At 46.2% G+C, this 57,671-nt stretch carries 53 protein-coding genes and 1 riboswitch (2 of these 54 running past the window's edge); of the genes, 11 read left to right on the top strand and 42 right to left on the bottom strand.

What is annotated here, in order from left to right; all coding sequences use genetic code 11:
- The 4 genes from ACFQZR_RS08295 to ACFQZR_RS08280 all read right to left on the bottom strand — a co-directional run.
- A protein-coding gene (locus ACFQZR_RS08295) for a GH39 family glycosyl hydrolase (protein WP_379344715.1) crosses the window boundary here: on the bottom strand, positions 1 to 356 show its start. 2,146 nt of this gene lie to the left of the window's left edge; 356 of the gene's 2,502 nt are visible here — the first part of the coding sequence; its start codon is at positions 354 to 356; the stop codon falls past the left edge of the window.
- 99 nt (positions 357 to 455) lie between these two features.
- A complete protein-coding gene (locus tag ACFQZR_RS08290) occupies positions 456 to 1,793 on the bottom strand; it encodes a histidine phosphatase family protein (protein WP_379344713.1) in 1,338 nt (445 codons plus the stop codon).
- 624 nt (positions 1,794 to 2,417) lie between these two features.
- On the bottom strand, positions 2,418 to 3,365 hold the full coding sequence (locus ACFQZR_RS08285) for an acetylxylan esterase (RefSeq protein ID WP_379344946.1): 948 nt from the start codon (positions 3,363 to 3,365) through the stop codon (positions 2,418 to 2,420).
- A 21-nt stretch (positions 3,366 to 3,386) separates the two neighbouring features.
- Positions 3,387 to 4,286 carry a DMT family transporter gene (locus ACFQZR_RS08280; RefSeq protein ID WP_379344711.1) on the bottom strand — a complete coding sequence of 300 codons (900 nt, stop codon included), beginning with the start codon at positions 4,284 to 4,286 and terminating at the stop codon, positions 3,387 to 3,389.
- A gap of 164 nt (positions 4,287 to 4,450) precedes the next feature.
- Here ACFQZR_RS08280 and ACFQZR_RS08275 point away from each other — a divergent pair, with 164 nt between their 5' ends.
- Positions 4,451 to 5,026: a TetR/AcrR family transcriptional regulator gene (locus ACFQZR_RS08275; protein WP_379344709.1), complete on the top strand. Its 576-nt coding sequence runs from the start codon at positions 4,451 to 4,453 to the stop codon at positions 5,024 to 5,026.
- Between the two features lie 35 nt (positions 5,027 to 5,061).
- Positions 5,062 to 6,192, top strand: coding sequence for a cytochrome P450 (locus ACFQZR_RS08270; RefSeq protein ID WP_379344707.1), 1,131 nt, complete (start codon positions 5,062 to 5,064; stop codon positions 6,190 to 6,192).
- 68 nt (positions 6,193 to 6,260) lie between these two features.
- On the opposite strand, the gene ACFQZR_RS08265 is transcribed toward ACFQZR_RS08270, so the two are convergent.
- The 6 genes from ACFQZR_RS08265 to ACFQZR_RS08240 form a co-directional block, all read right to left on the bottom strand.
- Entirely contained in the window at positions 6,261 to 9,068 is a 2,808-nt protein-coding gene (locus tag ACFQZR_RS08265) for a bifunctional diguanylate cyclase/phosphodiesterase (RefSeq protein ID WP_379344704.1), read from the bottom strand.
- Between the two features lie 222 nt (positions 9,069 to 9,290).
- On the bottom strand, positions 9,291 to 10,595 hold the full coding sequence (locus ACFQZR_RS08260; RefSeq protein WP_379344702.1) for an L-cysteine desulfidase family protein: 1,305 nt from the start codon (positions 10,593 to 10,595) through the stop codon (positions 9,291 to 9,293).
- A 160-nt stretch (positions 10,596 to 10,755) separates the two neighbouring features.
- Positions 10,756 to 12,861: an alpha-galactosidase gene (locus ACFQZR_RS08255; protein WP_379344700.1), complete on the bottom strand. Its 2,106-nt coding sequence runs from the start codon at positions 12,859 to 12,861 to the stop codon at positions 10,756 to 10,758.
- A gap of 280 nt (positions 12,862 to 13,141) precedes the next feature.
- Complete coding sequence (locus ACFQZR_RS08250) at positions 13,142 to 13,966, bottom strand: carbohydrate ABC transporter permease (RefSeq protein WP_379344698.1); 825 nt, start codon at positions 13,964 to 13,966, stop codon at positions 13,142 to 13,144.
- Positions 13,963 to 14,838: a carbohydrate ABC transporter permease gene (locus ACFQZR_RS08245; protein WP_379344696.1), complete on the bottom strand. Its 876-nt coding sequence runs from the start codon at positions 14,836 to 14,838 to the stop codon at positions 13,963 to 13,965. The genes ACFQZR_RS08250 and ACFQZR_RS08245 overlap by 4 nt, the downstream gene beginning before the upstream one ends.
- A 194-nt stretch (positions 14,839 to 15,032) precedes the next feature.
- Entirely contained in the window at positions 15,033 to 16,370 is a 1,338-nt protein-coding gene (locus ACFQZR_RS08240) for an ABC transporter substrate-binding protein (protein WP_379344694.1), read from the bottom strand.
- A 148-nt stretch (positions 16,371 to 16,518) separates the two neighbouring features.
- On the opposite strand from ACFQZR_RS08240, the gene ACFQZR_RS08235 reads away from it, so the two are divergent.
- A complete protein-coding gene (locus ACFQZR_RS08235; protein WP_379344691.1) occupies positions 16,519 to 18,378 on the top strand; it encodes a sensor histidine kinase in 1,860 nt (619 codons plus the stop codon).
- Entirely contained in the window at positions 18,341 to 19,897 is a 1,557-nt protein-coding gene (locus tag ACFQZR_RS08230; RefSeq protein WP_379344689.1) for a response regulator transcription factor, read from the top strand. The genes ACFQZR_RS08235 and ACFQZR_RS08230 overlap by 38 nt, the downstream gene beginning before the upstream one ends.
- A 459-nt stretch (positions 19,898 to 20,356) precedes the next feature.
- Here the strand turns inward: ACFQZR_RS08230 and ACFQZR_RS08225 are convergent, their stop codons facing one another.
- From ACFQZR_RS08225 to ACFQZR_RS08125, 21 genes are all read right to left on the bottom strand, one after another.
- Entirely contained in the window at positions 20,357 to 20,551 is a 195-nt protein-coding gene (locus tag ACFQZR_RS08225; RefSeq protein ID WP_379344687.1) for an NPCBM/NEW2 domain-containing protein, read from the bottom strand.
- A 77-nt stretch (positions 20,552 to 20,628) separates the two neighbouring features.
- Positions 20,629 to 21,708, bottom strand: coding sequence for a Gfo/Idh/MocA family protein (locus ACFQZR_RS08220; RefSeq protein WP_379344685.1), 1,080 nt, complete (start codon positions 21,706 to 21,708; stop codon positions 20,629 to 20,631).
- Between the two features lie 302 nt (positions 21,709 to 22,010).
- Entirely contained in the window at positions 22,011 to 22,967 is a 957-nt protein-coding gene (locus ACFQZR_RS08215; protein WP_379344683.1) for a sugar phosphate isomerase/epimerase family protein, read from the bottom strand.
- Between the two features lie 2 nt (positions 22,968 to 22,969).
- Positions 22,970 to 23,728, bottom strand: coding sequence for an HAD family hydrolase (locus tag ACFQZR_RS08210; protein WP_379344681.1), 759 nt, complete (start codon positions 23,726 to 23,728; stop codon positions 22,970 to 22,972).
- Positions 23,725 to 24,516 carry a DeoR/GlpR family DNA-binding transcription regulator gene (locus ACFQZR_RS08205; protein ID WP_379344679.1) on the bottom strand — a complete coding sequence of 264 codons (792 nt, stop codon included), beginning with the start codon at positions 24,514 to 24,516 and terminating at the stop codon, positions 23,725 to 23,727. Before ACFQZR_RS08205 ends, ACFQZR_RS08210 begins: the two co-directional genes overlap by 4 nt.
- Before the next feature lie 12 nt (positions 24,517 to 24,528).
- The gene (locus tag ACFQZR_RS08200) at positions 24,529 to 25,551 is read right to left on the bottom strand and encodes an ABC transporter ATP-binding protein (protein WP_379344677.1); all 1,023 of its coding nucleotides are present in this window, start codon (positions 25,549 to 25,551) and stop codon (positions 24,529 to 24,531) included.
- Positions 25,548 to 26,357 carry an ABC transporter permease gene (locus ACFQZR_RS08195; RefSeq protein ID WP_379344675.1) on the bottom strand — a complete coding sequence of 270 codons (810 nt, stop codon included), beginning with the start codon at positions 26,355 to 26,357 and terminating at the stop codon, positions 25,548 to 25,550. The genes ACFQZR_RS08200 and ACFQZR_RS08195 overlap by 4 nt, the downstream gene beginning before the upstream one ends.
- A complete protein-coding gene (locus tag ACFQZR_RS08190) occupies positions 26,354 to 27,202 on the bottom strand; it encodes an ABC transporter permease (RefSeq protein ID WP_379344673.1) in 849 nt (282 codons plus the stop codon). Before ACFQZR_RS08190 ends, ACFQZR_RS08195 begins: the two co-directional genes overlap by 4 nt.
- 21 nt (positions 27,203 to 27,223) lie before the next feature.
- Positions 27,224 to 28,327, bottom strand: coding sequence for an ABC transporter substrate-binding protein (locus tag ACFQZR_RS08185; RefSeq protein ID WP_379344671.1), 1,104 nt, complete (start codon positions 28,325 to 28,327; stop codon positions 27,224 to 27,226).
- A gap of 267 nt (positions 28,328 to 28,594) precedes the next feature.
- Complete coding sequence (locus tag ACFQZR_RS08180; RefSeq protein ID WP_379344669.1) at positions 28,595 to 31,498, bottom strand: Cna B-type domain-containing protein; 2,904 nt, start codon at positions 31,496 to 31,498, stop codon at positions 28,595 to 28,597.
- Positions 31,499 to 31,512: 14 nt separating this feature from the next.
- Entirely contained in the window at positions 31,513 to 32,175 is a 663-nt protein-coding gene (locus ACFQZR_RS08175) for a class D sortase (RefSeq protein ID WP_379344667.1), read from the bottom strand.
- A 65-nt stretch (positions 32,176 to 32,240) separates the two neighbouring features.
- Positions 32,241 to 32,327, bottom strand: a riboswitch (cyclic di-GMP riboswitch).
- A gap of 278 nt (positions 32,328 to 32,605) precedes the next feature.
- Positions 32,606 to 33,346 (bottom strand): ABC transporter permease, encoded by a 741-nt coding sequence (locus ACFQZR_RS08170; RefSeq protein WP_379344944.1) that lies wholly within the window; start codon positions 33,344 to 33,346, stop codon positions 32,606 to 32,608.
- A 7-nt stretch (positions 33,347 to 33,353) separates the two neighbouring features.
- The gene (locus ACFQZR_RS08165) at positions 33,354 to 34,061 is read right to left on the bottom strand and encodes an ABC transporter permease (protein ID WP_379344665.1); all 708 of its coding nucleotides are present in this window, start codon (positions 34,059 to 34,061) and stop codon (positions 33,354 to 33,356) included.
- A complete protein-coding gene (locus tag ACFQZR_RS08160; RefSeq protein ID WP_379344663.1) occupies positions 34,058 to 34,978 on the bottom strand; it encodes an ABC transporter ATP-binding protein in 921 nt (306 codons plus the stop codon). Before ACFQZR_RS08160 ends, ACFQZR_RS08165 begins: the two co-directional genes overlap by 4 nt.
- A gap of 90 nt (positions 34,979 to 35,068) precedes the next feature.
- Positions 35,069 to 36,463, bottom strand: coding sequence for a HAMP domain-containing sensor histidine kinase (locus ACFQZR_RS08155; protein WP_379344661.1), 1,395 nt, complete (start codon positions 36,461 to 36,463; stop codon positions 35,069 to 35,071).
- A 7-nt stretch (positions 36,464 to 36,470) separates the two neighbouring features.
- Entirely contained in the window at positions 36,471 to 37,145 is a 675-nt protein-coding gene (locus ACFQZR_RS08150; protein WP_379344659.1) for a response regulator transcription factor, read from the bottom strand.
- Positions 37,146 to 37,444: 299 nt separating this feature from the next.
- Positions 37,445 to 38,752 carry an ABC transporter permease gene (locus ACFQZR_RS08145; protein ID WP_379344657.1) on the bottom strand — a complete coding sequence of 436 codons (1,308 nt, stop codon included), beginning with the start codon at positions 38,750 to 38,752 and terminating at the stop codon, positions 37,445 to 37,447.
- Positions 38,745 to 39,647, bottom strand: coding sequence for an ABC transporter ATP-binding protein (locus ACFQZR_RS08140; RefSeq protein WP_379344655.1), 903 nt, complete (start codon positions 39,645 to 39,647; stop codon positions 38,745 to 38,747). The genes ACFQZR_RS08145 and ACFQZR_RS08140 overlap by 8 nt, the downstream gene beginning before the upstream one ends.
- Positions 39,648 to 39,687: 40 nt before the next feature.
- The gene (locus tag ACFQZR_RS08135; RefSeq protein WP_379344653.1) at positions 39,688 to 40,584 is read right to left on the bottom strand and encodes an ATP-binding cassette domain-containing protein; all 897 of its coding nucleotides are present in this window, start codon (positions 40,582 to 40,584) and stop codon (positions 39,688 to 39,690) included.
- Positions 40,585 to 40,621: 37 nt separating this feature from the next.
- Positions 40,622 to 41,011 carry a GntR family transcriptional regulator gene (locus ACFQZR_RS08130; protein ID WP_018754807.1) on the bottom strand — a complete coding sequence of 130 codons (390 nt, stop codon included), beginning with the start codon at positions 41,009 to 41,011 and terminating at the stop codon, positions 40,622 to 40,624.
- Positions 41,012 to 41,054: 43 nt separating this feature from the next.
- Positions 41,055 to 41,777 (bottom strand): hypothetical protein, encoded by a 723-nt coding sequence (locus ACFQZR_RS08125; protein ID WP_379344651.1) that lies wholly within the window; start codon positions 41,775 to 41,777, stop codon positions 41,055 to 41,057.
- A 386-nt stretch (positions 41,778 to 42,163) separates the two neighbouring features.
- On the opposite strand from ACFQZR_RS08125, the gene ACFQZR_RS08120 reads away from it, so the two are divergent.
- Positions 42,164 to 43,549: a peptide MFS transporter gene (locus ACFQZR_RS08120; protein ID WP_379344649.1), complete on the top strand. Its 1,386-nt coding sequence runs from the start codon at positions 42,164 to 42,166 to the stop codon at positions 43,547 to 43,549.
- A 101-nt stretch (positions 43,550 to 43,650) separates the two neighbouring features.
- Here ACFQZR_RS08120 and ACFQZR_RS08115 read toward each other — a convergent pair whose 3' ends face one another.
- The 9 genes from ACFQZR_RS08115 to ACFQZR_RS08075 all read right to left on the bottom strand — a co-directional run bounded on the left by ACFQZR_RS08115 (position 43,651) and on the right by ACFQZR_RS08075 (position 51,529).
- Entirely contained in the window at positions 43,651 to 44,115 is a 465-nt protein-coding gene (locus ACFQZR_RS08115; RefSeq protein WP_018754804.1) for a DUF420 domain-containing protein, read from the bottom strand.
- A 29-nt stretch (positions 44,116 to 44,144) separates the two neighbouring features.
- Entirely contained in the window at positions 44,145 to 45,053 is a 909-nt protein-coding gene (ctaG, locus tag ACFQZR_RS08110; protein WP_379344646.1) for a cytochrome c oxidase assembly factor CtaG, read from the bottom strand.
- 104 nt (positions 45,054 to 45,157) lie between these two features.
- Complete coding sequence (locus ACFQZR_RS08105; protein WP_379344644.1) at positions 45,158 to 45,475, bottom strand: cytochrome C oxidase subunit IV family protein; 318 nt, start codon at positions 45,473 to 45,475, stop codon at positions 45,158 to 45,160.
- 3 nt (positions 45,476 to 45,478) lie between these two features.
- The gene (locus ACFQZR_RS08100) at positions 45,479 to 46,099 is read right to left on the bottom strand and encodes a cytochrome (ubi)quinol oxidase subunit III (protein ID WP_018754801.1); all 621 of its coding nucleotides are present in this window, start codon (positions 46,097 to 46,099) and stop codon (positions 45,479 to 45,481) included.
- The gene (gene ctaD / locus ACFQZR_RS08095; RefSeq protein ID WP_379344942.1) at positions 46,096 to 47,946 is read right to left on the bottom strand and encodes a cytochrome c oxidase subunit I; all 1,851 of its coding nucleotides are present in this window, start codon (positions 47,944 to 47,946) and stop codon (positions 46,096 to 46,098) included. Before ctaD ends, ACFQZR_RS08100 begins: the two co-directional genes overlap by 4 nt.
- Before the next feature lie 47 nt (positions 47,947 to 47,993).
- Positions 47,994 to 49,028 carry a cytochrome c oxidase subunit II gene (gene coxB, locus ACFQZR_RS08090; protein ID WP_379344641.1) on the bottom strand — a complete coding sequence of 345 codons (1,035 nt, stop codon included), beginning with the start codon at positions 49,026 to 49,028 and terminating at the stop codon, positions 47,994 to 47,996.
- Positions 49,029 to 49,448: 420 nt separating this feature from the next.
- Positions 49,449 to 49,628, bottom strand: coding sequence for a hypothetical protein (locus ACFQZR_RS08085; protein WP_018754798.1), 180 nt, complete (start codon positions 49,626 to 49,628; stop codon positions 49,449 to 49,451).
- A 234-nt stretch (positions 49,629 to 49,862) separates the two neighbouring features.
- Positions 49,863 to 50,609 carry an ABC transporter permease gene (locus ACFQZR_RS08080; RefSeq protein ID WP_379344639.1) on the bottom strand — a complete coding sequence of 249 codons (747 nt, stop codon included), beginning with the start codon at positions 50,607 to 50,609 and terminating at the stop codon, positions 49,863 to 49,865.
- The gene (locus ACFQZR_RS08075; protein WP_379344636.1) at positions 50,609 to 51,529 is read right to left on the bottom strand and encodes an ABC transporter ATP-binding protein; all 921 of its coding nucleotides are present in this window, start codon (positions 51,527 to 51,529) and stop codon (positions 50,609 to 50,611) included. The genes ACFQZR_RS08080 and ACFQZR_RS08075 overlap by 1 nt, the downstream gene beginning before the upstream one ends.
- 249 nt (positions 51,530 to 51,778) lie before the next feature.
- Here ACFQZR_RS08075 and ACFQZR_RS08070 point away from each other — a divergent pair, with 249 nt between their 5' ends.
- From ACFQZR_RS08070 to ACFQZR_RS08055, 4 genes are all read left to right on the top strand, one after another.
- Positions 51,779 to 52,966 carry an MFS transporter gene (locus ACFQZR_RS08070; protein WP_379344634.1) on the top strand — a complete coding sequence of 396 codons (1,188 nt, stop codon included), beginning with the start codon at positions 51,779 to 51,781 and terminating at the stop codon, positions 52,964 to 52,966.
- Between the two features lie 3 nt (positions 52,967 to 52,969).
- Positions 52,970 to 53,311, top strand: a complete 342-nt coding sequence (locus ACFQZR_RS08065) for a hypothetical protein (RefSeq protein ID WP_379344632.1) — start codon at positions 52,970 to 52,972, stop codon at positions 53,309 to 53,311.
- Positions 53,312 to 53,403: 92 nt separating this feature from the next.
- A complete protein-coding gene (locus ACFQZR_RS08060) occupies positions 53,404 to 53,682 on the top strand; it encodes a transposase (RefSeq protein ID WP_379344630.1) in 279 nt (92 codons plus the stop codon).
- Positions 53,683 to 53,791: 109 nt separating this feature from the next.
- Complete coding sequence (locus ACFQZR_RS08055; protein ID WP_379344628.1) at positions 53,792 to 54,721, top strand: diacylglycerol/lipid kinase family protein; 930 nt, start codon at positions 53,792 to 53,794, stop codon at positions 54,719 to 54,721.
- 297 nt (positions 54,722 to 55,018) lie between these two features.
- Here ACFQZR_RS08055 and ACFQZR_RS08050 read toward each other — a convergent pair whose 3' ends face one another.
- On the bottom strand, positions 55,019 to 56,332 hold the full coding sequence (locus ACFQZR_RS08050) for a nucleobase:cation symporter-2 family protein (protein ID WP_379344626.1): 1,314 nt from the start codon (positions 56,330 to 56,332) through the stop codon (positions 55,019 to 55,021).
- Positions 56,322 to 56,906 carry a xanthine phosphoribosyltransferase gene (locus ACFQZR_RS08045; RefSeq protein ID WP_018754790.1) on the bottom strand — a complete coding sequence of 195 codons (585 nt, stop codon included), beginning with the start codon at positions 56,904 to 56,906 and terminating at the stop codon, positions 56,322 to 56,324. Before ACFQZR_RS08045 ends, ACFQZR_RS08050 begins: the two co-directional genes overlap by 11 nt.
- 185 nt (positions 56,907 to 57,091) lie before the next feature.
- Here ACFQZR_RS08045 and mscL point away from each other — a divergent pair, with 185 nt between their 5' ends.
- Both mscL and ACFQZR_RS08035 read left to right on the top strand, forming a co-directional pair.
- Positions 57,092 to 57,583, top strand: a complete 492-nt coding sequence (mscL, locus tag ACFQZR_RS08040) for a large conductance mechanosensitive channel protein MscL (RefSeq protein WP_379344623.1) — start codon at positions 57,092 to 57,094, stop codon at positions 57,581 to 57,583.
- A 16-nt stretch (positions 57,584 to 57,599) separates the two neighbouring features.
- Positions 57,600 to 57,671 carry the start of an NUDIX hydrolase gene (locus ACFQZR_RS08035; RefSeq protein WP_379344621.1) on the top strand. 627 nt of this gene lie beyond the right edge of the window, so only the first 72 of its 699 coding nucleotides appear in the window; the start codon lies at positions 57,600 to 57,602; the stop codon falls past the right edge of the window.

Here is a 57,671-nt window from a genome sequence, read left to right as displayed (position 1 = left end):
ACCTCATTGAATCGCTCTTGCTCATCCGGCGCATACATGAACGATTTCAGATGGAACGATAACGATTCCGCCTGTCCGAAATGATCGCTTAAGAAAGAAAGCGGAATCTGCAGCACAAGCAGCAGATTATCTTCATCGGCAATGATCGAATGAATCTCATTGCTGTTAATGAGGATCATATCTTCTTCCTGAAGCGTATATTTCTTGCGCTGAATGTACATGTCGACATTACCCTTCAACACGAAGAACAGCTCGAGGCTGTCGTGCCAATGATCATGGACATATTTCGCGCGATGCAGAAAAATATTGATCTTTAATTTCGCATCCAACGGGATGCTCTCATAAATATAATCCATACGGATCACCTCATAGCTCGCGTCATACTACGAATAACTAGTATTCCTAGTATGACTTAGCAAAGAGGACAGGTCAAATGACCTGTCCTCTTCATCCTGCTATTCGTGTCCTAGTGCTTTCTTCCCGTTCTCGACATAACTTTGATCGCCAACTTTTCCTACTTTGAACTCACCATTCTCATACTCAATGATAGTCACGCTGGAGTTCGGCAATGGCTCCATGCCCCAAGCTTGTGGATCAAGCGCATTAACCAAGTTCATGGTCGACATTCCGTGAGATACGACCATAATATTGCCGTTCGCATCTTTGTACTTCGCGGCAACACTCTTCAGGAAATCCTTGAACCGATCCACAACCTCTTGCGTGCTCTCGCCGCCCGCTTTCTTGAAGATGTTCGGGTTCGTGAACATATCCGGGTTAGCCTTGAAGATGTCCTGCCCCTTCATGCCTTCCCATTCGCCATAATTAAATTCTTTGAGACGTTTATCGAGCTGCAGCGGAAGATCACGTCCGCCAAGGGCCAACATGCCTGTATCGACGGCGCGTTCGCTCGTACTGCTATAAGCGGCTAAGAACGGAACGTTCTCCAGACCTTTGCCCAAATATTTCGCAACTTCAATGCCTTCCTTCGTAAGCGGAGAATCGGACCACCCTTGCATCAAGCCTTGCACATTAAAGAGGGTCTCGCCATGTCGTACGAAATAGAAACGAAGCTTCTTCTCGCCCTTCTCGGCATAGCTCATGTCACCGACTTTCAGCACGTTGAATTTGCCGTCTTTCCATTGAATCGTTGTTACACTGGAATTCGGTAGCGGCTTCATGCCCCATGCATTCTCATCTAACGCGAGAAGGAGATTAACCGTCGCCATGCCATGCGCTACGACCATCACGTTGCCGCCTGTCGACTTATGCTTCTCCGCAATGTCTGTGAGCGCTGCCGTCATCCGATCAATCACTTCCTGCGTGCTCTCACCGCCCGCTTGCTTGAATACATTCGGGTTCGTATACATATCCGGATGCTTCTTCAGGATGTCTTCACCCTTCGCGCCTTCCCACTCGCCGTAGTTAAACTCCTTTAAACGCTTATCCGTCGTGAGCGGAATACCTCTGCCCTTGAGCGCAATGTTCGCCGTATCCATCGCGCGTTCGCTTGTGCTGCTATAGGCTGCCACGAACGGAATATCCTTCAAACCTCTGCTTAAGTTCTCTGCGACATGGATCCCTTCCTCAGTTAACGGCGAATCCGACCATCCTTGCATCTTGCCTTGGACATTGAACAGCGTCTCCCCGTGACGTACGAGGTAGAAGGTCACTCCCTCATCCTTCTGTTCCGCTGGCTTAGTCGCCGCTGCTGTCGCTCCCGATCCCGCTGTAAATGTCGTGAATAGAAATGCCGCCATCATGACAGACAACAATCGCATCATGTTCCTCTTCATTGTTGATCCCCTCTCAACAGATATTTAGAAAGCGTTTACAATTGTTATTATAGAAAAGAACCTTCTACACACAATATCCATATTTTATGGTGTATTAGGGCAATTTTTATCTATTTCTCTATCCGATCTGAAGGGGGCATTAAAGAGGATAAATAACGACTGCGGGGGCTGATGACGATAACGCGGAATGCTTCGGAGTGATTCTTAACGTCCGAACTGGGGCTAACGAACCGTACAAGTCTTATTAGGTATAAATCGCGTAATCTATCATTCTAACGAATCTCAGAAGCGTTATTCCTTGCAAAAAGGGATCATTTCGCCTTAGGACGACTTATTAGCGTTTATTGAGTTCGTTAGATTTGATTTGGCTTCATTTTCGCTGATATAAGAACATTATGGTTCGTTAGATAGCTCTGCTGTCGGCCACACTTACATGCTCCAATGCCCCTATGATCATCGTTTCTTGTTGTATTCGGTAATCTAGAGCACATGATTCGATACCATTGAAACCCCTTTATATCATTTGAGGATCTCAAAGGATGCATCGCCGCCATAAAAAAAGCCTGCTGGGATTCCCCTTCGAAGGAATCAGCAAGCTTTAGCATAAAGAAGTGCAAGAGATGATTAACCGCGTATGAAACGAATAATTTTGCCGAAATGATCGCCGCTCGTATGATGACCGTTAAATGGATAAACATGCATTTCCTTCGGCGATGTTATTCGGTTATAGACCGCGAAGACGGTCTCGGGCTGGCAGATCGGGTCTTTCAATCCAACCGACATGAAGATCGGCTTCGTGAGACGATCCGTCAAATTGAGAATGTCGAAATAACTGAGCGTCCGCATAACTTCCTGCAAATGTTCAGGGTATGTCATGACAAAGGATGCCGCCTCTGACAGCGAACCGACAGAATTGAAAATGCCAAAATCCATATGGCACATGTTCGGAATATCTGCGATAACTTTGCATGGAATATCACTTAGTGCCGACGTGATCAGCGCGAGTCCTCCGCCCTGACTTGCCCCCGCGACAACAATGCGAGAAGCATCGACTTCCGGCTGCTGCTTGGCCCATGTGAGCGCCTGAAGCGCATCGACGGTAATCGCTTGGTAATAGCTCTGTTCGGGAGCGAGAAGTCCCTGCGTAATCCATCCTTTGGTCATGCCATACGACTGCGGCAGCAGGTTCCCTGTCTCGCCGCCCTGCCCACGCACATCCATCGCAAAGACGGCAAAGCCCATCATCAGCCAGTTCGCATAGTTCTCGGGTACGGATTTACTTCCATGATAACCGTGATAATGTACGACACAAGGAAGGTTCCGTGCCTCTACGCCAACGAAGTTCGGCAGGATGTACCACCCGTGAATCGGTGTCTGATCATAGCCTTCGTAAGTGACCTTGTACGCTGTCATATATGGGGAGAGGCAAGTTACCTGCTCCCGGCGATCATTCAGCGGCTTCTGTACGGCTAAGTGTAAGGTACGTTCCCAGAATGAATCCAGATCCTCCGGTGCCGTCTGATCCGGCATGTATTGATGCAATTCAGCAAGCTTTTTCTCGATAAAATTCATCGTGACCATGACCTCCAATCGTTACTCTAGTAACGCAATCTCCTTCTTCTTACTCGAATAATTCACACAATAAATGCTGATGACAATCAGGACCAAACCTAGCAGTAAGGAGTAGGTAAAAGGTTCGTGCAAGAACACAGTTCCCGTAAGAACCGCAATAAGTGGAACCAGGAACGTAAAAGATGCGACCTTGCTCGCCTCTCCTGTATTCATCAGATGAAAATAGATTACAAAAGCGATCGGAATCCCAAGGGTCGCGCCGAACCCCAATCCTATGAGATAGGTTCCGTTCCATGTGATACTAGTCCAGCTTTCAACCCCCGTACCGAGCGCCGTTAATAGGCCCCCACCGATCATAAATTGAAAAGCGACCATCCACATGGAATCGACCTTCCCGCTCTCCTTCTTGACGTAGATGACGCCGAGTGCCCAACTGATTGCAGCTAATAAGGCCAAGGCTACGCCCACGAAGGAGACTTGTCCTGTGAAGCTGCCTGAGCTCACGGCCAAGATCCCGATAAATCCGATCAGAAGCCCTGCGACTTTGACGAATGTCATCCGCTCACCCAGCCACATCCATGCGAAGAGACCTATCAATACCGGCTGAAAATAGACGAGCACGGAAAATAAACCACCCGGCAAGTAGATGAGCCCCACCGTCTGTAGCCCATAGAAAAATGCAGCATTTAGTAGACCTGAAATGACGTACCGGAACCAGTTCTCACGCCACTTCAATTTTTTCCAGGTCGGCAGTAAGAAAAGAGTCAGTAACAATCCCCCTAGGAATGAACGCATCCCTGCGAATAAAATCGGCGGCGTATAGTGCAGCGTTACTTTATAGATGGACCACGATAACCCCCAGATCAAGACTAGAAATGCAATCGATAGAATTGTTTTTGTTGATGCTTTCGTGTGAGCCACGTGATGCGCCTTCTTTCTCTCTGTTGTACCTCCATAACTATACTCCTTTTTTAAAATTTTTCTAGCGTCTGGCAGGATGGATTGACTATAATTTTCCAATAGGATATTATTGAACTGACTAGTCAGTTCAACTTAATCAAGACAAGTAGAGAGGCTACCAACCCATGAGTAGAATTAAAATTATTCAAGCAGCAGAAGCTGTATTCTCTGAACACGGGTTCCACCGCGCAAGTATGGATGAAATCGCGCTACGGGCGAATGTCGCGAAGGGAACCCTGTACTATCATTTCAAGAGTAAATCCGAATTGTTCAAGACGATCGTCGCCGATGGATTGACGGAACTAATGGATCGTGTCCATGCGGATCTCTATGCGGACCTCCCCTTCGAGGAACAAATCATGCGGATCATTAAGCATAATCTCGATATCTTCTTAGAGTCGAGCGGCTTCGCCCACATCGTATTCAACGAATTATCCAATGGACTCGATCCGGAAGTGCTGGAGGAAGTGCGGAAGATGCGGCTGGATTACATTTATTTCGTCGCCGATAGCCTAGAACAATCTCAACGCTCCGGTGTCATGCGTGATGGGAACTGCAGGCTCGCTGCAACCGCGCTGATTGGCATGATCGACAGCGGATGCAGGTATTACATGAATCATCAGGATGAATTAACCCGGGAACAGCTGGAGCAGTTTATGTACACGACGATGACGACAGGCTTATTCCTGACCACAACGTAAACCCCTATTCTGATCAGAAGGCGCTGGTGAATACTATGGAATGGTTAAAGGCAAACAATGAATTAATCCCGTTATCTTGGTTCGAGCAAATGCGGTCGAATACGCCCGTATCCTTCAACGAGGAGTACAATAACTGGGATGCATTTCGGTATGAGGATATCAAAGCCATGTTCACGAATCATGAAGTCTTCTCCTCTCAGTTGAACGACACCGTAAGAGAGCCGATCGATGCTAGCATTCTCTTCCTTGATCCACCGAAGCATAGGCAGCTTCGCATGCTCGTCTCACGGGCTTTTACCCCGCAGGTCATCGAAGCTCTAGGTCCTAAAATCACTGCCATCTCCCATGAGTTATGCGATCAGATCGAGCAGCGCGGCAGCATGGATGTCGTCCATGACTTCGCAAGTCCGCTGCCGATGATTGTCATCGCCGAAATGCTCGGGATACCCGCTGCGGATCGGTTACAGTTCAGGGAATGGTCCATCGCACTTGTCGGAAACGACTACGAGGCCTTCGTAGCATGCCAGCAAGAGATGAGTGAATATTTCACCGCCATTGCCAACGATCGGCGTACAGCACCACAGCAAGACCTCATTAGCAGCCTCGTTCATACCCATGTCGATGGCGAACAGCTGACCGACCTTGAGATCATTGGATTCTGCGTGCTGCTGCTCGTGGCAGGAAATGAGACGACGACCAACTTGATCTCTTCGTCGATGCTCTGCTTCGATAGTGAACGAGACGCGCGGGATCAGCTGATGGCGGACCCTTCCCTCTTCCCGCAAGCGATCGAAGAGGTGCTCCGCTACTGCTCACCGGTTCAGGTCACGAGCCGTAAAGTGAAGCAAGCAACAGAGCTGCGCGGGCATTTACTGCTCCCGGGTCAACAGATCAACATCTGGGTCGGATCGGCGAACCATGATCCAGACGTCTTCGAATCACCGAATACATTTAACATTCATCGTAGCTCTAATCCACACCTCGCCTTCGGGCACGGCATCCACTTCTGCCTAGGTGCGCAGCTAGCCAGACTGGAATCTCGGATCGCGCTGCGAATCCTCTTCGAACGCTTCCCGAATTTCCGACGTGATCAGCGTATGACGTTAGAACGAGCGGATAGCACGATGATCTTCGGGCTAAAATCTTTGCCATTCTTCATCGCATAAATCGAAAAGGGAGACCGCTCCGCATTCGGAGGGTCTCCCTATTGTCATGATGAGCAAGGATCATGGCCTCATCTGACCTCAACCATACTTCTAATGAAATACTGTTCCATTTCCTCAACTGACAAAGGCTTGCTGAATAGGTAACCTTGGACTTCATCACAAATTTCATCGCGCAAGAAATGCAGCTGCTCCTCCGTCTCAACGCCTTCCGCAATGACCTGTAAATTCAAATGGCGAGCCATCGAAATAATCGTCGAGACGATCGCTTTATTATTCAGGTTCGTCGGCATATCGCGAATAAAGGACTGATCAATTTTTAGCTTATCCAATGGGAAATTCGTCAAATAAGATAATGAACTATACCCAGTTCCAAAATCATCAATGGCGATATGGACACCCAATTTCTTGAGCTTCTCCAGCGCATCGGTTGAACGCTGAACATCCAGCATCGTACCTTCCGTGATCTCAAGCTCCAAATAATCCGGCGCAAGTCCAGTTTCTTCAAGAACATTCTCCACGAATTGCACCAGATTCTTCTTCAAGAACTGACGGGCAGATAGATTCACAGCGACACGCATCGGCGGAAAACCTTGATCCTGCCATTCTTTATTCTGTCTGCAAGCGGTCCGCAGCACCCATTCCCCAATGGGAACGATTAACCCCGTCTCTTCGGCATGTGCAATAAATTGATCCGGCGGGATGATACCTTTCGTCGGATGATTCCAACGGATAAGCGCCTCCATCCCTGCAATCGTACCGTCTTTCATACTAATCTGCGGTTGATAGTAGAGGATTAGCTCCTTATTCTCTAACGCACGATTCAATTCGTTCTGAAGGAATATTTTCTGATCGGTCACCAGCTGCATCGCCGGCGCATAGATCCGATAATTGTTCTTTCCTTGCTCTTTGGCCGAATACATCGCTGTGTCTGCACGCTTCATGAGTGTTCGCGAATCGGCTCCGTCATCGGGATAACGCGAGATTCCGATACTCGTCGTGACATAGAGCTCATGACCGTCGATAAGAATCGGCATTTCGATCAAATGAATGATCTGATCGGCGATGTGAAGGGCTTCCTGCTCTGTAATATCTTCAAGAATAATCGTAAACTCATCGCCCCCAAGCCTGGATACGACGCCATTCCCTTCCACACACTGAAGGATTCGGCCCGCGACCTCCTTCAGCAGCAGATCACCAAAATCATGTCCGAGCGAATCATTGACCAGCTTGAACCCGTCTAAATCCAGGAACATCACGTAAGCTTCACGCTTCTCTTCCATTGCCGTAGCAACCGCCTTCTGCAGCTTCTCTTCGAAATATCTACGGTTCGGCAATCCTGTCAGTGAATCGTGGTAGACCATATGGTTGATTTTCTGTTCCGCTAATTTACGCTCTGTAATGTCTCGGATAATGTTCGTAAAGAATATTTGATCCCCCGTCTTCCACGAGGCAAGGGAGAGCTCGAGCGGGAACTCCGTACCATCCTTCCGTAATCCAACTAATTCAACCGTTGCTCCAATGACCTTTGGAATCTCCGTACGGGTGAATCGTTCAACACCGTCCTCATGTTCGGAGCGGAATCGCTCTGGAATGACTGTGGATAGCGGCTTACCTAACACTTCATGCTCCTGATACCCGAACATGGTCTCGGCGCCTTTATTCCATGAAATGATCATGGAGCGATCATCAGATATGATAATGGCATCAGTGGCCGATTGAATGACGGAGCGCAATTTCTCTTCCGATTCCTGCAGCTCGCGTTCGGTCTGCTTCCGCTTCGTGATGTCCCGAACGATCATGAACACGCCTGCAATCTCTTCATTGAGAAATACAGGAACGGGCGTTATGCTCAGGTCTAACGTGTCCCCATGGCGATTCGTCATCACCGCTTGACACTTCTGTGCTTCACCTTGAAGGGTCCGCTCATAACAACGTTCCAAACCCGCTAAATCTTCCGGGCGGCACAACGATAAGAACGCAGCGAACGAGATCTTCTGCTCACCTGTTATGACATTGGCCCTTGGATTCATATTCACGAACCCACCATCCTTCGTAAAGGACATGACCCCGTCTAAATTATGTTCAAATAAAGAACGATACCGCTCATCGCTCTCCATCACTTTTCTCGTCTTCGCCGTTAATACTTGATCGAGGTACGCCGTAACTAACGTCGCACTCAGAATGATTAACGTCACAATACCGATCACGTAGCCCATAAGCGTAAAATTCATCGACATCGATGAATGATCAATATGGTCATGATGCGAGACAAAGGTCGTCGCATACATGCCCGTATAGTGCATACCTGCAACGGCCGCCCCCATGACACATCCGCTTAGCAGCTTAATGAGCGTGCCCATGAGATTACTGCGCGCTGTGCGCAGCTTGAATGTAATTAGCAAGGCAACAGTCGATACCAGAATCGCCATCAGAATCGAGATGACGAACCAGAACTTGTTATAGTGGATCGTGGCAGGCATGTCCATCGCGGCCATTCCCGTATAATGCATCGACGCAATCCCTGCCCCCATGAACAAGGAACCTATCGTCAGACGGCCTATCGTAAGCCGCTTCCCTGTCACGACATATAAGGCAATACCGGAGGCAACGATCGCATATATAATTGAGATAAAAACTTTCATCACGTCATAATGAACCTCGATTGGCAGATGCATCGCCAACATGGCAATGAAATGCATTGACCAGATGCCGAGCCCCATGGAGCAAGCGCCACCGATCAACCAGAACAAACGGCTTTTCCCGCGCGCATCATTCACATGCCGCCCTAAATCGAGTGCCGTGTAAGATGCTATGACCGCAATCAAATAAGATACAATAACAAGCGCCACACTATATGTCTGCGTTAATTTCTCCATAAGATTTCCCCTATTGAACGATTGGTGATTTCGGCAAAATCCGACATCAACCCACTGACTTTACCACAATTCCCCTGGCAAACCAATCCCTTTTTTGCCCGAATATTTGCACAATCCGTATACCTAAAAATCCTGAAAGAATCAACCATGTTGACCCTTCAGGATTCCTATTCGAACTTCTATTTCAGATCAACATCGAACAAGATCAAGGCGATCTTTCGCTTATTCATTATCTTCTTTGCGCTTATTGAGCATCATGTCTAGTATGAGTTCATCCATCTTTAAGGAGCCTTCATTCCCAAGTCGACAGAAGTTATCGATACTCTCGTCCAACCCCTCACCAATGATCCCGTTCGTTCCAGGAACCCTCATGCCAGACGTTGCGAGCAATGCGGATTGTACCGCTGCTCCCGTACAAGTCGATACCTTCATGGCACAGCCTGCCTTCGCGCCATCGCACAGCATCCCGGTGACATTGCCAATTGCGTTCTGCATCGCAAATGACATTTGATTCACATCACCGCCCAGTAAATACGTTATGGCTGCAGCCGCACTCGCTCCTGCCACCGTCACACCGCACAGTGCAGATAGACGCCCAAATTTGGATTTGATCCAGATCGCGAGCAGGTGGCTGAAAGCTACCGCGCGAATCATTTTTTCTTCACTGGCTTTTATTTTCTCAGCGACAGCGACGACTGGCATCGTGACGGCAATCCCTTGATTCCCGCTCCCCGAGTTGGACATCACCGGCATCATGACGCCAGCCATTCGTGCATCCGATCCTGCTGAGGTGAGCGCCATCGCATGCGTAATCACATCATCCGATAGCAGCCCTTTGGTTACGTTCTCTTTGAGAATCTTCCCGACTTGGAGACCGTAGCTCTCCTTCAGTCCCTCCATGCAAATCGCTCGGTTTAACGTAATACTTTCTTTTACCAGCTCCAGATCGTCAAGAGATATGTCCTGAATATATTGATAAATCCGCTCAAGGCTCAACTGGCTGTATAGATCGGATTCTTGATCTTCTTGTTCATGATAATATTCACAAGCTTTAGCGAAAATCAAATCATCCCCGACTTCTATACGCGTAATATTCGTATGCACATCTTCGATGATGACTTTGGCTTGTTCAGTCGCACTATGCACACATAGCTCGATATACAATTTTTTCGGCGAATCCGTTAGCTTTATTTGTACTTTATTGGCTGCGATGAAGGCTTCAGCCTTACTCTCTGCCTCAGCAGGAACACCCGTCAGCACTTCGAGCTTGCGATTCGGATCCCCTGCGATGGCTCCCAACGCCGCGACGAAATCAATTCCCGTCTGCTTCATACCAGGAATCCCAACGGCCATCGCATTCTTCATCACATTCGAGCTGATCGTCACATCCATATGCGTCATTTCACCGTGCACATGACTTCTCGCGACGGACGCCGCCCATGCAATCGCAACCGGCTCGGTACATCCTAGCGCAATGACAAGCTCTTGCTGCAGCAGCTGCGTAATTTGCTCATTCAGATTCGTCATGGTACCCACCCTGTTCTTAAATTTTCTGCCCTCTATATGGATCATAAATTATTATTCATCGCTAATCGACATCTTTTTTCTAAAATAACGAAAAACCCTGATGGTTCAGAGCATCGAATCCATCAGGGCGTATCTGAAATTGTGTTATTATCCGGGCTTTCTAGTCCTGTACTTGGACCAGTCTGATCATCGCACTGTCATAGTCTCCTGTTAAGCTTAGAAGAATACCTCGCGACATCCATCCTTGCCCGCTTCGGACTTCGCCCGTTTCTTCATTTCGATACGGTATGAACGGCTCCAGTCCGCGCAGTCTCACGGGAAGAGCGGGATGTCCGAATTGCTGTGCATGCCGGAACACGAACACGACCGCTTCCTGCCCATCCCTCCCTACGTACTGCATGGAAGTAAGATCCGACTGCTCTGGCGGGGAAAGCCGATAGCAGAATCCTTCCTGAACGATGGGCCGTATTGCTTTATACTGCGCGATATAACCTGCGGCCTCTTCCATGTCCTGTTCGTTCAAATGGTTCAAGTTCATGCCGATGCCCAGTGTTCCCATCATGGCACAATGAAAACGGAACTTAAGAGGAATTCGGCGTCCATTCATGTAGTTCACCGGTTCGGTCACCCAGCATACCATCGACTTCGCCGTATACGCGTGCGAGTATCCCCATTGAATCCGCAGCCGATCGAGTGCATCGGTGTTGTCGCTGGTCCAGAACTGATCCGCGAACCGCATAATCCCCATGTCTACGCGTCCGCCGCCTCCAGCGCATGACTCAAACTGCACATGAGGATGCTTGTCCTGCAGCCGCCGCCAAATGTCATAAAGCGCGTTCACATGCCGCACCCAGATCTCACGATCGCGGCCATCTGGCGCGCCCGGCCAACCCGGCTCGCTAAAGTAGCGATTCATATCCCATTTGATGAACGAAATGGCATGTGTAGACAGCAATTCATCGACCGCGTTATAGACAAATGCCTGAACATCTTCGCAGGCCAAATTGAGTACAAGCTGATTTCTTCCCTCCGTACGCGGACGATCCGTGAAGTGATAGACCCAATCCGGATGCTGTCTGTACAGGTCGCTGTCCGGATTCACCATTTCAGGCTCGACCCAGATGCCGAAGTCCATGCCAAGCGACGTGACATTGTCAATCAGAGGCTGCAGTCCGTTCGGAAACTTGGTCTTGTTCACATACCAGTCCCCTAAACCAGCCTTGTCATCATTGCGCTTACCGAACCAGCCGTCATCGACAACGAAGCGTTCAACGCCAAGCCGCGCAGCCTTTTCCGCGAGCTGCTTCTGGTTCTCTTCGTTCACATCAAAACTAGTCGCTTCCCAGGAGTTATATAGAACTTTGCGAAGCTGCCCGCTGTTGCGTAGAACGTGCTTTTGCTGATAGCCATGCAGCTTGCGGCTCGCATCACCGAACCCTTTGGTGGTGAACCCGCCCACGCTCACGGGTGATACGAAGGTTTCGCCCGCTTCCAGCAGCCAGCGAAAATCAAAGTCATGAATACCCGCCGCGATCTGCAGCGTTTGATACGGTGTTCGCTCAGTGACAATCTTCCAATGGCCGCTAAAGGCAAGCCCTCCGAAGTATACAAGACCGTATTCTTCCGTCGTGTCCCCAAAATCAACGGCAAAAAACGGATTATTGTTATGTCCCGTAATGCCTCTGCGGGCTTCAATTACTTTCTTCCCCTCTTGAAGCATTTCTCGGCGAAGCTGCGTCTCCGCCCCCCAATGACCTGTCAGATAAGTGAGCCGATACGATGGATATACAGGAAGATGCCAAATCGCGCTCATCACCTGCTCGATATTCACCGGAACCTCGCCGATATTCGTCACTTCCACCGACCGCTCAATCACATCAAACTCGTCATAGATGTGGTAACTGACCGTGACTTGCAATGACTTTAGAACATCTTTTAAAACAATTCGCAGTGTATCCCCTTCGATGCCGGCCCCGTCAAACGTGAGGACGAGATCCCGCGCTCGATCTGCAAATTCGACCTTTAAGCCTGGTTCTGCAAAGCTTCGTTTGCCCCACGGCATACATTCTTCCCTGCTGTTGCCTTCCTCCGGCTCCCAGATCCAGGCATGCTGGCCAGCTGTGCTCGGATACTCGTCCAGCAAGTTCAATGGCTCGCCCCAGTATAGATGCTGAAGCGCTCCGCTTTCGTCGACACCGATTGCGTAATCGGCATGCTTTGTCCGTAAGACCCAAGCACTTCGCTCAGGTATGGTAAATATCGACATCCTCAGTCCCCCTTTTCCAATTAGAGGTTGTTCAAAAAGTTCGCTTTTGATCACGAAGTAATTCAAGAAGTAACTCAGCATCGAATCTTGAATTCAGCCGGGCCAAGCAAATGCTTACGAAGTATGTTTCCTTCGGAAACATTTCAGGTCCTCACGTACTAAAAACGTACGCTCCGCTCCTCAGTCCCTAGCTTCATCCAACTAAAGCGTTTTAAAAAAACGCACATCGGAAGCAGTCTCGGTGCTTAAAACCGACCTTTTTGAACCACGTATCCATACTTTAGCCTTTCACAGCTCCCGCTGTCATCCCCGAAATGATATACTTCTGGCCCAGCACATAAACCGTCAGAATTGGAACCAAGTTGATCAGCATCGCTGCGGATACCAGATTCCATGAACTGATATACTGGCTGAAGTAATTATACATGGTCATGATCATTCCCCATTTGCTTGAAGAATTCAAAAAATAAAGGGGAAGCACAAAGTCATTCCAGCAGTTCAAAAAGTTAATAATCAGCGCTGTCACCGAAACAGGTTTCATAAGCGGGAAAATGACCCGGAAAAACAGACCGCTCCCTCCGCAGCCGTCAATCACCGCCGATTCATCCAGTTCTTTGGGGATTCCTCCGACAAAGCCGTAAAACAGGAATACGGTAAAGGGAATGAACGTCGCCGAATACAGCAGGATGATGCCTGTAAACGTATTAATCATATGAAGCATCTGCAGTACTTTCATGGTGGTAATATAGTTCATCGGCACAATTAAGCCTATGAGAAAAAGGATATATACATATCGATACAGTCTCGTTCGATTTCGGGTCATGACGAAGGCTGCCATCGAAGAAGTAATGATTGTAATCACCGATGTAACGGAAGAAATCAGCAAGCTGTTACCAAACGAGCTGAATATTTTCCCATCCTTGAACACAGTCATAAAGTTATCAAAGTGAAATGAGGTAGGCAGCTTTAAGCTCATCGCAGCCGATTCCGGCACATTTTTTACGGAGTTCAAAAGCAGCATAGCGATAGGAACAAGGATCACTAGACTTAAAATCCACATGCTAATCTCTTTCAAGCCGTTGATCGTCGCAGTTCTTCTAGTCATCTCTCACTCACCTCAGGTCGTGTAAATATTTTTACCAGGCCAATAGAAATGACCGCCAAGAACAAAAATAAAATGACGCCAAGCGCAGTCCCATATCCGTAGGTTCCTAACCCAAATTGGTTGAATATCGTTAAATTAATGACTTCAGAGGCCCTTCCCGGACCGCCGTTGGTTAAAGCAAAAATAACATCGAACACCTTTAAACCCGAGATCACATTCAGCATCATATTGATGGTGATGGAAGGGATTAAGAAAGGTATAGTGACTTTAATCAGTTTATTCCAATAATTAGCGCCATCTATATCAGCTGCTTCGTACATATCTTTAGGCACCATCTGTAAACCTGCCAGAAAAATGACCATATTGAAGCCCGACGCTTTCCAGATCTCAACGCCCATACTGGACCAGATCGCAAGCTTGGGATCGCCGATCCAGGACTGACTGAACGCGCCAAGGCCAATCGCTTCTAGAAGTCCATTTAGAATGCCGGTGTCCGGGTTATATATTTGTTGGAAAATAAGCCCTACAATTAAATTAGAAACCACGACGGGCATGAAGAAAATCGTTCTTAAATAATTTTTGGATTTCACGCCTTCATTCAGCATCAATGCCAGTCCTAATCCGATAACCGCTTTTAAAATCGATGTGACAATAGCAAACATAAGCGTGTTATAAATGAACCTAAAGTTCGACTTATCCGTAAAAACCTCTATGAAATTGTCCAGACCTATAAATTTCACTTGATCGCTCATGGCATTCCAGTTCGTCAGCGAATAATAGAATCCCATGAGATTGGGAACTAGAAATAATACAAAAAATAACAAAAATGCAGGAACGATAAATTTCCACGAATACAGTTTTGATGCATACATATGGGTTCCCCTCTCCGAAACTTATACCCACCATCCAAGCATAAACCCTACGGCGTCCTTTCAAGGACACAAAGCGTTTAAGCGAGAAATATAAGAGTAAATAAGTCATTAACAAAACTTATAATTCTTATATTTTGTACAAGCGAAGGATGCCCAGTTTCATAAGCCGGACATCTTCGCCTTTATCTATTTCATTACTTGGCTGTCGCACTAAACAATTTTGCTCGGTCTTTATCAATAGATTCCAATACTTGCTTAGGCGTTAATCCTCCCAGCATCATATCCTGAATGTATTTGCCGACTGTCGTATTGTCCCAATACAGCACGCCGTATTCCATATCCATTCCATCCCCGCCAGGTGCATTTTCAAGGAGCGATTTTCCGCTCGCTGTTGGCTTGGCCGGCACATCCGTGAAAGAAGGAGCAGGCTGAATATCCGGACGAGCTTCGTAATACTTCTTCAAATTATCAGGTCTAGCCAAGAAGTCAAAAAATGCTTTTACACTTTCCAGGTTCTTTGAATCTTTGTACGCTACACGCATGTTACCGCCGGCAGAATGTGAGAACACGTTATTTCCCGCCATAGGGATCGGGAACATTCTCCAATCATTTGCGCCCGAGTCCGCAAATTTACCAGCTACCTCATTCTGATAAGAAGTATAGCCCAGGAATGTAGCCGCCTGCTCTTTACCCATCGCTTCATAGCCGGAATCCCACGTGTTCGATATCGGATTTTTACCAAAATAACCTTTGTCATACATCTCTTTAAATTGAGTCAGGAAAGTTTCAAATTCCTTAACATCTGCATACTTGATCTGATTCGAATTTAATTTCTCATACAGACCAGGATTGTTTTTCTCGGCGATCGGTCCCATTTGCGATAACCAAATGCCCCAATGCCAAGCTTCTTTACCTACTTCATAGACAGGCGTAATGTTATTTGCCTTCAATGTATCCAACGTTTTCGTAAATTCATCGAATGTTTTAGGCACTGTCAAATTATTTTTTTCAAATATTTTCGTGTTGTAGAGCATTCCCCATCCGTCTACGGACCAGGTCATGAAGCCCATGACCTTGCCGTCGATGGTGCTGCCCGCTTTGGCATATGGCACATAGCGAGATACCCACTTCTCATTCGACAAATCCGCGAAATATTTGTCCGGAAGGAACTTTTGGGCACCAACTCCAGCGCTAACCATGAAAATATCCGGTGCTTCACCCGATGCAAGCTTCGTTTTGAGAACATTCGCATACTGATCATCTGGAATGACTTGCATGTCCACTTTTATTCCCGTTTCCTGTGTAAATGCTTCATTAAGTTCTGAATCGATTTTGGAGCCCTTGTTCAACCAGTTTTGTGAACCTACGAACGTAATCGTAATATCTTTCTTAGGAGCATCTTGAGTAGTCTGTTCTTTCTTGTCTTCCCCGGTTGGCTGATCCTTTTGCGCGGAACACCCTATTAATCCGGAAATACTGAGGAGTGCCACGAGGGTTACAGTGAATAATTTAAGCGGTTTCAAACGGTGCATTTACAAACCTCCCTTTATTTATTATTGTGTTGTTGTACGGTACATTCTTATTATTAATCATGGATAGCGTGAAAGGGAATGAAGAATAGTGACTGCATGATGTGGATAAAATTGACCACTGCGTTTGCATGATGGGAGGATTAGACGAATGAATCGAATCAAAACGGTGCAAGCCAAGCTGTTTTTGGTATATGCTGGCCTTATTACATTCATCATCGTCATTTTTTCGGCTTCTTTTTATTTGTATGTTTCCCGAACGTTAGAGCAAAAAGCTTCGGAATCCATTCATCAGCTGTCCCTGAACATCTCCGATAAATTTGATGCTGAGCTTCGCAGCATGGATGCGATTGCCGGGCGAATCATTACATCCGACAATCTACGAACCTATTTTTTTGAAAACGCAGATAATCCCTCTAAAGAGCTCTATAACAGAAGGAATCTCAATAATACCTTATTTTCAATTACCGGTTATCCGTTCCAGTTCTATCAAATTCATATCTTTAGCATAAATGGAAGATTCATAGAATTTGGCAAAAACTTCGATGTATTGCAGTTATCTCCCGAAACATTTATAACCAGAGCCTGGATTCATGACACACTGGTTGAGGATGGACGCAGGGCCATCATTCCTCCGCGCAAGAACGATTGGGATCATACGAACACGACGGTCTTGTCCCTCAGCAGGGCCTTTACCGAGGTTTTGGGCGAACCGCTTGACAGCATTGTAGAGGTTCAGCAGGACTACCGCATTTTCGAAAATATTGTCAACCGGTCGATTGCGATTCCTGGGGAAGAAACTCCTCCTTCGACCAAGGTATATGTGTATGACAAGCATGGCGCTTTGATGTATCCATTTGAAGATTCGCTGCTTCCAACCGAGACCCATTGGAAAGAGGTCAGCAAACTTGCAAATTCAAGCGGGATCTTGAAGCCTTCATCTCTATCAATGATTCACGACGCATCATCCACTCCATCTTCCGAAATTGTCGCTTACTCACGATCCGAATTCAGCGGCTTGACGGTGCTGCTCGTCGAATCTGAAACCGCTTTATTACAGCCGATACAAGCATTTCGCAATCAAATCATTCTGATTGGCATTGTCGCACTACTGCTTACGATGATGTTGACCTATTATGTGTCGAGAGGACTGACGACTCCCCTCAAAGCCATTCGAAAATCGATTGCTAGCTTGAATCTGCAGACGCTCCCGCCCCAAAGAATCCCGGACACTCCCTCTCATCTGAATGAGCTTGAGGAGCTAAAATCGGCTTTTGTACAGATGTGCGATAGACTCGAAACGTCATTGCAGGAAGCCGTAGAGGCGAGATCCCAGGAGATTAAGGCGCGAATGCTGGCCCTGCAGGCTCAGATGAATCCGCATTTTCTATATAATACGCTGACCGTCATCAGCATCAAAGCAGACAACAATCACCAACAGGAAATTGTAAAGATGTGCAGCGATCTTTCCGGCATGCTAAGATACATTGCGGTTGAGGGATCGGCTCCTGTCACGATTGCGCAGGAAATGGACTATACCAGGAAGTACCTGGACTTAATGAAGACCCGCCATTCCAATCATTTTACCTGCAGCATCGATGTCCCCATGGAGATGAATCGGATCCGCGTTCCAAGGCTCATCATCCAACCCCTTGTTGAAAACTGTTTTAAACATGCTTTTAACAAGAGACCCCCTTGGCACATTCAAATTGAAGGGAAAATGAGTGATGTCGGGTGGGAGATCGTAATTACGGATAACGGGATCGGCTTTGATGAACAGATGTTAACGGATATTGCTGCAAAAATTGAACATTTTGAACAACCCAAGGAAGACCATGACCCTCATATCGGACTATTGAACATAAATCATCGATTAAAGTTATTTTATAATGACCAAGCCGTCTTTCAATTATCGACTACTTCCGAAGGTGCAATGGTACGGATTGGAGGACCCTGTTCAGAGGAGGATGTCAATGCCGAGAGATCACACATTCAAAGTCTTGATTGCTGAAGACGAACCGATTATTCTGGAGCACATTGCGGAAAAAATAGAACAGATCGACCCCAGCTTCCAAGTCATTGCCACCGCAATGAACGGGGAAGACGCGCTGGAGCTTGTGAAAACCTATCAACCGGATGTCCTATTTACCGATGTGAAAATGCCGCTGATGGATGGGATCGAATTAACGCGTCAGGTGAAAAAGCTTTTTCCAGAAGTCCATATCGTTATACTGAGCGGCTTCGACAATTTCAGCTTTGCGCAGCAGGCACTAAAGCTTGGTGTATTTGATTATCTTCTGAAACCGATGACCGGAGAAAGCCTGCAGGACACACTCGATGAGATCAAGATCAAACTCGAACAGCGCAACATGATCCAAGAAAGGAATATCATTACGCAAGATTTAAACGGACTTGGGCCGAGTCTATCTGTTCCCTCTACCTTAGAAAACAGCAAATTAATGCTGTATCTCATCTGTCTTGGCAATCTGAACAGGCACGCCATGAATGAAATAGACGTGCATCACATCAACAGGATCTGGGACATGGTGGAGTGGACAAAGTTCATCAATGAGCATCTGGCATCTGCAGCAAAATGGTGGGTCATCGATGATAAAAGCTGTAATGTCAAGTTTCTCATCATGACATGGAACCCTCATGAAGCGACGACGAATAGGACCATTGAGATTCAAAATGGGATTACCGCCTTTATTCAGTATGGGATTCCTGTCACCCTCTGCACACACAATGAGCCTGTCCGTTTTAGCGATTTATGGGAAACTGCCCAGGAACTTCGAAAATCGCTCAATAAAGGTCTAATTCCCTGTCAATCATCGATCATTTTAACTCACGACACAGAGCCACTGCAGAGACGGATCAGCCATTTAGATCCGGTTACCACAAGCACAATGGAAAGGTTTGTTGAACAAAGAAAATTTGATCCGCTTATCCAGGAGCTTTCACGTCTTTTTGAGGTATGGAAGCCACAAAAATTTACGCAGGATCTACTTGAGAGATCACTGATTCAGCTGGCCAGACTCCTATTCGAACCTCAGGATGATCAGCCTAAACAAACTATGGTTGCGATTGAATCAGGCATTTATCATATCGTCGCCGCTGCCAAGGATATCGATGAATTATATCAGGACGTTCTACGGCTGCTAATCCATCACTTGCCCACGCAAAGGAAGCTTGATTCGGCTGAGGAACTGTATACCATGCTGGAGGATTACATTCGTTTGAATTTTACCAAAGCCATTAATGTGGATCATTTGGCACATAAATTCCAATTTAACGCCTCCTATATCATTCGGGTATTCAAGAAATATAAAGGGATTCCTCCACTGCAGTATCTCATTTCACTGCGGATTCAAGAGGCCAAGCGATTGATCGAACACAACCCGGATATGGACTTCAAAGATATATCCGAAATTATCGGTTATACTGACCAGCATTATTTCAGCCGTGTATTCCGGAACTGGACCGGATTAAACCCTTCTGAATATTGGGATTCCATTCACAAGAAGGGGTAAATTCAACTAAGAAAAAAAACCTGAAGCTGCGCTCCAGGTCCTCTAAAATCATTGTATAAACCCATACGTTGGTGCATGTGGGAGGGATGGGTATGGGGTTCCAATCGTTGTTGTGCTCAAGTTCCTTGATTATATGAATCAAATGGATGGAACTTGAGCACAAAGGCGAACGCTTCCGCTTTTCCACCCCATACCCATGCCCTCTTTGGTTCTACTGTGAGTCTCCTTCTACTTCTTTTTAATATTGAACATCGGAGATCCTATACTTGCCCCCATCCACTCCTTTGTAAAAATTCGGATACATCCATTACCACTTGCAATGATATTCTTCCTTCACCCTACAATTTAAGCATATATACTTCACTATTTTATGAACTCTATACTGTCGGAAAGGTGCTTCTCTCTTTGCGATCAAAGAGGGAGCACCTTTTCCTTGTTCAGATCGAGTTGCTATGTGTGTTATTTCAACAGCCTTGCATTGGCCCAATCCGCATGGTCGCTGTTGATCCCGTCTGCCGCATCGCTTACAGTAAGCATCAATTGGTTAACGCCTGCTACACTTACGTCGATGGATTGGGTCACACTTGTCGGATTCATCGTCTGGCTGTCAAATATTTTGCTGCCGTCTGCCCATACCTGAAATACGACCACCACCTAGTTGATCACCATGCGTGACACACCAAAAAAGCCAGTTAGATCAAGGTGCTGATCTAACTGGCTTCAGTTGAATACTATTTTGTAGACGTATACGTATCGAAGTCTTTAATCACTTCACGGGTACGACCCGCTTCAAAGATATTCTCAATCAAATTCAGCACACGGAGTACTTCGTGGTTCTTCACGATCGGTTCCACTGTACCTTGCACCACAGCTGCAAAGTTATCATAGAAGCTACTCGCATGCTCAAAGGCTGCTGGCAAGGTTGTTGTGATCGTTGCTTCCTCGGAAGGCGGAGCCATGGTTTTGGTCAGCCCCACACCGGCTTGGATCGGCTTCGGTTCCACTTTACCTACTTCATTGTTGCGAACAACAGCACGTCCTTTGAGCGACCAATCTTCGATGACGGCTGTTCCCTCCGTACCTTTCACATACCAGCGCGGAAGTGTAATGAAATTGGTCGTGCCCACTTCAACAATGGCCGTTACACCATTCTCGAATTCAAGGATGGCATCAAATCCGTCATCGACTTCATCGCCCAGAATAAAGCTGAGGCGACTCGATACGCTAGTAATTTTGCTATCAATCATGAATAAAAACTGATCTAGTAGATGAACGCCCCAATCAAGCAGCATCCCGCCACCATGCGCTTCCAGGTGGCGCCAGTCCCCAGGAATACCATTCGCACCATGTACTCTGGATTCAATCTGGAACAAATCACCGATCGTTCTCTTATCGTACATGGCTTTAATGATGCGGAAGTCCTCGTCCCAACGGCGATTCTGATGTACCATGAGTACGCGTCCCGTCTCTTCTGAAACCGCCATCATTTCTTCAAATTCTTTGGCATATATCGTGACAGGCTTCTCACAGATGACATGTTTGCCGTGCTTCATAGCCGCGATAGCCAGTTCTTTATGAACATCATTCGGCGTAGCGATCAGAATAACATCCACGGCCGCATCATTTAATACTTCTTCATAGCTTGCATACGCTGGATATCCATCCTGCTCTGAAGCCGCTTGACGCTCCGGCAGGACATCATATGTTCCTGTGACCTTCAGTCGCGGATTTCCAGCAATCAAATGTTTCGCATGGTAGCTTCCCATGCCGCCATACCCTACGATGACAATAGAAATGGTGTTTGAGCTCAAGATTTCCCCTTCTTCCTTTCGCTCTTAGCAGCGATATAATTTGAAAACTTCATACCTCTATCGTAAAGGATTAGAATCGCGGATAAAATGAATTATCTCTATAAAACATGAACTATCCTGTTATTTTATCGTTGAACTTCCTACCAGTCGAATCATAGCAAAAAGCCTGCTAGATCCTTGATCGATCTAACAGGCAGCGAAAACGCGTTCAAAATATAAAAAATTTATAAGTTTCACGGATAAACTGTTCTTATATTTCTCGCTTAAACGCTTCACGTCCTTTGGAAAGACGCCGAAGGCGTTTATGCTTGTCGACAATACTTATCTCTTAACGACAACGTATACTTAACGGATTGCTCCGTACCCTTCTCTTGATCTTCAATCATTTGCTCCAATAGTTCTTCAGGCGGATAGTAATATTCCAACGGTTTAATCAGGCTTAATGGATATGGGGGCTGCTCAACCTTAAACGCGCCTTCACCGACCTGCGATACTCCGCCTGTTCCGGACTCTCTTTTGAAAGAAACAGCATAAGGAAAACACATCTCCACATTAATGCGGGTTAAGGTCGATTGGTCAACAAGTATTTTGAAGCATGCTTCCGTATCAATATTGCCCGTTCCCACCGGAACACCACATACGCGGTAATCCTCGCCATCATGAATAATGATGTGGTCTTTAAAATGGGTCGTAAATGCATATGGCGCCAATGCCCTGACAGCCTCAACCGGATCTTCCCATGCCATCATCCCGTTGCCAATATCGCAGTGAGCGCCGACCCAAGGGCTGTTCACCTTCTTGATAATTTGAATGACTTCATCCGCAAGTTCTTCCTCGTGGTTCTCCACAGCCAGTCGAATTCTGTATTTCTTCAGCAGCGGGACAAGCTGTGCAATGTCTTGTGGAGCTCTTCTCAATTGATCCGGATCAAATCCGTCCGTGCACACGTAAGTCCGTATGACGTCGGCTCCTAATTGATGAGCAGCTTCAATCACTTGCATTAAATATCCCGGATCCGTCCCTCGCGTATCGATTTCAGCAAAAAATCCGTATTTCCTGATTTCGTTACTGACTTTCGCCAAATATTCGGGATCAAATGATTCCAGAACTCCCCATCCCGGCAGCCCCGGCCAAGGATTAATATTCAGCATGACCCCGTCTAATCCTAGATCGGCTGTCTTGCGGATAAATTGAAAAACATCCATGCGGCCAGAAATGAACTGCAGATGATAGCTTTCCGTTTCCAACCCAATTTTCATGATCACGCCTCCTTATCCTGCCAAATTAATCCACCATTCTCCGTAACGATATCCCCGACTGAATCTATGATGAGATCCGCTAGTCCGCTCAGCTGGCTAGTTCCGCTGACACCGGAGAGAACACCGATCGCGAGTCCCGCCGAACCGTTTCTTGCAAATTGAAGATCGACAACCGTATCGCCGGCAACAGCCACTTCTTCAGCGCTGATATTCGCAATCTCGCAAAATGCTTGAATCATGCTTGGATTCGGCTTTTTCTCGAAATAATCCGATGTGCCGATAAAATCGAAATAACTTTGAATGCCGATCTTATCCAAAAAGAACTTCGTAGAATCTCTATCATCCGCTGTTGCGATGCCTATTTTCATACCATGCCGGCGGAGCTGCACAAGTAAACCCGGCAAATCGGCTGTCGGCTTTAGATTGTCCCGGTTGGCTTTGATTAAGCTGAAAAGCTCATCTGTCATCCAATCTAACAGCCCATTCAGCTTCTCCTGACTCACATCCACGTTTATAAGCACCTTAACAAACGCGCCGTACATATCCTGTGTCGTGCCGCTGGCCAGAAATCCACGGGGATCGACTTCATTTTCATGAAGACCGATCGAAAAGAGCAAATCATTTTTCAGCTCAGGGCAATGGGTGATTTCTAGCTTTTCAATCAAACGATCCACTAGCTGCGTGGCCACCAAGACCCAACTGGAGTAAAAATCCATTAATGTTCCGTCTTTATCAAATAAAATCCCTTTAATCTGTTTCACTTGATTGTCTCCTCATCCGTCGTAATCCATTCAACATTCTCCAAGGAAGGGTTCCACGATTGCGGCGCTTGTTGGTCGCACACGATAACGTTTATCTGGTCAAGCTGCGCGAATTTGCACAATGCTTCTGCACCGATCTTGAAATGATCCGCAAGGATAATTTTCTCCTTTGCGACCTGAATCATCTTGGCCGATATCGACGATTCTTCTAGCGAATATTCCATAACACCTGCAAGCGAGAGGCCTCCCGGCGAAATAAAAGCTTTATTGACACAAAACAGATCCAGCATTTTTTCACAAACAGATCCTCTGGTCGAATACTGTTCCTCATTCAATTCCCCACCTAATAAAATCACTTTTCCGTGAAATAAACCTTGATTTAATGAGTCCATGAGCGTATGTGATGTAGGTACGGAATTGGTTAGAATCGTTACTCGATTGACGCCGCGGAGCGCATGAGCCATCTCCAGGATCGTTGTCCCTCCCCCCATAACGATGGTGTCTCCGTCTCTGACCAGTTGAACGGCTTTCTGGGCTATCTTCTTCTTGTCTTCCTGACTGACACTTTTCCGCTGATAGAACGGGGGTTCTCCCAACTGATAATTGATTTTGACGGCGCCGCCATGTACACGCCTAAGCAATCCTTCCTTCTCCAGCATATCAAGGTCACGTCTGATCGTTTCCATGGATACGTCAATGAGCTTAGCTAATTCCGCTGCGTTCACTTTCCCGTAAGCCTGCAATCGATCAAGAATTAAGTTTTTACGTTCTATCGACAGAACCGACATATCAATCACCTTCTATTCTAGTAAGTTACATTCATCTTCCGAGAGCCATACCTTAATGAACAATCCCTCATCCAAAGCGCTTTTTTGAGGTACATTCAGTTCGTCCACCCATAAGGTTATATCCTGTGCCTGGATCGTGTAACGCCGTACATTGCCGCGGATGGTCATATTGCGGATGATCCCTGAGATCCACATGCCGGACTTCTGCTGCTCGGATAACGAGTCATGCGGATGCAGTTCCATAACCTCCGGTCGAATGGCATAGTTGCCCGATTTGAAAGAATGTCCCGTCATACAGTTAAGTTCCTGACTCGTAAATACGTTATAGCTGCCTATAAACCTAGCGACGAACTCATTCTTCGGCGATGCGTAAATGTCTTCCGGCTTGCCCTGACGAACAATTTCCCCGCCATTCATAATAAAAATGCGGTCGGAAATCGTCATCGCTTCTTCCTGGTCATGCGTAACGAAAATCATCGTCATTTTCAATTCCCGCTGAATGTTTCGCAGTTCGATTTGCAGGCTTTTCCTGATTTTGGCATCCAGCGCGCTTAGCGGCTCATCCAAAAGCAGAATATCCGGTTCTGTAACAAGCGCTCTCGCAAGCGCTACACGTTGCTGTTGACCGCCGGACAATTGGTGCGGATAGGAAGATGCTTTATCGGACATATGGATTAACTCGATCATATGTTTTACCTTGTCGGTAATCTCTTTTCGAGGCCATTTTCGCATTTTAAGACCGAAGGCAATGTTATCGAAGACGGTCATATTAGGGAACAACGCATAAGATTGAAAAACCATGCCCACATTTCTAAATTGCGGTGGGAGGTGGGAAATATCGTTCCCGTTAACGTTGATCGTCCCGCCGTCCAGCTTTTCCAGACCGGCGATGGAACGGAGCAGCGTACTCTTCCCGCAGCCGCTTGGTCCAAGCAGGGTAACCAATTCACCTTTTTCAATCTGTAGAGATACTTGCTTCAGTACGGTAGAATCTGCATATTGCTTAAACGCCTGATCGATTTGGACGTAGCTCATGATATCTTCTCCTTGATTTCTTCTGTCTTCCCAAAACGCCTACCTAATCTCAGCATCATCCAAGAAATCGCCGCCACTGTAAGGAAGTACGTAATCACAATACTGCTAGCTAAGTGGCCGTTTTCATTCAAACGTCTCATTAAATAAACTTGAATCGTTTCATAGTATCCACCGATTAGAAAATTGGCTAGAACGAATTCACCGATCAGGATCGAGAACGATAATAGAGCGGATAATAGAATACCAGTTACCATGTTAGGCATGATGACGAATGCAAAACCCTTGATTTTGCTCGCGCCAAGCACCTCAGCGGCTTCCATTAGCCTTTTCGCGTCAATCGTCCGCAGATTGTTTCGGATACCTTGATACATATAAGGAAGAACCAGTACATAATACGCTCCGATTAAGATCCAAATCGTCCCGGACAAGACGATCGGCCCGCTAGAGTACACCTTGATCAACCCTACGGCAGCAACCACACCGGGGACGGCGAAGGGGATCATCACAAGCGCCTGCAGGACTCGTTCCATTTTAGGCAAATACATGAATACGACAAAAGTGGCGGTCGCCATCGTAACTACACTTAAAACAAGGGTTATACCAGAGATGAGAAGCGTTCGCCCGACTGCTTGTAAAAATCGTGGATCCGTGTACAAATTCTCATACGCACTGAACGTATACGATACCGGCAGAATCGTGTTATGCCATTCTTTGGCAATTGAATACAAGAACGTTGCCGCTAGCGGCAAGAAGAGATATAGAAAGACCACCGAAATGATAATGATATGCACCCATTTTTTCTTCATCGCAAGTCTCTCCTGAATCGCCGCATCATTCGTTCATTACACCACATCGCGACAACCATCATCGTTCCTAAAATTACGGCGAGCGCGCTGCCCAATTGAGGTCTTGTGACAACATCCCCCGCTACGAGCGCGCCGATGCGGATGGGCAGCAAATTATAGCTGCCCCCTACTAACGCATAAGCTGTTGCATAGGCGCCCATGGCATTGGCAAGTAGAATACTGAATGTACCGACTATGCTGGGAATCATGACAGGGAGTCCGATTCGCAACCAAAATTGAAAAGCCGATGCTCCGAGCAACGAAGCGGATTCACGCCAATGTTTATGAATACCGGAATAGGCCGGGTATAGAAGCAAAATAGCTAAAGGCACCTGAAAATAAACATATACAGCCACCAACCCGCTCCAACTGTATAAATTGAATGAATCCATGATGTTCCATCCCCACTCTTTAAAGAGGAGCGTAAACACGCCGCTGTTACCGAGCAAAATAATAAAAGCAAAGGCTAGCGGCACGCCGGAAAAATTAGACGTTAAATTCGAGAAGGTCACCAGCATGGACTGGATCTTCGCAGGCATTCGCGTCATGGAATAAGAGGCGGCGATTGCGATCGCGATACCGATGCAGCTCGCATATACAGAAATGAGCAGGCTGTTCAGCATTCCTTTTGTATAATAAGGATTGGTTAAAGCCGTAATATACTGCTTGAACGTATATGTGACCCCATCATCAGCAAGAAAGCTGTCGCGGATCATAGCAGTCAGAGGTAGCAGCTCGAACCCGACGATCAGCAGAGCAAATGGAAGCAGCGCAATGACAGCGAACAGCGTGACTTTATGATTCATTCGGACAAACCTCACTTCTCGTTACTTAATGTTAACCAAAACTTGTTCTTCCCACATTTGCGGCAATTGCTTGGCTGTTTCATCCCATGATTTAAAATCCGTGATCGGCTTCGCATTTTTATACTGTTCGCTCGGAATCAGCTTCTTAGCGACATCTTCCGGCAATTTGACATTGCTGCGAATCGGACGAGCATAGCCTTTGGCCAGGTTGATCTGTCCTTCGTCACTCAAGATATATTCTCGGGCAAGCTTTGCGGCATTCGGATGTGGCGCATACTTGTTAAGGATGGTTGCATATCCGCCAATGACGCTGCCTTCCTTCATGATGTTAACGTCGAACCGGGTGGGATCAATTTGGTCTTTAAAGCCCAAAGATACAAAATCCCAAAGAATCGCAACTTGCACTTCCCCTTTTTCCAAATCGGCTTTGGTTACGTCTTTGGTGACCAATCTGTTCTGCTCGGCCAATTTCGCAAAAAAGTCCAATCCGGGCTGAATGTTGCCCTCATTACCCCCGTGCGCGATCGCCGCTGCCAGTACGCCCATCTGTGCTTGCGAAGACTTGGTAACATCCGGGATCTGAACTTTATAATCGCCTTTTGCGATGTCGTCCCATGTTTTTGGCGGATTTTTCACTTGCGTTTTATCGACAAGTACGGAGATTGTCCCTTGATAACCAACCAGCCAGTGGCCGTCCTTATCCTTCGCCCAATCCGGAATCTCGTTCCAGTAAGAAGTTTTATAAGGCATGGTCACACCCTTTTGCACGGCGATCGGACCGAATGCCATGCCTACATCCCCGATATCCGCCGTTGGGTTGTTTTTCTCAGCATCGAACTTGGCGATTTCCTCTGAACTTGTCAAATCCGTATCCGAATGCGTTAAACTGTATTTGGAAGTGATATTGCCCCACGTTTCTTTCCAGTTGGCCCAGTCATCAGGCATCCCGACACTGACAATTTTGCCTTCCTGCTTAGCCAGCTTTTGAATCTCTTCCAGAGTCTGTTCTTTGGCCGGAGTGTTGGTGGTCGATGGAGCGGATTGTTGAGGCGTACCGCACGCCGAGATGCTCAAAGCCATCAAGCTGATCATTAAGGCAGACTTCAATGAAAGATGTTTTTTCACAATGAATTCCTCCGTATTTTGGTTATTTGTGTGTTTAAGTTGTTTTTAAGGACAATTTGATTGTAGAATCGCAATGTTTTCAACAAATCAACTGAACGTAAATATTTTGTAAAGAAAAAAAGATTACTTTCCCCCATTTCTTCTCATCATGGGAAAAGTAATCTTTAACACGTGAAAACAGTATGTTCCTATTTGATGCCAACAAAAAGGACAGGCCGAATGCAATCATTCGTCTGTCCTCTGCAGCTCTGGGTATGGAGTAGATACCTACATTTTTTGTTGAGTTCTATAACGAACGAATAGCATGACTCCAAGGATTAACAACAACATACCTACAACCTCAAGGATCACTCCTGCAGATGATTCTCCCGTTTTAGGAAGAAGAGATTCCACCTTATCATCACCTTTACTAGGTGTAGAACCATCCTTTGTTGTATCTGTAGGTTTGGAATTCTTAATCTTTGTATTGGTAATGTCATAACCGTGTACTTCGGATTTGTACCCTGCTACAGGTTGTTCTTTTACTTCGTACAAATATTCGTTGCCATCATCATCATACGTTGCCAATTCTGCAAACGTATAATTCCAACCATTTGCTGCTGTTACTTCTTGGGTTAGGATCACAGTACCGTTTTGTAATAAGTCTACGATGATCATGCTTGGACGGTCAGACGTCTTATCACCCTTCCACGTTTTCGTTCCTTCGACAGTTGTTGAACCACCTGGAATTGGTGGAAGTGGATTTACTGGATCCTTTACTTTTGTATTCGTAATGTCATAACCGTGTACTTCGGATGTATATCCATCCACTGGTTGTTCTTTCACTTTATATATATACGCTTTGCCATTTGCATCATTTGCTGCTACATCCGTAAATGTATATCTCCAACCGTTGGCTGCTGTTACTTCTTGGGTCCGGATCACAGTACCGTTTTGTAGCAGGTCGACTTTGATGCTGCTTGGACGATCTGTTGTATTGTCGTCTTTCCACGTTTTGGTTCCTGCTACTTTGGTTTTAACAACCGAAGGTGGATTTACTGGATCTGTAGTTGAACCTCCTGGGTTTGTAGGTGTACCACCATCTGTAGGAGGAACTACTGGATCCTTCACTTTTGTATTCGTGATGTCATAACCGTGTACTTCGGATGTATATCCTGCTACCGGCTGTTCTTTCACGCTATACGTATATGCTTTACCGTCTGCATCATAGGCTGCTAGCTTGTCAAATGTATACTTCCAACCGTTGGATGCTGTTACATCTTGGGTCTGGATGACTTGATTGTTTTGCAGTAAGTCTACTTTGATGCTGCTTGGACGATCTGCCGCATTGTCATCTTTCCACGTTTTTGTTCCTTCTACGGTAGTTGTCTGCATCACTTTTGTATTCGTGATGTCATAACCGTGTACTTCGGATGTATATCCTGCTACTGGTTGTTCTTTCACGGTATACGTATATGCTTTGCCATCAGCATCATTTACTGCCAAATTCGCAAATGTATATTTCCAACCGTTGGATGCTGTTACATCTTGCGTTTGGATCACAGTATCGTTTTGTAGTAAGTCTACTCTAATGGCGCTTGGACGATCTGCCGCATTGTCATCTTTCCACGTTTTTGTTCCTTCTACGGTAGTTGTTTGCACCACTTTTGTATTCGTAATGTCATAACCGTTCACTTCAGATATATATCCTGCTACCGGTTGTTCTTTGACAGTATACGTATAAGCATTTCCATCAGCATCATACGCAGGTACATCTGTAAATGTATATTTCCAATCATTTGTTGCTGTTAAGTCTTGTGTTTTGATAACTTGACCATTTTGTAGTAACTCTACTTGAATGGTGCTTGGACGTTCTGTCGCATTGTTATCATTCCATGTTTTTGTTCCTGAGATGGATGTCGTCTTCACTTTATTCGGAATCATCAGCTTAACGCCTTTTTCAGCACTCGCATCAATCGTAAAGCTTACTTTGGCTTGAGGATCGAAATCCAGATAGTCTGGAGCTGCAATCTCTTGTACATAGTAATTTCCTACATCTAAAGCAGGAGCTTCAACCATACCTTGATCATCCGTTGTATAGGTATCTCCAATTTGTTCACCTGACTCTTTGTACAACTTAAACGAGACATTTGGGATGACTTTCTCTTTATTCCCTTCAATGTGCTTAACGATTCTTAAAGTTCCTTTAGGTGGTAAATCACCCTGAGCATCCCCGCCAAATGTTATATTTTTGACTGTGGCACTATCCGACTCGGAAACCGGGTCTTTGTACAGAATTTGGTAATCAAGCTCGTAATTATTTTTCAAAAATTCTTGGCTCTTTCCGCTTTCCGTTATAGTACTTGTATAATAAACGGTAAAAGACCTGGCACTTCCCATATTCCAGTTAATCACGACTTTAAATGAAAGACCGTCGTCATTAAACTGAATAACTCCATAACGTTGCTTTTGAAATTCTTCAATGGATAAAGACTCTCTGTTATCAACTGTTATCCGAAAACTATCTTTATTAAGAGTTTGACCTTCCTGCAAACGATCAGACACAACAATATCGCGACTTAAATATTCTTTGTTTAAGTTTATATTTAGGAACCAACGCACTTGATCGGCCTTATCCGGCTGGATATCACCAGCTTTGTAGAAAAATGGCTTAGAACCAGAACCGCCACTAGTTGGACCGGTAATCGTTACAGTTTGCTTATCTAAATTTGTACCTAAACTTGTTTCAACATCTTTCTTTTGATCCGTTGCTACATTCGTAGCTCGAACTGTAAAATAAAATTGCCCTCTAATATTTCGAAGTTTCTCAACCGTATCTGTAAATGTACATACCACATTCGTTGTCGTTATTTGACAAGTACCAAAATTAGTTCCTGCTTCATTTTCTAATGGAATCGTTCCACTAAATCCTACTAATTCCGGAGGTAACGTTAATGTTAACGTGTCCCCAGTCTTCATTTGATTTCCAGATTTATCACTAAAATTTACATTGATTCGAGTCTGTTCCCCGTAATTTAGTGTTGTTTTGTCAATCGTAAAACTATCAACGAATCCAGTTGTATTTAACTCCTGTGCATTTGCGATCATGGGTACAAAGCTCTGACCTATAGTAAACATAAAAGTCATAAAGATTACCAACATTGAAAATGCTTTTCTTGACTGTCTAATCATATGATTCTCACTTTCTAGTTAAATTGAGTCTTATCTATTAGTTTTCCTTTGATAATCAGGCGATGAGTAGGGTTTACCATCGGATCACAAGTAACAAGTGTAATTTCCTTATCCTTGCCATTAGCATCTAGCACCCACACCTCATCTGGCTTGACACGTAACTTTTCCGTTACTGTGTATTCAAACTGCTCTTTTCCATTATTGACCTTGATGTGATCCCCCACAGCCAGCTCGTCCAACCTGTTGAAATTCCTTCCATATGTACGATTTCGGTGACCCGCTATGGCATAATTCCCGATATCTCCCGCCTTACCTGTATTCGCAATACTAGCAACGGTCTTCCTCATGTTGGCTTGCGTTGCTCCATGAAGGATAGGAAGCTTTAAGTTTATTTTGTCAATCGTCAGAATTCCTTCTGCAGCTTCATGCTCTGGGGACTTGACTGTTGTATTGTCTTCACTGCCTCGGATTGCGGGAAGGGTAGATGTAGGCTTCACGGCTCCCTCCTGTCCTTGCTCTGCAGGTTCTTCTGCGCTATCAATATTAAGAAGGCTCGCCTGCCATTCCTTTAATAGTTGTTCCTGCTGATAATCTTGATACATCTCTGTCAGTTTTGGAGTTACAAATAACACGACTCCGATCACCATAAGCAGGATGGCCGTGATTTTTTTGTTCATTTTCCCTTTCTACCCTCCTTTTCCGTCCTTTCAACACAAAAAAGTCCGACTGCATTAACGATGTTAATTGCGGCCGGACGATCATAAGTCATGAACTCTTAGATTCCTAAGCTTTGCGAGCTAACCTTTCGATTAGGGTGCCAAATTATGTAATTGCCATTAGTGCTAATATACCCAATACAATATGGAGTATAGATAATGTGTTGCAAAGTAGTATATACGAACCATTGGCATAAACCAATATATATCACGTATATATGAATGTCAATTTATGAAAATAAAAAAGTGAAAAATTTTCATAGTATTTAGATATTTTTCATGATTTTTCAAAGATTTAACTTATTTGAATATCAATCCTTTATACCAAAAAAAGAACTAGGGCTAGTTGCCCTAGTTCTATACGATGTATTAGGATTCGGTTTTCTAATCCCTATACCTCTTTCCGCTTCAAATGCAGTAATCCTCCAATGAAGAACAGAATGAAACTGCACGTAATCGTAATCAGAATATTTTCGATCGGCAGCGTGAAGGCACCGAAGTCCATCTCACTATGTGTCAACATGGCTAGTGATGGTTGTGCCCAAGGATAGTAAGGTCCGAACTGAGCAGAGTTGACGATCAGCATATTGGGCAACGTCAGTGCTACATTAATAGCCAGCGGTGCGGCAAAGCTGCTCCATCCGATCGATACCCATAATTGCAAAGCCGCGAGCGGCAGACAAGCGACCCAACCGCTGATGATAGCTGGAAGCGTCAACTCCCAGTTCATTCCTCCGGGAATATTATGAAAGCTTACTGACGCAGCTAGGGAAGCGAGCATGAGCAGTTGGGTAACCGCAAGCAGCAGCACAACAATACTGAACTTTGCCATAAATAAGCCCGTTCTAGATACGGGCAAGCATAGCAGTGATTTCCAGCCTCCGCCGCTATGTTCATATCTGCACACAAACGCAGAAAATATTCCCGTCAAAATCGGAAGCAGCAGCATAGCGTGAAGTGTGAAGACGACGGACTGCAACTGAACGTAGTGTATAAGTGCTGGCGTATCATCGAGCGATGCCATCAAACCGATGATGAGCGAGATAAGCGGGCTTACAAGAACCAAAATCCAGATGGGGGATCGGCTCAGCTTTAGTCTTTCTGAAGCCATTAATCCCATAAATGATTTGATATTCATCTCAGTTCACATCCTTCCGGTTGAAGTGAATAGAGCCGAGCAACAGAACGACGAAGCCGCAGAGGAAACCTACCCCTACGAACACTTCCCCCTGAGAAGCTTTGAATGCAGCAAGCGGCCAACTCACGGGCAGCCATTCTGAGATCGGAAAGATGGATAGCACGGCCAGGACTACGCCAATCGTGATGGGAAGTGACTGATTCCGATATGTCATACACATCCATAGCACAAATGCTAGAATGGGCCAGGAAGCGATAAAGGGATAGAAGGCCAACTTTGCCACATCGACGATCGGAATATCCGTCCCGAATCTTAGCATCAAGCCTAATGCGATTGACCCCAGAGCCAACAAAATGCACGATATAGTCAGTAGGAATATCACAACCACAAATTTGGCGCCAAATACGGAATAACGCGATATCGGCAATGCCAACAGCTGCTTCCATGCGCTCGTGTGGTGCTCGATATTCGCGAGCATTGAGCTTAGAATTGTAATGCCCATGAGGAGCGCGATAGGAACGAACATCGCTATGTTCTCCAGTAAGTATCTCCATACATCATCCGCATATTGCTTCATCAAATAATCGTATCGCAAGCCATAGTTAAGCGCCTGCATGGCAATCAATCCGATCGGAGCCAGAAACACCAGAAACCAGAGGCCTTTGCCCTTAAGCTTCAGGAGATCGGCCCTTATTGCTCTGCCGATCATAAGCTTCGTCCCTCCCCGACAATATGAAGGAACAGCTCCTCAAGTGACTTGCGATTTTCCTCCACTCGATAGACGGAGTGGCCTGCGCTCACAAGACTCCTCACCGCGCTAGCTACTGAATCGTCATCGGTATTACCCATCGTCAAAGTCGAGTCCACATCTTGGAAGGAGGCATCAATACTTTGTGCGCGCAGCAGCCTTAGTGCACGCTGCACCTCCGATACGCGCAGGGTTACGACGCTCTGCGACTGAAGCTGCATGTTCTGAATCGTATCTTGGAACACAAGCTCGCCCTGCCGAATAATGCCGACGATGGAGGCCATCTGTTCAACCTCGCTTAATAAGTGGCTGGAGATGAGCACGGTGATGCCATGCTGCTTCGGCATATTTTTGATGAGTTCCCTAATTTCCAGAATACCGGAAGGGTCAAGTCCATTCGTCGGTTCATCCAGAATGAGCAGCTCCGGACTGCCGAGCAGCGCGCTGGCGATGCCGAGCCGCTGCTTCATGCCAAGGGAATAGCCTTTAACCGCGCGCTTCGCCTCTTTCGTCAGCCCCACGATCTCCAGCACTTCATCAATGCGCTTGCGAGGCGCGTCGATGATGCGTCGTATCGCCTCCAAATTCTCCACCGCGTTCAAGTGTCCATAATAAGAAGGATACTCTACCAGCGAGCCTACCTTTCGCAAAATAGATAGCCGTTCTTTTGCCAGCGACTGTCCGAACACTTCTATACTCCCGCTGGATGGTTTGATCAAGCCTAACAGCATACGGATCGTCGTTGTTTTGCCCGCGCCGTTCGGGCCAAGAAAGCCATATATTTCACCTTTCGCTATTTTCAAGTTCAGATCAGACACCGCATAGCGGCCCTTATACTTTTTACTAAGACCTTTCGTCTCTATAATCCATTTACTCATCTGTATCACCTCGAGAACTAGCATACCTACTCAAGGTTAAATGAACAGCGACGAAAGTTTAAATTTGGTTTAAATTATCGGGGTTCACTATTATTTCTTCAGTTCGTAAATGTAAATTCGAGTTCCTTCATTTGAGCTATCCGTCTCCAAGCCTAACCCCATCTCGACGATCAGATAGTTCACGATTGCCAGCCCGATACCGGCTCCCTTAGCCTCCGAATCGGACTGCATGCCGGTGCCGCGATCAGCGATAACTAGCATGCTCTTGCCTGCACGCTGCTGGGCGCTCAGCCCGATATATTTGCCTTGCGAAGCGTGTCGCACAATATTTTGGAACAGATTATCCAATATACGCTGGAAACTCGACTTGTCCACGTTCCATACCCATGCCTCTTCGGGCAGCAGTACCTCGATCTCCATACGTTCTCGCTCCCAGATCGGATACCAGCTTGCAGCACTCTCTCGTACCAGCCGTAACACATCGAGCGGCTCTGGCGCCAGCTGATAACGGCCGCTCGTCATCAACGTGTGGGTCAGCAAGTTATCGATCAGCTCACTTAATCCCGATACCTTGTCCTGTACGATGTCCAGTGAGTTCCGCCCACGACCGCTCAGATCTTCCCTCTGCAGGCCATACAAATGTCCGCTCATAACGGTCAACGGCGTCCGCAGATCATGCGAAAGATTGGCGATGAGTGATTTCCGCAAGGTCTCCTCTTCGACTTGTCGCCTCCGACTGACGCTCAGCTGTTCTATCATTCCATTAAACGCTGCTTCCAGCGCTCCAATCTCATCCTGTCTCCTGATTTCTACAGGTTTTGGGATCCCATGCTCATCCTGTTGTACCATTGCGGTTTGCAGATGGAGCAAGCGCTTTTGGATGTGCCGGAAGAAGAGAATGGATATGGTTATGAAGAGCACTAACACCATAAAGATCATGGCGATATATACAGGTGTCCCTATCATCGGAGGTCTCTCGACCAGATTCCTCGGTATTTGCAGCACCATAAAGCTTGAGCTGGCATTGTCCTTCCCCATGAAGGCTACAACTGTATACGGGTCACTGTTCACACTCTTTTTCATGAAAGCCACTGCATCACCAGGTGTCCATTGATCAGGTATTCCGGCTTGTGAGGGAAGCTCTGACCCTGTTACCCCTTCGTTGTTCACCCAGAACATCGAAGCCTCAGGATACTGTGCTTTCAGCTCCTGCAAAAGGTGATTGATCTCGAGCGTTGATTTTCCCTCCATCTCTGCTGCAGCGGCATACCACAAGGTCCTTACCTGAGACGCGTCACCGTACTTTAAATCACTTTCCTGATTTCTGTTTACCATATTTTCCAATACGATATAGGACACGCTTACGGCAGGCAGGACAATGGGAAGGAACAATAAAGATCCCAGGACAATAAGCAGGTACTTGTTTCTTAGGGATTGTCTTGCGAACCATTTCGACCTATAGGGTTTACGAATGCCTCTCTTCATGCTTTCTTCACCCTCTAACCCTGTATCCTATGCCTCGTATGGTCTCGATAATTTCAGGAGACGAAGGATCTCTTTCGATCTTCTCGCGAAGATAGCGGATATGTACCATCAATGTCTTATCCCCTTCAAAAAAGGGCTCACCCCACACCGATTCATAGATTTGCTCCTTCGTCATAATCTGGCCGAGATGGCGGATCAGATACATAAAGATATGGAACTGCTTGCCGCTTAATGTGATCTCTCCTTCGTTATCTGTATTCACGATCCGATTCTCTGCTTCATAGACGAGCAAGTGCTTCACTTTCGTTGGAACGTTGGAAAATGTGCTGGAACGCCGAAGCAATACCTCAATTCGAGCCATTAACTCATCGAGATGGAATGGCTTTGTCACATAGTCATCCGCGAATTGAAGTCCCTGAAGCTTATCGTCAATCGCTGTCCGCGCTGACAGCATGAGGATCGGAATCGAAGGCTCCGCCTTCTTCAGACGCTGGCCTACGGTAAATCCGTCCAGACCAGGCAGCATGACATCCAGAATGATCAGGCTGCAGCCCTCAACCTCTTCCGTGGCCCGATCTCCGCTTCGAAGCCATTTCACTTCGTATTGACGTTCGCGAAGATGCTTCTCAACGAAGCTTCCAATCTCTTGATCATCCTCAATGTATAACAGCGTCGTTATCATACGCCAACTCTCCTTTCGCCGCTCGTAGTTGTATGTGAGCATTGTACGATCCTAATCGTTTGATGATATGGGTATTCAATATGTATATTTATTCTACTAAAAAATGAGAGGGTGAGCGATTCCTGTTCATGAGTAGAGTAGAAAACTGAACTTTCATTGGAAGGCACAAGCCCTCTCTTTACTTATGAAACATAATAAACCAGTAAGATCAATGGATTGATCTTACTGGTTGTTAACTTAACTCTTGTTTGTCATACATACTAATAAATTAATTTTAATAATATAAAGTCTCAATCACCTTAAATCTTATACGCCTTCATTGCTTTGCGAAGCTCTTTCCACGATGGACGTTTGCCGTACATCAGTACACCCGTGCGATAGATCTTCGCAGAGAGCCAGCCGAAGATGAAGATCGCTACAAGCAAAAGGACGATCGAGAGCCATACTTCCCAGTAAGCCACTTCACCAAGACCAAGACGTAATATCATCGAGGTTGGCGACGTAAACGGAATGAAGGATGCGACCTTCACCAGCATCGTGTTCGGTGTCGCTAGGCTGAACATACTAATATAGAATGACGCCAGTGATAACAGTGTAATCGGCATGATTGCCTGACCAAGGTCTTCCGTACGGCTGACCATCGAACCTACCGCTGCGAACAGCACCGCGAACAAGAAGTAGCCTAGAATATAGAATACAAGTCCATAGATTAAGAGCATCGGGTCAATTTGCGACATATCAATATGGGCTTCTTTTAAGACCGCGATGTTATGCGGCAAGTTTACGTTCACTGCGACAGCAGCGACGAAAACGGCAATCTGCGTAAGACCGACGAGGAACATCCCCATCACTTTCCCGAACATTTGCGATAACGGCGACACACTTGTAATCAAGATCTCCATGATGCGCGAGCTCTTCTCTGCCGTAACTTCCGCTGCAATCATATTACCGGTCATGTAAGCCGTCATGAAGAACAAGAACAACATCACATACACCAGGATATTCGCGGCAGTCTTCTGTTCCTCCGTCTGATTCGTTCCAGCATTGCCTTCACTTACAGCGACCTGCTCCAGACTCATCGTGATTGGTTCAGACAACTGCTTCTTCTGCGCATCGGTAAGGGAATCCGCCACGATGAAGTCCGTCTTCACCGAACCAAGTGCGGTCTCGAGCGAATTCGTCGTCGAATCTCCAGTTACTCGGATATTGCTAGATTTGTAGATGAATTTTGGAAATTCTCCCGCTTTCCCTTCAGTTGCGACCAAATACCCTGCAATTTTCTTCGCTGCAAGATCCTGCTTCAGCTTCGCTTCGTCCGTTGTCGGATCACCCGAACCATCATAGACTTGAATGGACAATTTTTGAGAGTCTGACTGTTTCTTATAATATTCCTGTAATGCAGGTGCGACCCCTTCCGTGTCATTGACCATGGCGACGACTTCCGCTTTTGCCGGGCCGCCTTCGTCTTTATTGAACAGCGACATCACATAGAAACTATTGATCCCTGCCGTCACGAGTAATATGAGAATGATTGTCGTGACGATGAACGATTTTGTTTTTACTTTATTTTTAAAGGTAAACCCTACGATTGTCTTCATATTACTCATGACGCTCACCCACCGCCTTAATAAAGATTTGGTTCAACGTCGGTTCCACCACTTCGAAGCGATTCACCGTGCGCTGCTGCATCGCCGTTCTAAGAATCTCCTGTGCTGCTTGCTCATCCGAAATGCCAATCTTGTAGCCCGTCTCTAGGCGATCCACCTTCGTAACTCCAGTAATTTGATGGAGTCCTGCAACCTCGCCATCCGTCCCAAGAATGACGCTCTCTCGCGGGAATTGACGCTTGATTTCTTTCAAATTCCCCTGTAATACGGTGTTCGACTTATGCAAAATCGTGATGTTCTGGCATAGCTCTTCAACATGCTCCATGCGGTGCGTCGAGAACAGAATGCTCGCTCCTTCGTCGCGAACCTCTTTGACCGTCTCCTTTAACAGCTCCACATTGACCGGATCAAGACCACTAAACGCTTCATCCATAATGATGATTTGTGGCTTATGAATCACCGCCGCGATAAACTGCATTTTCTGCTGATTTCCTTTGGACAACTCTTCGATCTTCTTATCGTAATATTCTGGTACGTTGAAGCGATCTAGCCAATACTTCAAGCTGCGGTCGGCATCCGCCTTCGACATCCCGCGCAGTTGTGCCAAATAAACGAGCTGCTCACTGACTTTAATCTTCGGGTACAATCCCCGTTCTTCCGGCAAATAACCCATCAAACGGTTCAGTTCCTTGCTGTATCCCTTCCCGTTATAGCGAATGTTGCCCTCATCAGGATAGATTAGACCTAGCACCATCCGCATCGTCGTGGTCTTCCCCGCACCATTGGCACCTAAAAGCCCATAAATTTCGCCTCGGCCCACTTCAAGATTGATCTGATTCACCGCACGTTTATCCCCATAAACTTTAACCACTTGTTCCACTTGCAATGCATTCATCCCATTAACCTCCTCATCCGAATCCTTCTAAAAAATATATTTAAGATTGCTGAATCAAATACGCTAGAATTTCATCCAACTCCACGCCACCGGTACGAAGTACACGAAGCCCAGCTTGCTCTAGCGCCATCTCAGTCATCGAGACATCTAACGTTACAATTTTAACGACATTTTGGCTTTCATTCTCCAGCGCCATCACACCGCCAAGCCGTCTTAACGATACACGATCTACCACCTCTGGCGAAGCTTCTACCCACAAAGCCTTCCAGTCATCGATCAGTTGGTCCTTTTCATATCTACCCAGCAGTTTCCCTTTGTGCATGAATACAACATAATCGGCTAATCGTTTGACTTCATCGATGATATGTGAGGCTAGAATAACAGCACGATCTCCACGATCCATATACGCTCTAATCTCATCTAACATGAACTTCCATGACAAAGGGTCTAATCCGGAAGAAGGCTCATCCAGCAGCAGTAAATCCGGCTCATGAACAAATCCGATAATGAACTCGCACTTCCTGCGGGTTCCCTTAGACATTTTGCCGAACCGCTGCTTCGGATCGATCTCGAACACGTCAACCATTCGTTCATAGAGCGCCTGGTTCCATGTTGGATACCAATATTTCATTTCTGTGACGATCCGCTCGAGTGTATCTCCATTCTGATCGTTCCATGACTTCTCCATCACATAGCCAATTCGTTTCTTTAACTCCCACTGATGTTCTCCTGCAAGCGTATGACCAAGCAGTTCAATCTGTCCTTGATCGGGATGGACAAGCTGCATCACCATATTCATCAAGGTGCTCTTCCCTGAACCATTGGACCCTACGATTGCGGTCACATAGCCGCTCGGAAAGTCCAGATCCATCGGCCCAATCTGGAGCTTCCCTCTCTCCTTCGCAATGCCTTTCATACGAACAACCATATTTTCCATGTGCTCACCCCATATTCAATCATTGCATCTTTTGCCGTTATCCCTTATATTTCGCATCTAATACTTCTTTGAAAATCGCCTTGAGATCTTCCTTTGTACATTGCACCTGCATGCCAACATCCACGGCCGATTCCATCGCCTCAACTACCGCTGTTCTACGATGTCTGTCTCGTTCATCGGATCCAACCTTGGCTACAAAGGTTCCTGTGCCTTGCTTTGTCCGCAGCAGCCCTTCAGATTCAAGATCTTGATAGACGCGACGGACGGTGATCACACTGCATTTCAGATCATTCGCGAACTCTCGGATCGATGGCAGCAGTGTCCCTTCCTCCACTTGACCGCTTAAGATCAATGATCGAAGCTGCACTTCAATCTGGTGGTACAAAGGCTCTGCACTATTCTCATTTATCTGAATGGGGATCCACACCTTCCCACCTCTTCTCTTCCGAATCTCTTGTTATGGCTTATGGCTACATTAGATCTCGTGTCTTCAACTTCCGTCTGACGGCAGTCAAGGATATATACATAGCCAACCAACTTGCGATGACCATGATGATTGGCGATAACACCGGACTTTGCTTCGCGATGTCTACCGTGAACACCATTACGCTAACTTTGGCGAACCAACAGATGAGAGCTGCGGCGACGTTGCAGACCATCATGACGACCGTTACCATGAGATATCTTTTGCCGCTTTGCGTTAGTTCCGTATAAATATATACCGTTGATACCAATACCGCATATCCCAGCCACACCAATGCATAACTTATATATTGTGCCAAGGTCATGCCATCAAATACTCGCTCCGCGAACAGATACTGTACGGTAAAAAATATCGTTCCATTCACGGCTAACGGTATAATCATCTGGATAATCCGGCTGGCTATCATGGCTTCGAACGAAATCGGCATCGTACGCAAATGAGCCAGATTTACGGTATAGGAATCGTCTCGATGATAGTTGATCGATTTCTTGTTGAAGATGAAACCGAGTATGGGTACAAGCGTTAAGAAATAGAAATCAACGAAGAAGTATGCGAGCGACGGTTCCTTATCTATCGCAAGAATGTCACGAGTCAGTGGAATCGCCATCAGCGTAATATAGGCAATCATGATGAACGAGAATAGATTTCTATACCTTAATCCCCCATATTCCATTTTCGTTAAAAACCATGCATCTCGTATGACTTGCACGTATATCATCCTCTCAAGCATTTGGCTAAGTAATCTATGTCTCATCAGTGTTTATACTGTATATATCTTTATACACAGTATATAGTGTGCTTATCGCACTGTCAACACTTTCCACAACACTTTTGATTCATAAATTTTCATTCCATTTTCAATAAGTTATGTAAACGAATTCATTCCTTTCACAGCAAGGGGTTTCTTATTCCCTATGCAAAAAATCTCTATTCAAGATTTATGGTATTCCAAATTTTAAACTTAAATGGGTGTGATGTATCGCCTTGACTGCTGATCATAAAACCAACTAAAATCGATAACTATAACTAAACATTAATTTTAATGCACTAAAGATGTAATGTCTTACTGTATACAGACGAAACGGAGGAACCATCTTGACCACCCTACAAAACGACCTTCCTCATCATGCACACAAGGAAAAGCATCCACCAGGCTTATATATTCTGTTCTTCACCGAGATGTGGGAACGGTTTAGTTACTATGGCATGCGGGCGATGCTCGTCCTCTATTTGACTGCAGCATTCATTAGCGGCGGGCTGGGGTTCTCCGAGAGCTCTGCGATCTCTGTCTATGGATTCTTTACTGGCGCCTGTTATTTCACGCCGCTACTAGGCGGATATTTAACCGACCGGTATCTAGGCCGTCGCAAAGCGATCACGATCGGTGGTATAGCTATTGCACTCGGCAACTTTGCTTTGTTCGCTTCACAGAGTGTTCCCGCCTTGTATAGCGGTCTGGCGCTAATTATTATTGGGAACGGCTTCTTCAAGCCAAATATCTCTACCCTTGTCGGGGATTTGTATCCGAAGAACGACCGACGTATCGACTCGGCCTACACGATTTTCTATATGGGGATTAATGTAGGGTCACTCATCTCTCCACTCATCTGCGGCTATCTTGCCGAGAATTATTTCAAGACGAACATGATGGATACGATCGTATATGGCTACAAATACGGATTCCTTGCATCCAGTATTGGAATGGTTATTGGGCAGATTATTTTCAATACCCTCGCTCCACGTTACCTAGGTGATCTCGGTACGAAGCCTGTAAGCGATATGGCTGCCATCAACAAGGGCGGGAAGAAATCCACTGCCCCATTAACGCCAAAAGAGAAGCAGCGGACTACGGTAATCCTAATCATTACCTGCTTCGTGATTTTCTTCTGGGCCGGATTTGAACAAGCTGGCAGCTTGCTCACCTTGTATACGAATCAATTTATCGATAAGACGATCTTCGGCTGGGAGGTTCCTACCGCTTGGTTCCAGTCGATCAATCCGTTGTTCGTTATCCTGCTTGCTCCCGTTGTATCAATGCTCTGGATGAAGCTCTCTCAGCGCAAACGCGGCGACCTTAACATCCCGACGAAAATGGGCCTTGGCATGATCTTACTTGGTGTAGGTTACACCGTATTAATCCTTGCCGTGCTACGTACAGGCAGCGATAGTGAACATATCGTGCAGAAGGCGAACATTCTATTTATTATTGCAACATATTTCTTCCATACGGTTGGGGAACTCTTCCTATCCCCTGTCGGGCTATCACTCGTGAACAAGATCGCACCGGTCAAGCTCACCTCGCTGCTCATGGGAGTATGGCTTGCGAGTACGGGGATCGCGAACATCGTCGGTGGACAATTCGCATCCAAGATCAATACACTCGGATACTTCAATGTATTCAGCACAATTGGCGGCCTATCCATTGTTCTCGGTATCATCCTCTTATTGCTATCGAAAACATTAACTCGAATGGCCGAATAAAAACCCCACCCAGAAACTTATATTCGCTTATACAAAAAGCCGATGAGCTCTTGCAATGCAAGAATTCATCGGCTTTATTAACTTGGAACACTTATTCTTTTCTAGAAACCAAAAATGGCATCAATCACAGGTTTGGTGTGACCACCTGGATAGAGAACATACAGTAGCACATAGACCGCAACGCCTGTAATCGCTGTGAAGAACCAAGTAACAGCCGTGACGCGCCCCCATTTGCGGTGCTTCCCGAAATTCTTCTTGAATGCCAAGGTGAGTGTCGTTAGACCGAACACCGCAGCCACTGTTGCAAGCGTAATGTGGAAGATCAAGAACACCTGATAATATAATTTCAGATCATCTGGCCCACCCCATGCCGTATTACCAACAAAGACCGTACGCGACATGTAGATGATGAAGAATAACAACGCCGCAATCGCTCCAGCGATCATCGTCTTCTCATGTTCCTTCCGCTTACCCTTAATAATCTGTACCCAACCAATCGCGACGAGTATCGCACTAATCACAATAAAACTTGTACTAATCGTCGGAAAAATCGTAAAAATATCCACGCAAACCCTCCGTTCTACTCCTCATCACCTTATGCTTTATTCCAATTCTCCGAGCCCATGATCGGTAGTTCGTCCATATCATCGTCCCGGCTCTCTCTTCTTACCCAATGATAGAAAATATAAGCCAGTGCTGATCCGTTCACAAGCTCCTGAATGAACTTCATCATGATGCCGCCCACTTGTTGATCTTGCATCGGATCTAAGATATTGAAGAACGTAGGCCCATCGAACAAATCGAGCAGAACCTTCGGATCGCCCGAGAAGCAATATCCCATGGCCTGAGCCCATACATTCGGATCATTATACGTCGCATACATCGGTTCTCCAGCGAAAATAATCAAAGCACAAGCTGGTGTAATTAAGACACTATTCACAAAGATATACGCCATCTTACTAACATCCTGCAGCTTGCCACCTGGAATCGGGCTGAGAATTGGCCACCACATCATCATCGAGGTAATTAATAATACCACATAATAGATCCGATGGACTACAAAATGAAGCATGACATAATCGTGAACAGCGGGAACATGATAGAGCGAGAACAGCGCATTGAACAGCACTGCGGTGAAAATGGGATGCATCAAAAACTTCAATTTATGCAGCGGGCGATAGCGGAATACCGAGCGCCATAGCCACGTTGGAATGCCAAGGATAATTAGCGGCGGCACAATAATATAAGACAATGCCATCGCGAGCATATGGAACGTAAACATCAAATGGCTTAAGAAGCTGATCGGCCCGCCTTGCGCCAAGTAGAATAACACCATACCGGTCACAAAACATATCTTCTGACCTAACCTCGTTGTCCCTTCCTCAGCAAATCGTGTGCGAAGCGGACCAATGACTACAAAATACGCGGATGTAATCACGATCATCAGCATTAAAAACCAAGGACTCCATAAATCCGAGAAGCTAAAATATTCTAAGCCGAGCATGCCTTGATCCCTCCTTAATTGAATCGAACGGACATTGCCGTCCGTGAGGGACGGGCTTTATCCATGAAAAGAGGGGCAGCAATCACTGCCCCCCTCTACTTATTTTACCACCAAACCCAATATACGGCCATGATGATAGCTGTAAAACCAATTAAGGCTCCGCCAAAAAGGAAAATGATTGGCATCAAATGTCCGCGGTCTTTCATGTGCATCCAGTAAGCCAATTGAACAATGACTTGTAGGACAGCCATCACGATAATGATGATGTACGTAAATGTCTTGTTCACTTCTCCTGCCATCACCGCTGCGAAAGCGATTAAGGTCAGAACAATGGAGAAAATAAATGCTACGATATGTTTCCCAGGTCCCTCGTGGCGATGACGGTGCTTCGCCGAGTCAGAAGCGGAATGCTGTGTTGACATTCGTTAGCCCACCTTTCCCATCAAGTAAACAACTGTGAAGATGAATACCCACACGACATCGATAAAGTGCCAGTAGATACCTGCTACATAAATTTTAGGGGCGGTTACGACCGTTAACCCTTTTTTGAATATTTGAGCAATTAGAATTCCGATCCATACAACCCCGAATGCTACGTGAGCACCGTGGAAACCAACTAGCGTATAGAACGAAGAACTGAATGCGCTTGTCGTAAATTTATGCCCTTCATGCACATACTCGAAGAACTCATAAATCTCTAGACCCAAGAACCCTAGTCCAAGAATAACAGTAACGATCAACCAGTTGATCATTGCTTTGACATTGTGACGATGAAGCGCTTGAGTAGCGAATACGCTCGTCAAACTACTCGTTAAGAGTATGAACGTAGCCAGAGCCACTGTCGGTAATTGGAACAACTCTGTTCCCGGTTTACCGTCTGCGATCTGATCGCGAAGGGCAAGGAATGTCGCGAACAAAGTTCCGAACAATACCGATTCCCCGCCGAGGAACAACCAGAATCCAAGGACTTTGTTGCGTCCTTCCAGGGTCGCCTTCTCCGGCTCATGAGGCAATTGGCCGTCTAAATGTTCTGCGTGCGAACTCATGCTTTAACCCCCTTATCTTCAAGCTCCTCCGGTTCAATATGCCAACCATGATCATCAAATACGGAACGTAAGAACATACCACCGAATGTAATAACCAAACCGAGAATTGCAACGATATAATTGTTGAACAACATGCCTACGAAGCTGCTTGCGAACTCATCCTTCGCGAACATGAATCCAAAGCCTGCGATGAACAATCCAACCGACATCATGAATGGAATAATCGATGGTGAAGGCATATGGATCGAACCAACAGGCTCAGCTGCTGGAACTTCCTTATTACCCGCCATTTTTTCTTTCCAGTAAGCGTCCAAACCACGCACGAGCGGCGTTTGTTTGAAGTTATATTCCGGTGCAGGAGAAGGAATCGTCCACTCTAAAGTACGACCATCTACCCAAGGATCGTTTGGTGCATTTTTCGGCTTCGCAGCTGTAACCGCGATGTTGATCAAGAATGCGATCGTACCTACACCCATCAAGAACGCGCCGATGGAGCTGATTAAGTTCATCGTATCAAAACCTTGGTTCGGCAAGTACGTGAACACGCGACGCGGCATCCCCATTAAGCCCAAGAAATGTTGAATGAAGAAAGTCATATGGAACCCGATAAAGAATGTCCAGAACGTCAATTGACCAAGCTTCTCGTTCAATACGCGTCCGAACATTTTCGGCCACCAGTAGAACAAACCTGAGAATAGTCCGAATACAAGACCACCGACGATAACATAATGGAAATGCGCTACGACGAAGTAGGAATCGTGGTACTGGAAGTCAGCTGGCGCAGATGCAAGCATAACCCCTGTTACCCCACCCATGACGAATGTCGGGATAAATCCAATAGCGAACAAACTTGACGTATTGAATGTTAACTGACCACCCCATAGGGTGAACAACCAGTTAAAGATCTTAATCCCTGTTGGTACGGCAATGAGCATCGTCGCAATTGAGAACAATGCGTTCGCTACAGGTCCTAGACCTGCCGTGAACATGTGATGGGCCCATACCATGAATCCTAAGAACCCGATTAGAATCGTCGCGAATACCATGGAGCTGTATCCGAACAACCGTTTTCTTGAGAACGTTGAGATAACTTCTGAAATAATACCGAATGCCGGCAAAATCAAGATATATACTTCAGGATGGCCAAAGATCCAGAAGATATGCTCCCAGAGCACTGCGTTACCGCCGTTAGCGATTTCGAAGAAATTCGCGCCGAATAAGCGGTCAAATGTGAGTAGCACCAAACCTACAGTAATCGCAGGGAATGCGAACAAGATCAATGCCGAAGTAATGAATACCGTCCATGTAAACATCGGCATACGCATGAAAGTCATGCCTGGCGCACGCATGTTAATGATGGTTACGAGGAAGTTAATCCCCCCGAGCAGCGTACCGATACCGGCAATCTGCAACCCGATGGAGTAGAAATCCACCCCGTGGTGGTTACTGTATGTATTACTTGCAAGCGGCATATACGACGTCCAACCTGCATCTGGCGCTCCGCCAACCAACCAGCTCAAGTTCAAGAGCAAGCCGCCGAAGAAGAATGTCCAGAATCCGAGTGAGTTCAGGAACGGGAACGCTACGTCGCGCGCACCGATCTGAAGCGGAATAATCGCATTCATCAAGGCGAAGATGATCGGCATGACCGCAAGGAAGATCATTGTCGTTCCGTGCATCGTGATCAATTCATTAAATTGCTGTGCGGTTACAAAATCCATTTTCGGCTGCATCAACTGAATCCGAATGAGAATCGCTTCAAGACCGCCGATTAGAAAGAACAATCCGCCGGCGATGAGATACAGAATACCGATCTTTTTATGGTCAACGGTTGTGAGCCAATCCATTAACCCGTGATACCTTTTTACCGAATGAGCCAAGGTTATTGCCTCCCTTACTTCCCGTTGTCATATTGTAATTTATAATTCGCAAGATACTTCGAAATGCCGTCCAATTCTTCTGGTGTCAAAGTAACTTTAGGCATTTTGGAGCCTGGTTTAACTTTCTCAGGATCTTTAATCCATGTCTTCAAGTTCTCTTCAACAGGCGCCTCATCATTCAGTAATACACCAGCAACCGCTTGTTTATTACCAATGCCTGTTAAGTTCGGACCAAGTGTGCCGCCTTTATCCCCTACAGCATGGCAAGAAAGACATTTCTTCTCGAATGTTGCTGCGAGCGCAGGATCTTGAGGCAATACAGCTGGAGCCTTCATTTCTTGAACCCATGCATCGAATTTCGCTTCATCTACTGCTTTGACTTTAAAATCCATCAAGGCATGAGACTGACCGCATAACTCCGCGCATTTCCCGCGGTAAACGCCTGCTTTTGGCGCTTCAAAATACATCTTATTCGTATTACCTTCAGGGTTGGTATCGATCTTACCGAACAAAGATGGAACCCAGAACGAGTGAAGCACGTCAACCGTGTTTAATTGAAGAGAAATTTTCTTCGTCGTCGGAATCACAAGTTCTTGACCGGTCTTAATTCCGAGCTGAGGATAGTCAAATTCCCACCAATATTGGTGCGAGGTGACCTTCACCTGAATCGCATTCTTATCCTTCGTGTAATCCTGTGCAAACTCAAACACGTACTTGACGGTAGGCACAACAAGAATCACCAATAGGATGATCGGAATTACGGTCCAAATGATCTCCAATTTGTGACTGCCTTCGACTTGTTTCGGTATTTCCGTCTGCCCTGGGCGTCTACGGAAGCGAATGAGCACGTAGGCTAAGATCAAGAACACGATCACGACTACGACGGTCATCATACCAATTGATAATTTCATTAAATCATATTGCTTCTCTGCAATAGGTCCTTGCGGCTGTAACGTCGACAGATCCGCACGGCCGCAAGCCGAAAGTAAAAGCGCCAAACCTGCCAAAATTGGAAGGAGCCGCTTTACTGCATGCCACCGATTCATCATTGATCAACCCCACTTTTTACATTTTCATAGATTGCGACGTTCCCCAAAATAAGCAATCTACGTGCTTTAACACGGATGCTAATCGCTTGTCAATTAACAGTATCACGTAATTAACTATAATTTCCGGGGGAATTTTTGTCAATGTTTATACACCAGTTCACAAATTGTTCTAAAAGTCTAAAAAGTCGCACCACTGCGCGATTTGTATGCGCTTTCATTATATTTTCATTCCGCTTTCATAACACCTGGACCCCTCCGTTTTGACTCCAAATTCTTCCGTAATCCACCACATCACAACACTTTATCGACACACTTCGCGAAAACCTGAAATCGAATTTTACATTATATAGGTATATGCAAATTTCACAAAAAAAACCGCCTGTACGAATGTTTTCATTCGCGCAGACGGTCTGTATTTGATTAAGACTGTAGTTTTACCAATTCATGTTCAACAATCGTGGTCAGCTCTTCTTCATAGCCTCCCATAATATGGTACTTTCGGATATATTCTTTCACAAACTTACGAGGATCTTTAGGTCGGAAAATACGTGCCATTTCTTTAATGCTTTCCCTTACTTCATTGTGTCCCTTCGTTGCCATGAAAAATTCCCTCCCAAAGCTTTGTAGACCATGCTCCGTTTTAGAGAACGCGGAAAAGATTCACCATTTCCACATATTACGTTTTTTATTGGAAAAACCCTCCTAAAGAATATTATATCATAACCATGCCAAGTTTACAGTGGATTATAAAAATTCCATTTATTGAGGGACGAAAAAAAAGAACCGCTGCCCTCGTCCCATAAGGACGGACAGCGATTCTAAATTTAATATTAATTAATTAATTTCTCTTGTTTTGAATCGAACGATGCTCAAAATTGCGAATAGTGCAATCGAGAGAATGACAATTGTTAGAGCAAACCACATATTCACGCCTAATGAATCCACGGCCCCTTTTGCATAAGGTGCAAGACTTGTATACTTCAGCACGACATATTTGGACCATTCCTTCGTACCTGCCATTAAGCCGAACATGCTGCTGAAGATATTGATGAAGAGTCCGATTCCGATGGATAATCCAAGGCTTGTCGTAAATACGCCGGCTGCAAAGGATACCGTGAGCAAGAAAATCGAGAAAGGTATGCCATACGATATGGAGACAATCTGATCAATAATGGAACCTTCGCCTACACCAAAAAGTACGGCACCAATCGCAAATCCTGCGACGATCATCACGACATAAGTCAATAAGAACATCCCGATCGCTGCAACATATTTGGACATGAGCACGGATGCTCGACTCGCTGGACGGATCAATAGCTGCTTAATCGTACCATCCTTGAATTCATCCGTAACAATCTGCGCCCCGATGACAACCCCGAACAGCATAATGATCATCGGCATCATTTGGGACAGTAAGGACAAGAACATGTAAGCATCCATCTCTTCCGAAGCACCTTTAACGAAGAGCTTAATGACCAGCCCAATTCCGCCCATCAACGCGATGATGAACAGGTTAAAGTACAACCCTTGTCTCTTGCTGTTCATCTTCATCCATTCATTCTGAAATAACTTCATAAACATTAACGTTCTCCCCCTTTGGTCAACGACAAGAACATATCTTCGAGCGATTCTTTCTGCGTCGCCACCTGATAGATCCGTACATGATGCTGCGCAAGTTGTGCGATAACATCAGGAATCTGACCCTTCTCCAAATTAACGACAACAATATTCTGTTCGATATTAATAATGTCGTAAGGCTCAAGGAGCTGCTTCGCAAGCACGCGGTCATCCACTTCAATCGCAACCGGCTGCTTTTGATGCGTTAGATCAACGCCTTTAATCGTACGCTCATCGACATATTGACCATTCTGGATAATGACGACACGGTCACACATCAACTCGATCTCAGATAACAAGTGACTGGAGACCACGACAGCAATGTTCTCTTCGGAAGCCAGCTTACGCAAGTAATCGCGCAATTCATGTATCCCAGCTGGATCAAGTCCGTTCGTCGGTTCATCCAAGATGAGAATCGATGGCTCGTGCAGGAGTGCCTGCGCAATCCCTAGACGCTGCCGCATCCCAAGGGAATAGGTTTTCACTTTCTGATGAATCGCCTTCTCCAGATCGACGAGCTTCACAATTTCTTGAATCCGCTCTTTGCTTACCGGCGTTGCGCTCATACGGGCAAAATGGATCAAATTTTTATACCCTGTCATATATTTGTACAGCTCAGGATTCTCTACAATTGCGCCAACATAGGACACGGCCTTCGATCGTTCTTTACGTACACTATGACCCTCAATGTAGATTTCACCCTTCGTCATCGAGATGAGTCCGAGCATCATGCGGATCGTTGTTGTTTTACCGGAACCGTTCGGACCCAGAAATCCGTAAACTTCGCCGCGCTCAACGGAAAAGGATAAATCGTTAATGATTGTCTTCCCGCCAATTACTTTGCTTACATGTTCGAGCTGAACCACAATATTATCATTAGACATGTTCGTCGACCTCGCTTTAATCAATTTACCTTGCATGAATAATTTTCTTACCACAATAGATGTTTTCTCATATTCCAAGTATAAAGCTTCTATTCGATCTGAAACACTGATTTACCTTTCAGAAAAGGATGGTAACCTTACATTTCTGTAATGATTGATTATTTTTCATTTGATCGCCCATCGTGTATATTAAAATTATTGGATATCGCTACCATGAGCTGCATTATTTAAAGGAGATTATACGTTGTTATGCTGAAAAAGAATACATTGTCCATGGGACTTGAAATGTGGCTGCTCGCCACCATTCTATTCCTTGTTGAGTTCGTTCGCGGTGCGGCACTCATCAGTTTCATTCCGATTTACGGTAAAAATATTCTCTTCATCCCTGTTGCAATGATCGGCGTCGCTGTGACTGCCCATTATTTGACGGATACGGTACTCAAATCTGTCATCGGCTATTTGCTCGATCGATTCTCGATCCGCTTCATTGTTCATACCGGCTTGCTAATTACATGTGCTGGGATGTTTCTATTCCAATATGCCCATACGGCATGGGTTTTCGTTCTAGCTTCAGCACTTTACGGTATCGGCATCTCTCCCATCTGGATTGTCTGTCTTACCAAAGTGACGGAAGAGAACCGCGCCACGCAAATGGGTTTTCTCTATACGATCTGGCTTGTCGGTATGGGTCTGGGGCCTGTTGTCTGCAATCTTGTTATCGAACATTATCCCATCCTTACCTATTGGATTCTCGTCGCGCTCTCCATCTTGGCATGGGTTCTATCCCTGTTCATGACGAATAAGAAAGTCAATCAAGTCAGAGCCATCCCGTTCCGCGAGCAGCTCATGATTCTGAAGGATCGACTACGGGCTATGAAGCCGCTCTTGCCAGGGATGATTCTGCAGACGACCGGGGCAAGTATGATCGTGCCGATCCTGCCGAGCTTCGCAGAAGAATCGCTGCATCTCACAAATACGGAATATACGCTGCTCTTGCTCTTCGGTGGAGCTTGTACCGTTATCGGATTGATTCCGATGGGACGATTGTCCGATCGGTTCGGCAAGAAATGGTTCCTCGTGCTGGGGTTCTTGATCTTCGCCTTTGCCCTCTTTTCCATCTCTCAAGGTCCTAGCCTTGGCATGGCTTACGTATGGGCCATTGTACTCGGCATTTCTTACGCTGCCGTGCTTCCTGCATGGAATGCGCTGCTGGCACAATATGTACCACCGGCGCAGCAAGGACTCGGTTGGGGGATTTTCTCGACGGTCGAAGGTATTGGCGTCATGATTGGTCCGGTGCTTGGTGGTTATCTCGCTTCCGTTATGAGTACTCAGCAGGTCGTTCTCATTAGTTCCATTCTTTTCGGGCTCATTGCCCTGTTCTATGTATTCTTCCCTTTTCGATTACTTGCACACCAACCTACAAGGAGGAAGTAACCGATGTCTGAGCAAGCGCCGCACTATAGCGATACAGTGAACTGGATCGGCACAACACTGTCCATCGCGGTTGTTGTTATCATCCTCATCATTTTTTTTATTATTATTAAAGCGACGACAGACGACTCAGACAAACATTCAGAAATAAAGAAGTATGTGGAAGCCCTATTCGGTGGCAGCCCACAAGCTTCTGACAAGCAGAAGGTAGAGGAAGAAGCTCGGTCACGCGAAGCTGAACGGGTGGCCAAGGAGCTCGGACCGTTCGAGGATACATGCCCCGCTTGCCATACCTTGGTGACGGATCGGCATATCGATTGTCCTTCCTGCGGGCTTCGATTGATGTAAGGTGCTTGATGCATAGCTCTGCAATTAGCTGGGGAAGTTAAGGGTAATGGAAGTTCAGTAAGATTACCTTTGATTGAAAGGGGCTAGACTGCATGGGCAAGGAGAAAGACATGAATCCCGTCTCGCACGAACGGGTTGAAGTTGACGGCATCTATACGAATGAATTAGGACAAGAAGAGCATCTCCATCGCGGACAGACCTTCCCGGCTAATCTCGTTCTCGGAACAACCGAATGGGAACTCAAAGAGTATATGTTCGGTAACCACCACGAAGGTAAGACGGACCCGCGGTTGGTACCCAAAAAAGATGAAATCGAAAACCAAAAGAAACAAGTTCACCCAAGACTACATCAAGATCAATCGGATAAGTAAATACACGAATAGCAGCAGCGCCTCCCCTCTTCGGACGGGAGGCCTTTTAGCGTTCACAAGTGTTTAGGATTGCGCGTATCCAGGTCTGTTCCTATAATGATCTCAAGACATGACAACTGGGGAGCGATTTTTCTTGTATTTCTTCATCATCAATGAACAAGCCGGCAACGGTGCAGGCGGACGCGTATGGGGCCAGATCGAGCCTGTCCTACAGGCACGAGGCGTCCCCTATCGCTACGCCATCACCTCTAGCGCGGCACAGGCGCAGCAGAGTGTGCGCAATGCGATTGACGAGCATCCGCCCACGCTCGTGGCGGTGCTCGGAGGCGACGGCACGATCCATAGTATCGTGCCGCTGCTCTCCGCGAGCGGCATTCCGCTCGCGGTCATCCCTGCGGGATCGGGGAACGATACCGCGCGGGGGTTCGGCATCCCGCGCAAGCCTCTGGCTGCGCTGGATGTGGCTCTGTCAGGGCGTATGCGCAGCATCGACCTGATCGGCACGGCCGGCGGCGAGCGCACGCTGACGGCGCTCGCGGTCGGCTTCGACGCGGAAGTCGCGAACGCGGTGAACGCGAGCGGCTACAAAGCTTGGTGCAACCGGCTAGGCATCGGGCGGCTTGCTTATATTATCGGCGTGCTGCAGACGTTGTTCCGATATCAGCCTGCACGGCTTGAACTGATATTGGACGACGGCACAGCACAGACATTCGACCAAGCCTGGCTGGTCGCGGTTACGAATACGACCTCCTACGGCGGCGGATTGCGGATCTGTCCGGAAGCTCGTACGGACGACGGCGTGTTAGATGTATGCGTCGTGCATCGCTGCACGAAATGGCAGCTATTGCGACTATTCCCTACGATTCTCTTCGGCAGACATACGAAGCTCCCGTTCGTCACAATGCTCCGTGCCTCGAAGATTGAGATTCAATCCGAGCTGCAGCGCATCGGCTTTGGCGACGGTGAACAGGTCGCGGTAACGCCGCTTACCGCAGAGATCCAGCCAGGTGCGCTTCAATTGATTACGGCGCACAGTTAACATGCTTCGTACGCACTCATATCTATTTAATTAATAATGCCACTGCCCTTCCTATCATGGATTTGATACATTGTAGGGATTACATTTCGACCGTAACTCCTACCTATGATGTATATTTGCAGTAACTTTTAGGCTCTCAAGCGCTGATTCGTGCTTTTTGCGCCCGCTATCCTGCAATTATACAACCTAGCTCTGCAGTGGCATGAAAATATCGGCTCTACACTGCAGATATACAGGAAAGGCTCTGGAAAAGCATGAAAAACCCCTCTTCGCGTCTACCGCTTAGAGGGGTTTCGTTTATACTTCTTCCATATCTGTCGGTTTGCTCCGACGTAGGACATTAAATAGAATATTTAGAATGATTGCCGTAAAACTTCCTGCAACGATACCGTTTTCCGTTAAAATCTTCCATTCACCCGGCAACGCGTGGAACAGATTTGGTACGACGGTAACCCCGAGACCCATCCCAACCGAACAAGCAATAATCAGCAAATTCTCATGATTGTTCAGATCAACCGACGATCCGAGCATCCGAATCCCGGATGACACGACCATTCCGAACATCGCAATCATTGCGCCGCCAAGAACCGAGGTTGGGACAATCGTCGTCATGGCGGCGATCTTCGGTACGAATCCGAGCAGGACGAGAATTCCCCCTGCCGTCACGATCACATCGCGCGTCTTCACACGGCTCATCTGAATCAGGCCCACATTCTGCGAATAAGTCGTATAAGGGAAGGCATTAAATATGCCTCCAAGCATGATGGCAAGTCCTTCTGCGCGGTACCCTTTCGCCAAATCCTTCGAAGTAATCTCTCGGTCCATAATTTTTCCGAGTGCCATAAAGACCCCCGTCGACTCCGCAATACTGACGATCGCGACAATAATCATCGTCAGAATAGCAGATGGCTCGAATGTCGGTGTGCCGAAATAAAACGGCTTGATCGGATGCAGCCAGCTTGCTTCGAGTACTGGGTGAAGATTAACTTTACCCATAAAGCCAGCAACGATTGTACCCAGCACCAAACCTAGTAAAATCGAGATCGCACGCATAAATCCTCGGGTGAACCGATTGATGAGGATAATGACGATGAGAACGCCAAATCCGAGTATTAAGTTCTGTGGACTTCCGAAGTCTTTCGCCCCTTGTCCACCACCCAAATCAGTCAATGCAACAGGAATTAAGGTAACTCCAATCGTGGTCACGACCGAACCGGTTACAACAGGCGGGAAAAAACGAATTAATTTGCCGAATAAGCCTGAGAGAAGCACGACGAACAAGCCTGAAGCGATAATCGCGCCATAGATTGCGGAAATGCCATATACTTTTCCTATCGTAATCATGGGTGCTACCGCTTGGAAAGCACAGCCCAGAACGACAGGCAATCCGATACCGAAAAACCGGTTATTCCATAATTGCAGTAATGTCGCCACACCGCACATTAATAGATCAATACCGATCAGATATGTCAGTTCTGTTTGACTCATCCCGAGATTACCCGCTACAATAAGCGGTACAATAACGGCGCCAGCATACATGGCTAAGACATGTTGAAACCCAAGAGATAAGGTCTTGAGCGGATGGCGATTCAGTTGCATGTTACGCTTCATCCTCTTCTACGAACTGGACTTGTCCATCTTCCAGTCCAGCAATGCGAACGAGGGATTTCAAGCGATAACCCGCTTCGATGAGGTTCTTCCCACCGGGCTGGAATGCCTTCTCGATCACAATACCGATTCCCGCAACGCTCGCTCCTGCTTGCTCGACGATACGCGCTAGACCGAATGCCGCTTCCCCATTGGCCAAGAAGTCGTCGATGATCAGCACGCGATCCGTTGCATGGATGAATTTTTTGGATACGGTCACTTCATTCGTCTCTTGCTTCGTAAAGGAATAGACCTTCTCTGTGAAGATATCTTCGCGAAGTGTTAGTGATTTCTGCTTGCGTGCAAAAATTAATGGAACGCCTAGCTCTAATGCCGTCATGATCGCAGGCGCAATCCCTGAGGATTCAATCGTCAAAACTCTGGTCACGCCCTGCTCTGCGAATAGTCGAGCAAATTCCTTGCCCATCTCCTGCATGAGCACAGGATCCATCTGATGATTCAAGAACGAATCTACTTTCAAAACTTGATTATTGAGTACGATGCCATCTGAGATGACTTTATCACGCAGCAATTTCACAATGGTTCCCCCCGTTATTTGTACACTATAAAGTAGAAGTATACCGCATAATTCGACATGGTGAAAGAGGATTCGTTCGGTTTTTGACGGTATTTTTAGGATTCCCTTGTTTTAAACAAATCAATTACACCCTATAATGTTAATATTGGGATTAGCTAGTATGGGTAAAGGAGAGATTGGATTCAATGAAAATTATGAAAGAATTTCGAGAATTTGCCGTTCGCGGGAATGTCATCGATCTTGCAGTCGGGGTTATTATTGGGGGAGCATTCGGTAAAATTGTAACTTCGGTCGTCAATGATGTCGTTATGCCGCCGATTGGACGATTGCTTGGTGCGGTAGACTTTAAAGATTTGTATATTCCGCTTGAGGCGACCAAGATGATCAATGGACATGAGGTTAGCACACTCAAAGAAGCAAAAGATTCAGGCATGGCCGTCATTGCTTATGGTCAATTTATTAATGTACTTATAGAGTTCCTCATTATTGCTTTCTGCGTCTTCATGCTGGTCAAAGGGATTAACATGCTGAAGCGTGAACAGAAAAAAGAAGAAGTGGCTGCAGAGCCAACAACGAAAGATTGCCCTTATTGCTATTCTTCGATTCCGGTACAAGCTACACGCTGCGGACATTGCACATCACAATTGACGAAAACGGAGCCTTCTGCGGGAGTATAAAGGAGATACGGACGGCATGGCGGCAATAACAAATGCGAAAGATGAAGAGCTATTCGATATCTATGACGAAGCCATGAATCATCTTGGC

The sequence above is a fragment of the Paenibacillus sp. GCM10027629 genome (assembly GCF_042676425.1).
In the GTDB taxonomy this organism is placed as follows: Bacteria; Bacillota; Bacilli; order Paenibacillales; family Paenibacillaceae; genus Paenibacillus_K; species Paenibacillus_K terrigena.
This window is presented reverse-complemented; position numbering and strand designations above follow the sequence as displayed.

What these genes read in the sequence shown, in the direction of transcription:
- ACFQZR_RS08245 (WP_379344696.1), bottom strand. Translation starts at nt 14,838, where the DNA reads ATGTATGCATCAAAACTGTATTCGTGGAAATTTATCGTTCCTGCATTT.
- ACFQZR_RS08230 (WP_379344689.1), top strand. Translation starts at nt 18,341, where the DNA reads ATGCCGAGAGATCACACATTCAAAGTCTTGATTGCTGAAGACGAACCG.
- ctaG (WP_379344646.1), bottom strand. Translation starts at nt 45,053, where the DNA reads ATGCTCGGCTTAGAATATTTTAGCTTCTCGGATTTATGGAGTCCTTGG.
- mscL (WP_379344623.1), top strand. Translation starts at nt 57,092, where the DNA reads ATGAAAATTATGAAAGAATTTCGAGAATTTGCCGTTCGCGGGAATGTC.
- ACFQZR_RS08195 (WP_379344675.1), bottom strand. Translation starts at nt 26,357, where the DNA reads ATGAAGAAAAAATGGGTGCATATCATTATCATTTCGGTGGTCTTTCTA.
- ACFQZR_RS08055 (WP_379344628.1), top strand. Translation starts at nt 53,792, where the DNA reads ATGACAACTGGGGAGCGATTTTTCTTGTATTTCTTCATCATCAATGAA.
- ACFQZR_RS08070 (WP_379344634.1), top strand. Translation starts at nt 51,779, where the DNA reads ATGCTGAAAAAGAATACATTGTCCATGGGACTTGAAATGTGGCTGCTC.
- ACFQZR_RS08085 (WP_018754798.1), bottom strand. Translation starts at nt 49,628, where the DNA reads ATGGCAACGAAGGGACACAATGAAGTAAGGGAAAGCATTAAAGAAATG.
- ACFQZR_RS08205 (WP_379344679.1), bottom strand. Translation starts at nt 24,516, where the DNA reads ATGTCGGTTCTGTCGATAGAACGTAAAAACTTAATTCTTGATCGATTG.
- ctaD (WP_379344942.1), bottom strand. Translation starts at nt 47,946, where the DNA reads ATGGATTGGCTCACAACCGTTGACCATAAAAAGATCGGTATTCTGTAT.
- ACFQZR_RS08080 (WP_379344639.1), bottom strand. Translation starts at nt 50,609, where the DNA reads ATGTTTATGAAGTTATTTCAGAATGAATGGATGAAGATGAACAGCAAG.
- ACFQZR_RS08240 (WP_379344694.1), bottom strand. Translation starts at nt 16,370, where the DNA reads ATGCACCGTTTGAAACCGCTTAAATTATTCACTGTAACCCTCGTGGCA.
- ACFQZR_RS08200 (WP_379344677.1), bottom strand. Translation starts at nt 25,551, where the DNA reads ATGAGCTACGTCCAAATCGATCAGGCGTTTAAGCAATATGCAGATTCT.
- ACFQZR_RS08075 (WP_379344636.1), bottom strand. Translation starts at nt 51,529, where the DNA reads ATGTCTAATGATAATATTGTGGTTCAGCTCGAACATGTAAGCAAAGTA.
- ACFQZR_RS08275 (WP_379344709.1), top strand. Translation starts at nt 4,451, where the DNA reads ATGAGTAGAATTAAAATTATTCAAGCAGCAGAAGCTGTATTCTCTGAA.
- ACFQZR_RS08180 (WP_379344669.1), bottom strand. Translation starts at nt 31,498, where the DNA reads ATGATTAGACAGTCAAGAAAAGCATTTTCAATGTTGGTAATCTTTATG.
- ACFQZR_RS08140 (WP_379344655.1), bottom strand. Translation starts at nt 39,647, where the DNA reads ATGAATGCATTGCAAGTGGAACAAGTGGTTAAAGTTTATGGGGATAAA.
- ACFQZR_RS08065 (WP_379344632.1), top strand. Translation starts at nt 52,970, where the DNA reads ATGTCTGAGCAAGCGCCGCACTATAGCGATACAGTGAACTGGATCGGC.
- ACFQZR_RS08265 (WP_379344704.1), bottom strand. Translation starts at nt 9,068, where the DNA reads ATGGAGAAATTAACGCAGACATATAGTGTGGCGCTTGTTATTGTATCT.
- ACFQZR_RS08145 (WP_379344657.1), bottom strand. Translation starts at nt 38,752, where the DNA reads ATGAGTAATATGAAGACAATCGTAGGGTTTACCTTTAAAAATAAAGTA.
- ACFQZR_RS08235 (WP_379344691.1), top strand. Translation starts at nt 16,519, where the DNA reads ATGAATCGAATCAAAACGGTGCAAGCCAAGCTGTTTTTGGTATATGCT.
- ACFQZR_RS08050 (WP_379344626.1), bottom strand. Translation starts at nt 56,332, where the DNA reads ATGAAGCGTAACATGCAACTGAATCGCCATCCGCTCAAGACCTTATCT.
- ACFQZR_RS08150 (WP_379344659.1), bottom strand. Translation starts at nt 37,145, where the DNA reads ATGATAACGACGCTGTTATACATTGAGGATGATCAAGAGATTGGAAGC.
- ACFQZR_RS08100 (WP_018754801.1), bottom strand. Translation starts at nt 46,099, where the DNA reads ATGAGTTCGCACGCAGAACATTTAGACGGCCAATTGCCTCATGAGCCG.
- ACFQZR_RS08060 (WP_379344630.1), top strand. Translation starts at nt 53,404, where the DNA reads ATGGGCAAGGAGAAAGACATGAATCCCGTCTCGCACGAACGGGTTGAA.
- ACFQZR_RS08105 (WP_379344644.1), bottom strand. Translation starts at nt 45,475, where the DNA reads ATGTCAACACAGCATTCCGCTTCTGACTCGGCGAAGCACCGTCATCGC.
- ACFQZR_RS08270 (WP_379344707.1), top strand. Translation starts at nt 5,062, where the DNA reads ATGGAATGGTTAAAGGCAAACAATGAATTAATCCCGTTATCTTGGTTC.
- ACFQZR_RS08250 (WP_379344698.1), bottom strand. Translation starts at nt 13,966, where the DNA reads ATGACTAGAAGAACTGCGACGATCAACGGCTTGAAAGAGATTAGCATG.
- ACFQZR_RS08260 (WP_379344702.1), bottom strand. Translation starts at nt 10,595, where the DNA reads ATGACGAATCTGAATGAGCAAATTACGCAGCTGCTGCAGCAAGAGCTT.
- ACFQZR_RS08160 (WP_379344663.1), bottom strand. Translation starts at nt 34,978, where the DNA reads ATGAGTAAATGGATTATAGAGACGAAAGGTCTTAGTAAAAAGTATAAG.
- coxB (WP_379344641.1), bottom strand. Translation starts at nt 49,028, where the DNA reads ATGATGAATCGGTGGCATGCAGTAAAGCGGCTCCTTCCAATTTTGGCA.
- ACFQZR_RS08155 (WP_379344661.1), bottom strand. Translation starts at nt 36,463, where the DNA reads ATGAAGAGAGGCATTCGTAAACCCTATAGGTCGAAATGGTTCGCAAGA.
- ACFQZR_RS08285 (WP_379344946.1), bottom strand. Translation starts at nt 3,365, where the DNA reads ATGAATTTTATCGAGAAAAAGCTTGCTGAATTGCATCAATACATGCCG.
- ACFQZR_RS08175 (WP_379344667.1), bottom strand. Translation starts at nt 32,175, where the DNA reads ATGAACAAAAAAATCACGGCCATCCTGCTTATGGTGATCGGAGTCGTG.
- ACFQZR_RS08165 (WP_379344665.1), bottom strand. Translation starts at nt 34,061, where the DNA reads ATGATCGGCAGAGCAATAAGGGCCGATCTCCTGAAGCTTAAGGGCAAA.
- ACFQZR_RS08215 (WP_379344683.1), bottom strand. Translation starts at nt 22,967, where the DNA reads ATGAAAATTGGGTTGGAAACGGAAAGCTATCATCTGCAGTTCATTTCT.
- ACFQZR_RS08255 (WP_379344700.1), bottom strand. Translation starts at nt 12,861, where the DNA reads ATGTCGATATTTACCATACCTGAGCGAAGTGCTTGGGTCTTACGGACA.
- ACFQZR_RS08190 (WP_379344673.1), bottom strand. Translation starts at nt 27,202, where the DNA reads ATGAATCATAAAGTCACGCTGTTCGCTGTCATTGCGCTGCTTCCATTT.
- ACFQZR_RS08290 (WP_379344713.1), bottom strand. Translation starts at nt 1,793, where the DNA reads ATGAAGAGGAACATGATGCGATTGTTGTCTGTCATGATGGCGGCATTT.
- ACFQZR_RS08135 (WP_379344653.1), bottom strand. Translation starts at nt 40,584, where the DNA reads ATGGAAAATATGGTTGTTCGTATGAAAGGCATTGCGAAGGAGAGAGGG.